Annotated in this window: 51 protein-coding genes and 9 pseudogenes (1 of these 60 cut by a window edge); 31 read left to right on the top strand and 29 right to left on the bottom strand. The window is 63.8% G+C overall.

The window, feature by feature from the left end; genetic code table 11:
- Positions 1 to 68, bottom strand: partial view of a peptidylprolyl isomerase gene (locus LK03_RS00295; RefSeq protein WP_038410576.1) — the start only. The gene continues 490 nt to the left of window position 1, outside the view; the window shows 68 of its 558 coding nt (coding positions 1-68); it begins with the start codon at positions 66 to 68; the stop codon falls past the left edge of the window.
- A gap of 182 nt (positions 69 to 250) precedes the next feature.
- Positions 251 to 1,174: a LysR family transcriptional regulator gene (locus tag LK03_RS00290; RefSeq protein WP_038410575.1), complete on the bottom strand. Its 924-nt coding sequence runs from the start codon at positions 1,172 to 1,174 to the stop codon at positions 251 to 253.
- Positions 1,175 to 1,222: 48 nt separating this feature from the next.
- On the opposite strand from LK03_RS00290, the gene LK03_RS00285 reads away from it, so the two are divergent.
- The 3 genes from LK03_RS00285 (at position 1,223) to LK03_RS00275 (ending at position 3,257) form a co-directional block, all read left to right on the top strand.
- Positions 1,223 to 1,537, top strand: coding sequence for a hypothetical protein (locus LK03_RS00285; protein WP_038410574.1), 315 nt, complete (start codon positions 1,223 to 1,225; stop codon positions 1,535 to 1,537).
- 105 nt (positions 1,538 to 1,642) lie between these two features.
- On the top strand, positions 1,643 to 2,242 hold the full coding sequence (locus tag LK03_RS00280; RefSeq protein WP_038410573.1) for an FMN-dependent NADH-azoreductase: 600 nt from the start codon (positions 1,643 to 1,645) through the stop codon (positions 2,240 to 2,242).
- Positions 2,243 to 2,387: 145 nt separating this feature from the next.
- Positions 2,388 to 3,257: a carboxylate/amino acid/amine transporter gene (locus LK03_RS00275; protein WP_038410572.1), complete on the top strand. Its 870-nt coding sequence runs from the start codon at positions 2,388 to 2,390 to the stop codon at positions 3,255 to 3,257.
- Between the two features lie 390 nt (positions 3,258 to 3,647).
- Here the strand turns inward: LK03_RS00275 and LK03_RS00270 are convergent, their stop codons facing one another.
- On the bottom strand, positions 3,648 to 4,367 hold the full coding sequence (locus LK03_RS00270; RefSeq protein ID WP_038414535.1) for a hypothetical protein: 720 nt from the start codon (positions 4,365 to 4,367) through the stop codon (positions 3,648 to 3,650).
- 363 nt (positions 4,368 to 4,730) lie between these two features.
- Complete coding sequence (locus tag LK03_RS00265; protein ID WP_038410571.1) at positions 4,731 to 5,774, bottom strand: ABC transporter substrate-binding protein; 1,044 nt, start codon at positions 5,772 to 5,774, stop codon at positions 4,731 to 4,733.
- A gap of 256 nt (positions 5,775 to 6,030) precedes the next feature.
- Here LK03_RS00265 and LK03_RS00260 point away from each other — a divergent pair, with 256 nt between their 5' ends.
- Positions 6,031 to 6,960 (top strand): LysR substrate-binding domain-containing protein, encoded by a 930-nt coding sequence (locus tag LK03_RS00260; protein ID WP_038410570.1) that lies wholly within the window; start codon positions 6,031 to 6,033, stop codon positions 6,958 to 6,960.
- Here the strand turns inward: LK03_RS00260 and argE are convergent.
- From argE to LK03_RS00230, 6 genes are all read right to left on the bottom strand, one after another.
- Positions 6,957 to 8,123, bottom strand: coding sequence for an acetylornithine deacetylase (gene argE / locus LK03_RS00255; RefSeq protein WP_038410569.1), 1,167 nt, complete (start codon positions 8,121 to 8,123; stop codon positions 6,957 to 6,959). The genes LK03_RS00260 and argE overlap by 4 nt on opposite strands.
- Entirely contained in the window at positions 8,116 to 8,793 is a 678-nt protein-coding gene (locus LK03_RS00250) for a DUF1028 domain-containing protein (RefSeq protein WP_038410568.1), read from the bottom strand. Before LK03_RS00250 ends, argE begins: the two co-directional genes overlap by 8 nt.
- A complete protein-coding gene (locus LK03_RS00245; protein ID WP_038410567.1) occupies positions 8,790 to 9,230 on the bottom strand; it encodes a RidA family protein in 441 nt (146 codons plus the stop codon). Before LK03_RS00245 ends, LK03_RS00250 begins: the two co-directional genes overlap by 4 nt.
- A 42-nt stretch (positions 9,231 to 9,272) precedes the next feature.
- Positions 9,273 to 10,550 (bottom strand): flavin-containing monooxygenase, encoded by a 1,278-nt coding sequence (locus LK03_RS00240; protein ID WP_038414534.1) that lies wholly within the window; start codon positions 10,548 to 10,550, stop codon positions 9,273 to 9,275.
- Positions 10,551 to 10,716: 166 nt separating this feature from the next.
- A complete protein-coding gene (locus tag LK03_RS00235) occupies positions 10,717 to 11,274 on the bottom strand; it encodes an acyl-homoserine-lactone synthase (RefSeq protein WP_167334477.1) in 558 nt (185 codons plus the stop codon).
- Between the two features lie 86 nt (positions 11,275 to 11,360).
- Positions 11,361 to 12,077, bottom strand: a complete 717-nt coding sequence (locus LK03_RS00230; protein ID WP_049870393.1) for an autoinducer binding domain-containing protein — start codon at positions 12,075 to 12,077, stop codon at positions 11,361 to 11,363.
- A gap of 319 nt (positions 12,078 to 12,396) precedes the next feature.
- On the opposite strand from LK03_RS00230, the gene LK03_RS21535 reads away from it, so the two are divergent.
- Genes LK03_RS21535 through LK03_RS00200 form a run of 6 tightly spaced genes read left to right on the top strand, consistent with a single transcriptional unit; the run spans position 12,397 to position 19,723 of the window.
- Positions 12,397 to 13,602, top strand: a complete 1,206-nt coding sequence (locus LK03_RS21535) for a sterol desaturase family protein (RefSeq protein ID WP_049870392.1) — start codon at positions 12,397 to 12,399, stop codon at positions 13,600 to 13,602.
- Positions 13,603 to 13,629: 27 nt separating this feature from the next.
- Positions 13,630 to 14,874: an aminotransferase class I/II-fold pyridoxal phosphate-dependent enzyme gene (locus LK03_RS00220; RefSeq protein WP_049870391.1), complete on the top strand. Its 1,245-nt coding sequence runs from the start codon at positions 13,630 to 13,632 to the stop codon at positions 14,872 to 14,874.
- The gene (locus LK03_RS00215; RefSeq protein WP_038410566.1) at positions 14,875 to 16,065 is read left to right on the top strand and encodes a GNAT family N-acetyltransferase; all 1,191 of its coding nucleotides are present in this window, start codon (positions 14,875 to 14,877) and stop codon (positions 16,063 to 16,065) included. It abuts the gene before it with no gap.
- Complete coding sequence (locus LK03_RS00210) at positions 16,055 to 17,221, top strand: GNAT family N-acetyltransferase (protein ID WP_038410565.1); 1,167 nt, start codon at positions 16,055 to 16,057, stop codon at positions 17,219 to 17,221. Before LK03_RS00215 ends, LK03_RS00210 begins: the two co-directional genes overlap by 11 nt.
- Positions 17,154 to 19,025, top strand: a complete 1,872-nt coding sequence (locus LK03_RS00205) for a MutS-related protein (protein WP_167334476.1) — start codon at positions 17,154 to 17,156, stop codon at positions 19,023 to 19,025. Before LK03_RS00210 ends, LK03_RS00205 begins: the two co-directional genes overlap by 68 nt.
- Positions 19,022 to 19,723 (top strand): GNAT family N-acetyltransferase, encoded by a 702-nt coding sequence (locus LK03_RS00200; protein WP_038410563.1) that lies wholly within the window; start codon positions 19,022 to 19,024, stop codon positions 19,721 to 19,723. Before LK03_RS00205 ends, LK03_RS00200 begins: the two co-directional genes overlap by 4 nt.
- Before the next feature lie 78 nt (positions 19,724 to 19,801).
- Here LK03_RS00200 and LK03_RS00195 read toward each other — a convergent pair whose 3' ends face one another.
- From LK03_RS00195 to LK03_RS00185, 3 genes and pseudogenes are all read right to left on the bottom strand, one after another.
- On the bottom strand, positions 19,802 to 20,128 hold the full coding sequence (locus tag LK03_RS00195) for an AtuA-related protein (RefSeq protein WP_038410562.1): 327 nt from the start codon (positions 20,126 to 20,128) through the stop codon (positions 19,802 to 19,804).
- Positions 20,125 to 21,489, bottom strand: coding sequence for an acyclic terpene utilization AtuA family protein (locus LK03_RS00190; protein ID WP_038410561.1), 1,365 nt, complete (start codon positions 21,487 to 21,489; stop codon positions 20,125 to 20,127). The genes LK03_RS00195 and LK03_RS00190 overlap by 4 nt, the downstream gene beginning before the upstream one ends.
- A pseudogene (locus LK03_RS00185) lies at positions 21,490 to 22,785 on the bottom strand (CitMHS family transporter); the annotation flags it as partial.
- A 128-nt stretch (positions 22,786 to 22,913) separates the two neighbouring features.
- Between LK03_RS00185 and LK03_RS00180 the strand changes: the two are divergent.
- Positions 22,914 to 23,813 (top strand): LysR family transcriptional regulator, encoded by a 900-nt coding sequence (locus LK03_RS00180; RefSeq protein WP_038410559.1) that lies wholly within the window; start codon positions 22,914 to 22,916, stop codon positions 23,811 to 23,813.
- A gap of 113 nt (positions 23,814 to 23,926) precedes the next feature.
- On the opposite strand, the gene LK03_RS21530 is transcribed toward LK03_RS00180, so the two are convergent.
- A complete protein-coding gene (locus LK03_RS21530) occupies positions 23,927 to 24,541 on the bottom strand; it encodes a dimethylsulfonioproprionate lyase family protein (RefSeq protein WP_156109499.1) in 615 nt (204 codons plus the stop codon).
- A gap of 596 nt (positions 24,542 to 25,137) precedes the next feature.
- Between LK03_RS21530 and mdcA the strand changes: the two are divergent.
- From mdcA to madM, 9 genes and pseudogenes are all read left to right on the top strand, one after another.
- Positions 25,138 to 26,798 (top strand): annotated as a pseudogene (mdcA, locus tag LK03_RS00170) (malonate decarboxylase subunit alpha).
- Positions 26,798 to 27,652 carry a triphosphoribosyl-dephospho-CoA synthase gene (locus LK03_RS00165; protein WP_038410557.1) on the top strand — a complete coding sequence of 285 codons (855 nt, stop codon included), beginning with the start codon at positions 26,798 to 26,800 and terminating at the stop codon, positions 27,650 to 27,652. The pseudogene mdcA and the gene LK03_RS00165 overlap by 1 nt, the downstream one beginning before the upstream one ends.
- A 2-nt stretch (positions 27,653 to 27,654) precedes the next feature.
- Positions 27,655 to 27,954: a malonate decarboxylase subunit delta gene (locus tag LK03_RS00160; protein ID WP_038410556.1), complete on the top strand. Its 300-nt coding sequence runs from the start codon at positions 27,655 to 27,657 to the stop codon at positions 27,952 to 27,954.
- Complete coding sequence (locus tag LK03_RS00155; protein ID WP_038410555.1) at positions 27,947 to 28,801, top strand: biotin-independent malonate decarboxylase subunit beta; 855 nt, start codon at positions 27,947 to 27,949, stop codon at positions 28,799 to 28,801. Before LK03_RS00160 ends, LK03_RS00155 begins: the two co-directional genes overlap by 8 nt.
- Positions 28,798 to 29,580, top strand: coding sequence for a biotin-independent malonate decarboxylase subunit gamma (gene mdcE / locus LK03_RS00150; RefSeq protein WP_038410554.1), 783 nt, complete (start codon positions 28,798 to 28,800; stop codon positions 29,578 to 29,580). The genes LK03_RS00155 and mdcE overlap by 4 nt, the downstream gene beginning before the upstream one ends.
- 4 nt (positions 29,581 to 29,584) lie before the next feature.
- Positions 29,585 to 30,190 carry a malonate decarboxylase holo-ACP synthase gene (locus LK03_RS00145; protein ID WP_038410553.1) on the top strand — a complete coding sequence of 202 codons (606 nt, stop codon included), beginning with the start codon at positions 29,585 to 29,587 and terminating at the stop codon, positions 30,188 to 30,190.
- Positions 30,187 to 31,113, top strand: a complete 927-nt coding sequence (gene mdcH / locus LK03_RS00140) for a malonate decarboxylase subunit epsilon (RefSeq protein ID WP_038410552.1) — start codon at positions 30,187 to 30,189, stop codon at positions 31,111 to 31,113. The genes LK03_RS00145 and mdcH overlap by 4 nt, the downstream gene beginning before the upstream one ends.
- Before the next feature lie 59 nt (positions 31,114 to 31,172).
- Positions 31,173 to 31,628, top strand: coding sequence for a malonate transporter subunit MadL (gene madL / locus LK03_RS00135; protein ID WP_038410551.1), 456 nt, complete (start codon positions 31,173 to 31,175; stop codon positions 31,626 to 31,628).
- 1 nt (position 31,629) lies between these two features.
- A complete protein-coding gene (gene madM / locus LK03_RS00130) occupies positions 31,630 to 32,391 on the top strand; it encodes a malonate transporter subunit MadM (RefSeq protein ID WP_038410550.1) in 762 nt (253 codons plus the stop codon).
- Between the two features lie 25 nt (positions 32,392 to 32,416).
- Here madM and LK03_RS00125 read toward each other — a convergent pair whose 3' ends face one another.
- The 9 genes from LK03_RS00125 to LK03_RS00085 form a co-directional block, all read right to left on the bottom strand.
- Positions 32,417 to 33,349 (bottom strand): LysR family transcriptional regulator, encoded by a 933-nt coding sequence (locus LK03_RS00125; RefSeq protein WP_028694758.1) that lies wholly within the window; start codon positions 33,347 to 33,349, stop codon positions 32,417 to 32,419.
- 218 nt (positions 33,350 to 33,567) lie between these two features.
- Positions 33,568 to 34,461, bottom strand: a complete 894-nt coding sequence (locus LK03_RS00120; protein ID WP_038410549.1) for a serine hydrolase domain-containing protein — start codon at positions 34,459 to 34,461, stop codon at positions 33,568 to 33,570.
- A gap of 237 nt (positions 34,462 to 34,698) precedes the next feature.
- Positions 34,699 to 35,415 carry a hypothetical protein gene (locus LK03_RS00115; RefSeq protein ID WP_038410548.1) on the bottom strand — a complete coding sequence of 239 codons (717 nt, stop codon included), beginning with the start codon at positions 35,413 to 35,415 and terminating at the stop codon, positions 34,699 to 34,701.
- A gap of 167 nt (positions 35,416 to 35,582) precedes the next feature.
- Positions 35,583 to 35,831 (bottom strand): CsbD family protein, encoded by a 249-nt coding sequence (locus tag LK03_RS00110; RefSeq protein WP_028694760.1) that lies wholly within the window; start codon positions 35,829 to 35,831, stop codon positions 35,583 to 35,585.
- Between the two features lie 157 nt (positions 35,832 to 35,988).
- Positions 35,989 to 36,309: a hypothetical protein gene (locus LK03_RS00105; RefSeq protein ID WP_038410547.1), complete on the bottom strand. Its 321-nt coding sequence runs from the start codon at positions 36,307 to 36,309 to the stop codon at positions 35,989 to 35,991.
- Between the two features lie 54 nt (positions 36,310 to 36,363).
- Positions 36,364 to 37,698, bottom strand: a complete 1,335-nt coding sequence (locus LK03_RS00100) for an MFS transporter (RefSeq protein WP_028694762.1) — start codon at positions 37,696 to 37,698, stop codon at positions 36,364 to 36,366.
- A 90-nt stretch (positions 37,699 to 37,788) separates the two neighbouring features.
- On the bottom strand, positions 37,789 to 38,724 hold the full coding sequence (locus tag LK03_RS00095; protein WP_038410546.1) for a hydroxymethylglutaryl-CoA lyase: 936 nt from the start codon (positions 38,722 to 38,724) through the stop codon (positions 37,789 to 37,791).
- Positions 38,721 to 39,911, bottom strand: coding sequence for a CaiB/BaiF CoA transferase family protein (locus tag LK03_RS00090; protein ID WP_038410545.1), 1,191 nt, complete (start codon positions 39,909 to 39,911; stop codon positions 38,721 to 38,723). The genes LK03_RS00095 and LK03_RS00090 overlap by 4 nt, the downstream gene beginning before the upstream one ends.
- A gap of 102 nt (positions 39,912 to 40,013) precedes the next feature.
- The gene (locus LK03_RS00085; protein WP_038410544.1) at positions 40,014 to 40,925 is read right to left on the bottom strand and encodes a LysR family transcriptional regulator; all 912 of its coding nucleotides are present in this window, start codon (positions 40,923 to 40,925) and stop codon (positions 40,014 to 40,016) included.
- Between the two features lie 112 nt (positions 40,926 to 41,037).
- On the opposite strand from LK03_RS00085, the gene arfB reads away from it, so the two are divergent.
- Entirely contained in the window at positions 41,038 to 41,451 is a 414-nt protein-coding gene (gene arfB, locus LK03_RS00080; RefSeq protein WP_038410543.1) for an alternative ribosome rescue aminoacyl-tRNA hydrolase ArfB, read from the top strand.
- 31 nt (positions 41,452 to 41,482) lie between these two features.
- Here arfB and LK03_RS00075 read toward each other — a convergent pair whose 3' ends face one another.
- Positions 41,483 to 41,740, bottom strand: coding sequence for a hypothetical protein (locus LK03_RS00075; RefSeq protein ID WP_038410542.1), 258 nt, complete (start codon positions 41,738 to 41,740; stop codon positions 41,483 to 41,485).
- 678 nt (positions 41,741 to 42,418) lie between these two features.
- On the opposite strand from LK03_RS00075, the gene LK03_RS00070 reads away from it, so the two are divergent.
- A complete protein-coding gene (locus LK03_RS00070) occupies positions 42,419 to 43,405 on the top strand; it encodes a glycoside hydrolase family 75 protein (protein WP_038410541.1) in 987 nt (328 codons plus the stop codon).
- A gap of 26 nt (positions 43,406 to 43,431) precedes the next feature.
- Positions 43,432 to 44,247, top strand: coding sequence for a hypothetical protein (locus tag LK03_RS00065; RefSeq protein WP_156109497.1), 816 nt, complete (start codon positions 43,432 to 43,434; stop codon positions 44,245 to 44,247).
- A gap of 254 nt (positions 44,248 to 44,501) precedes the next feature.
- Here the strand turns inward: LK03_RS00065 and LK03_RS00060 are convergent, their stop codons facing one another.
- Complete coding sequence (locus LK03_RS00060) at positions 44,502 to 45,821, bottom strand: mechanosensitive ion channel family protein (protein ID WP_038410539.1); 1,320 nt, start codon at positions 45,819 to 45,821, stop codon at positions 44,502 to 44,504.
- Between the two features lie 138 nt (positions 45,822 to 45,959).
- Between LK03_RS00060 and LK03_RS00055 the strand changes: the two genes are divergently transcribed.
- Positions 45,960 to 47,285, top strand: coding sequence for a DEAD/DEAH box helicase (locus LK03_RS00055; RefSeq protein ID WP_038410538.1), 1,326 nt, complete (start codon positions 45,960 to 45,962; stop codon positions 47,283 to 47,285).
- 54 nt (positions 47,286 to 47,339) lie between these two features.
- On the opposite strand, the gene LK03_RS00050 is transcribed toward LK03_RS00055, so the two are convergent.
- Positions 47,340 to 47,612, bottom strand: a complete 273-nt coding sequence (locus tag LK03_RS00050) for a hypothetical protein (protein WP_038410537.1) — start codon at positions 47,610 to 47,612, stop codon at positions 47,340 to 47,342.
- Between the two features lie 161 nt (positions 47,613 to 47,773).
- On the opposite strand from LK03_RS00050, the gene LK03_RS00045 reads away from it, so the two are divergent.
- From LK03_RS00045 to LK03_RS00035, 4 genes and pseudogenes are all read left to right on the top strand, one after another.
- Complete coding sequence (locus tag LK03_RS00045) at positions 47,774 to 48,166, top strand: hypothetical protein (RefSeq protein ID WP_038410536.1); 393 nt, start codon at positions 47,774 to 47,776, stop codon at positions 48,164 to 48,166.
- 104 nt (positions 48,167 to 48,270) lie between these two features.
- A pseudogene (locus LK03_RS00040) lies at positions 48,271 to 49,203 on the top strand (DMT family transporter).
- A 217-nt stretch (positions 49,204 to 49,420) separates the two neighbouring features.
- A complete protein-coding gene (locus LK03_RS22700; protein ID WP_346423494.1) occupies positions 49,421 to 49,528 on the top strand; it encodes a PA1414 family protein in 108 nt (35 codons plus the stop codon).
- 175 nt (positions 49,529 to 49,703) lie between these two features.
- Positions 49,704 to 50,287: pseudogene (locus LK03_RS00035) on the top strand (tRNA-uridine aminocarboxypropyltransferase).
- A gap of 35 nt (positions 50,288 to 50,322) precedes the next feature.
- Here LK03_RS00035 and LK03_RS00030 read toward each other — a convergent pair.
- The 3 genes and pseudogenes from LK03_RS00030 to purM form a co-directional block, all read right to left on the bottom strand.
- Positions 50,323 to 51,023 (bottom strand): annotated as a pseudogene (locus tag LK03_RS00030) (DUF3108 domain-containing protein).
- 8 nt (positions 51,024 to 51,031) lie between these two features.
- On the bottom strand, positions 51,032 to 51,643 hold the full coding sequence (gene purN, locus LK03_RS00025) for a phosphoribosylglycinamide formyltransferase (protein ID WP_038410535.1): 612 nt from the start codon (positions 51,641 to 51,643) through the stop codon (positions 51,032 to 51,034).
- Positions 51,643 to 52,699, bottom strand: a pseudogene (gene purM / locus LK03_RS00020) (phosphoribosylformylglycinamidine cyclo-ligase). Before purM ends, purN begins: the two are co-directional and overlap by 1 nt.
- 284 nt (positions 52,700 to 52,983) lie before the next feature.
- Here purM and LK03_RS00015 point away from each other — a divergent pair.
- The 3 pseudogenes from LK03_RS00015 to LK03_RS00005 form a co-directional block, all read left to right on the top strand.
- Positions 52,984 to 54,002: pseudogene (locus LK03_RS00015) on the top strand (DUF2066 domain-containing protein).
- A 188-nt stretch (positions 54,003 to 54,190) separates the two neighbouring features.
- Positions 54,191 to 54,892 (top strand): annotated as a pseudogene (hda, locus tag LK03_RS00010) (DnaA regulatory inactivator Hda).
- A gap of 138 nt (positions 54,893 to 55,030) precedes the next feature.
- A pseudogene (locus tag LK03_RS00005) lies at positions 55,031 to 55,573 on the top strand (C40 family peptidase); the annotation flags it as partial.

The following is a 55,573-nucleotide window of genomic DNA, read 5'->3' as shown; positions in this document are numbered from 1 at the left end:
TTGTCGGAAGCCATGAGGTTGGCGGCGAAGGCCAGCGAGCAGGTGGCGAGGAGCAGTTTCTTCAGCATGGGTAAGCAGTCCTTGTGGAGTTGAGACCACCGGCGCAGGGCGCTGGCGGATCCTGTGGGGTCGAACGAGGCGTCTAGGGTGCCGCGATTCGTCGATCACCGCCAGTGCGACGCCTGTCCTGGCAGGGCTCACCAAGCTCCGACACTGTGTCGGGCAATGGTGTTCCGACACCGCGTGCGGATCACGCCTGGGCGGGGGCGGCGAAGGGCACGTCGAGCGGCGCGGTGTCGAAATTGCGCAGCAGGTCGATGAGGATCTGCGTGGCCGGGCCGAGGGTCTTTTCCTTGCTGGCGTAGAGGTAGAACAGCGGGTGACGACGGCCGCCCTGTTCCAGCGGCAGCGGTTTGAGCACGCCTTCGCGCAGCTCGCGCTCGATCAGATGGCGCGGCAGCCAGGCAAACCCCAGGCCGCTGCTGACGAACGTTGCTGCAGTGCCCAGGCTGCCCACCGTCCAGCGCTGCTCGGCGCCGAGCCAGCCGACATCCCGCGGCTGCGCCCGGCCCGAGTCGCGGATCACCACCTGCAACTGGCTTTCCAGGTCCTGGAAGGTCAGTTGCCGGCCGCTGCGGTGCAGGCTGTGTTCGGGGTGGGCGACGGCGACGAACTCCACCGCGCTCAGCTCGCTGCCCAGGTAGCCGCCGATGCTGTAGCTGCTGATGGCAAGATCCGCGACGCCTTCGAGCAACACTTCCTCGACCCCCGACAGCACTTCCTCGCGCAGCCGCACCCGGCAACCGCGGCTTTGTGGCATGAACGCGCTGAGGGCGCGCACCAGCCGCGCATTGGGGTAGGCGGCATCGACCACCAGCCGCACCTCGGCTTCCCAGCCCTGTTCCATGTGATGGGCGAGGTCTTCCAGCTGACTGGCCTGCTTGACCAGATGCCGCGAGCGCCGCAGCAGCACATCGCCGGCTTCGGTGAGCACCGCCTTGCGCCCGTCGATGCGCAGCAGCGGCACGCCCAGTTGTTCCTGCATGCGTCCGACCGTATAGCTCACCGAGGATTGCGAGCGGTGCAGGGCTTCGGCGGCCTGGGCGAAGCCGCCGTGGTCGACCACCGCCTGCAGGGTTCGCCATTGATCGAGGGTGACGCGGGGCGCTTTCATGGGGGCTTCCTGTTGTCCTAAGCTACGCCCCTACAAGGAGCGCGTCTGATGAAGAGCTATTGCCTGATGCTGTTGTGCAGCCTGCCGATGCTGGCGCAGGCCTATCCCATCGAAGTGGAAAAAAACCTGGATGGGGTCAAGGTCGACTTCACGGCCTACGACCCGGCGCCCGATCTCGGCGCCGTGACCCTGAACAACTACGGTGAGCAATCAGCAGCCTGCAAGGTCACCTTGCGCAATGGCCCGGAAGCGCCGCGGGTGCGGCGGGTCAATCTGGCGCCAGGCGAGCGCGCGAGCGTGACCGCGCGTTTCAACCGCGAGGTGCTGAAACTGCGGATCAGCGTAGCCTGTACGCATCAATAAGCGAATAATTCGATAGATTGAACCCAGTTTTTACGCTTTTTTATCGATAGGTCAACCTTTAGTCTCATCTCCATCGCAGCACACATTTCGCCGATGGAGGCCTTCATGTCCCGTGTATTGATCATCGAGAGCAGCGCCCGCCAGCAAGATTCCGTGTCGCGTCAACTGACCCGCGAATTCGTCGAGCAATGGCAGGCCAGTCACCCCGACGATCAGATCACCCTGCGCGACCTGGCCGTGAACCCAGTGCCGCATCTGGACGCCGACCTGCTCGGCGGCTGGATGAAACCCGAGGCGCAGCGCTCGACAGCCGAGGCCCAGGCGCTGGAGCGCTCCAACCTGCTGACCGATGAACTGCTGGCCGCTGATGTGCTGGTGCTGGCCGCACCGATGTACAACTTCACCATTCCCAGCACGCTCAAGGCCTGGCTCGACCACGTGCTGCGCGCCGGCATCACCTTCAAGTACACCCCGACCGGCCCGCAAGGCCTGCTCACCGGCAAGCGCGCCATCGTGCTCACGGCCCGTGGCGGTATCCATGCCGGTGCGGTCAGCGATCACCAGGAACCCTACCTGCGTCAGGCCATGGCCTTCATCGGCATTCATGAAGTCGACTTCATCCACGCCGAAGGCCTGAACATGAGCGGCGACTTCCACGACCAGGGCATCGCCCACGCCAAGGCGCGGATCGCTGCGGTGGCCTGAGCAACCCCTTATTCCCAAACCTGACACCCTGTTTTGCTCCTTTGGGTGTACCTGCCCGGCCAGCGATGGTCGGGCGTTTTTTTGCCTGTTGGACGGGCGCGGTGCAACCCGTTAAGGTCGCCGCCTTGATTGAGACGAGGGCGTCATGGGCTACCTGATAATCGTTGCGCTGATCCAGGCGTTTTCCTTCAACCTGATCGGCCAATACCTGGCCGGGCAGGTCGACAGCTACTTCGCCGTGCTGGCGCGGGTGGTGCTCGCCGCAGCGGTGTTCCTGCCACTGACCCGCTGGCGCCAGGTCGAACCGCGCTTCATGCGCTCGATGCTGCTGATCGGCGCATTGCAGTACGGCATCACCTATGTGTGCCTGTACCTGAGTTTCCGCGTGCTGACGGTGCCGGAGGTGCTGCTGTTCACCGTGCTCACCCCGCTGCACGTGACCCTGATCGAAGACGCCCTGAACCGCCGCTTCAACCCTTGGGCACTGCTGGCGGCACTGGTGGCGGTGGCTGGCGCGGCGGTGATTCGTTTCGACAGCATCAGTGGCGATTTCTTCATCGGCTTCCTGCTGCTGCAACTGGCCAACTTCACCTACGCCGCCGGCCAGGTGCTGTACCGCCACCTGGTCGCACGCCACCCCAGCGACCTGCCGCATTACCGCCGCTTTGGCTATTTCTATCTGGGGGCCTTGCTGATCGCCTTGCCGGGCTTTGTGCTGTTCGGCAACGCCGAGCACCTGCCTAGCACCGGTACCCAGTGGCTGGTGCTGGCCTTCCTCGGCCTGGTGCCGACGGCGCTGGGGCTGTACTGGTGGAACAAGGGCGCCTGCCTGGTGCCTGGCGCCACCCTGGCGGTGATGAACAACCTGCATGTGCCGGTGGGCCTGGTGCTCAACCTGCTGATCTGGAACCAGAACGCCCCGCTGGGCCGCTTGCTGCTGGGCGGCGCGGTGATTCTGGCGTCGGTGTGGATGAGTCGGTTGGGGCAAAGGGCGGGGGATGTGAGGACGGGCTAGCGGTCTGCCAGACCGGTACATTTGGGGAAGGGCATGCCGAGTTCTGATCGTGTCCCGAGAAGTAGTGTAACTGAACCATTTCTCGGGAAGCGATCAATGCTTTGCCTGCGCACGCAGTTCTAGTCCAGCTGAAGCTTCATGGTCAAGGACTGATATCGCCGAGCTGCACATCACTTTGCCTTTGCGTCAGGCATTTACCTTGAGACTGCTGAGCTACACAGGAGCTGCGAAAAAAGTGGGGAATCGCACGCGTTGGCAGCGGCACCACACGGGTGAAGAGATTCTGGAACGCATCAGATCGAGCTTGTATGCGTTTGGTGAGGTTGAAGGCCAAGGCGATAGGGGTATTTCCTTCGCCTTGTTACCTGCCCAACCCGCAGGCCCAGGGCCTCAGTTCGGCATGATCTGCTTCTTGCCATTCACAAAAATATAGGTGTCCGGTTCCCACTCAAACTGCAGTTTCGCTGCGTTCGACGAGGCGAGCTTGGTGTCTGAATCTTTGAATTGGTTGAAGTCCATAGTGCCTTGGTAGAGGTAGTTCTGCCCTGCATCGATCTGAACGTCATCAGCCAGCCGGATGCGTTTGATGATATCGCCGAACATGTCTTTGAGCACAACGGTACCTTTCACACCCGCTAGGGCCTCAGATGTGTTGTTCTTGAAGGCCAAACTGATGGTGAAGTAATCCGAGTACTTGCGTTGCTCGTAATCCTTGGGATTGAGCTTGAGCTCAACCAAAGAAACAGTGAGGGTGGCGTTCATTTCCTTGAGCGCTGCCAATTGCTGCTGCTCGACCTGTTCCGTCAGTAGTCGCTGTTTTTCTTGCTCAGCTGCTTTCTCGTCCAGCCAGGCCTGCTGAGACTTCAGAGCGTCATCGATCGTCATCTCGCTCACGGCTTTATTGCCGCCGAACGCACTTGCTAGCGCGAGGCGTGTTGCGTATCCAATAAAGAGCTTCTTCTCGCCATCGGAAAGCTTGGACAGAGCATCCTTGAGACCCTGGTCTTCCGACCATTCGGCCATGTTAGCAGGAAGTTTCGCCTGCTTCGGATCGCTGCAACCAGCAATCAACAAACCCACCATCAAAATGGCAGCCACTTTAGCGCGCATCATATTCCCTTATGTCTATGTCGGTGGCAAACGCGAGATCTGCGGCCCTGTTTAAACTGAGGCCGCTCTGTCGGCGACACGCGTCCACACGCGATCAAACCGAATGAGTGGCCTTTAAGCGTGATGCTTATACGATAATGGCTCAGGGCTATCAAGGGCCTTGGAGCGCAGTTCAACGGCGCAAGCCCACTTCAATAAGGTACGGTAGGCGAGTTGCTCGTGATTGCCTGCGCACTAGGCCCATCGAGGCAGCAGAGAACGGCTAAGAGTGCTGTATCGGGCGCATTGAGGCCGCTTTGCGGCCCCTAGCACTTAAACCGCAGCGCGGCCGGTCCACTGCCGCAGAGACCGCGTGGTGCCCAATCAGCGCGCTGCCCAGGCGTTGAACCGCTCTTCCAGCTCTTCACCATGGTCAACCCAGAACTCGGCATCCACCAGCTGTGCCTGGGCCAGGTTGGCCGGGGCGGTAGGCAGTTGTTGCTGGACCTCCTGGGGCAGTTGCGCCAGGGCGTCCTGGCGGATCGGGCCGTAGGGGATCTGGGTCGAGAAGGTTTTCTGCGCATCGGCCTGGCTGGCGAAGCGGATGAAGTCTTCGGCCAGGGCCTTGTTCTTGCTGCCGCGCACGATGGCCCAGTGGTCCGGGTCATACAGGCTGCCGGGCCAGACGATATTGAGCGACGAACCTTCCTGCTGCGCCGAGGCGATACGCCCGTTGTAGGCCGCCGACATCACCACATCGCCGGCCACCAGCCACTGCGCCGGCTGGGCGCCTGCTTCCCACCACTGGATGCTGGACTTGATCTGATCGAGCTTCTTGAACGCCCGTTCTACCCCCTCGGGGGTGGCCAGCACGCGGTACAGGTCTTCGCGCTTCACGCCGTCGGCGAGCAGGGCGAATTCCAGCGTGTATTTGGCGCCTTTGCGCAGGCCGCGCTTGCCGGGGAAGCGCTGGGTGTCCCAGAAATCGGCCCAGGAGGCGGGGCCGGTGGCGAGTTTTTTCGGGTTGTAGGCCAGCACCATCGACCACACGTAGCTGGCCACCCCGCATTCACTGACGGTGCCGGGCAGGTAGCCCGACTGCGCGCCGATGATGTTGGCGTCGAGCTTCTCGAACAGCCCCGATTCACAGCCACGGATCAGCTCCGGGCTTTCCACCTCGACCACATCCCACGACACATGGCCGACGTCGACCATGGCCTTGATCTTCGACAGCTCGCCGTTGTATTCGCCGGCCACCACGCGCCCGGCACCGCTTTGTTCGAACGGCTGGAAATAGGCCTTCTGCTGCGCCGCCTTGGTGGCACCGCCGAAGGAGATCACCGTGAGGCTGGAGGAGGCGGCGCTGAACGCCGGAAAGCTGATGGCCGAGAGCAAGGCAAGGCTGAGCGACACGTTACGAGTACGCATGGAAACTCCCTCATTACTTTATGGTTGTAGGATCGAGAGGCAGTAAGGGGTGAATGCTCTGGCGCCGTGCGGCGTGGGCGGCGGCGCTGTTGTTGTTATGGCTCGATGGTGCGCCACTGTGGCGGCGAGGAAAACGATTAAAAATATGCTTCGGGGTTATGAAAAAGCTCGCCAAGCCAGGCGGCCAGGTGCGGTATGGTGGAGCACCATTTCCCCGGCTCGGCGTGTGCCGGCCCGTTCACCGCGAGGGGCGTCCGTGGCTTCCTACACCCTGCGACAGTTGCGCTACTTCGTCACCACCGTCGAGGCCGGCAGCGTCGCCGAAGCCTCGCGCCAGCTGTACATCGCCCAGCCGTCGATTTCCACGGCGATCAAGAACCTGGAAGGCAGCTTCGGCGTGCAGCTGTTCATCCGCCACCATGCCCAGGGCGTATCGCTGACCCCAAGCGGCAAACGCTTCTACCACAAGGCCCAGGAACTGCTGCGCATCGCCCATGAGTTCGAACAGAACGCTCTGGCCGACAACGCCGTGATGACCGGGCAGATCGACATCGGCTGCTTCGAAACCGTGGCGCCGCTGTACCTGCCGCAGTTGATCGCAGGCTTCAGCGCGCGGTACCCCGGGGTCAACATCCGCCTGCGCGACGGTGACCAGCAAGAGCTGGTGCAGGGCCTGACCGCCGGGACCTTCGATGTGGCGTTTCTCTACGACCACGAGCTGGACAACACCATCGAAACCGAGCCGCTGATGCCGGCGCAAAAGCCCTACGTGCTGCTGCCGGCCGGGCACCGCTTCGCCAGTCAGGCCAGGGTGTCGCTGCGCGACCTGGTGCACGAGCCGATGATCCTGCTCGACGTGCTGCCCAGCCGCGCCTATTTCGTCAGCCTGTTCCACGAACTGGGCCTGACCCCGAACATCGTCTTCGGCTCGCCGTCCATCGAGATGGTGCGCGGTATGGTCGGCCAGGGCTTTGGTTTTTCGCTGCTGGTGACGCGGCCGTTCTCCACCCACAGCTACGATGGGCAGAAGCTGGCCACCGTGGAACTGGCCGAGGCGGTGACGCCCTCGGGGCTGGTCAGTGCGCGCCTGCGCAAGAGCCAACTGACCAAGCCGGTGCAGGTGTTCGTCGACTTCTGCCGCGAACGCCTGACCGCGCTCAGTCAGTCGGGGCAGGGCAGCGCCTAGCTCGGCTCGGCCTGCAGGTAATCGGCCAGGCGCGCAAGCATCGCGTCGCAGCCGTCCAGCTGATCGAGGCTGACGAACTCGTCCGGCTTGTGCCCCTGGTCCATGCTGCCCGGCCCGCACACCACGGTGGCGATGCCGGCGGCATCGAACAGCCCGCCCTCGGTGCCGAAGGCCACGGTGGTGAAGGCGTCCGAGCCACACAGGCGCGCCAGCCACTGCGCCGCCTCGCTGTCGGCGGCGGTGGCCAGGCCTGGGTAGGCGGAGAGTGGCTGTAGCTCGATGTCACTGGCGGCGCTGACCGCGCGCATGCGTGGCAGCACTTCACGTTCGGCGTAGGCGTGCAGTTCATCGACCACGCTCTGCGGATCGAAGCCGGGCAGGGTCCGCACCTCGAAATCGAAGGTGCATTCGGCAGGCACGATGTTCAGCGCCCGCCCGCCGTGAATCAGCCCGGTCTGCACGGTGGAGAACGGCGGCTCGAAGCGCGTGTCGTGCAGCGCAGGTTCGGCCAGGCGCTGGCCAATTTCGCCCAGTTGGTTGATCAGCCGCGCAGCGTATTCGATGGCATTGACCCCCTGCGGCGCATACGCCGAATGACAGGCCGCGCCACTGACCTGGCAGCGCATCGCCAGCTTGCCCTTGTGCCCCAGCACCGGTTTGAGCTCGGTCGGCTCGCCGATCAGGCACAGCCGCGGTGGGTTGGGGCGCTGACGCAGGGCGTCGAGCATGGGCCGCACGCCCAGGCAACCGACCTCTTCATCGTAGGAAAAGGCCAGGTGCACCGGCTGGCGCAGCGGTTTGCTCAATAGCCGTGGCACCGCCGCCAGCACGCAGGCGATGAAGCCTTTCATGTCCGCCGTGCCTCGCCCATACAAACGCCCGTCGGCTTCGCTCAGGCAGAACGGCTCGACCGTCCAGGTCTGGCCGTCCACCGGTACCACATCGGTGTGGCCCGACAACACGATGCCGCCGCCGCTGTCATTGCCCAGGGTGGCGAACAGACTGGCCTTGCTGCGCGCCTCGTTGTACAGCAGCTCGGCCTGTACGCCGTAGCCGGCCAGGTACTGGGCGATGAAGTCGATCAAGGCCAGGTTGGAGTCGCGGCTGACCGTGGCAAAGCCGACCAGCGCGGCCAGCAGGTCGCGGCTGCGCGGCTCATTCATCGCCCGGTACTCCATACGTGGGCGCGGCGGTGGGGTCAAGGGCGCGGGTGATGTAGTCCTGCATCTGCGGCTGGTAGGCCTGCCACAGCGTGCCGAGCTGGCCGATGGGGTCGTGCTCGGCCCAGTCCACGCGCAGGTCGACGATCGGCCAGATCAACTCGTCGACCACCTTCAGCGCCGCCGAATGCACCGGCCCGGCTTCGCCGCCTGCGGCCATCGCTGCCTGCAGGGCGGCGAGCAGGCGCTCGGCCAGTTGCCCGGGCGCCTGTTCGAAGGCGGCGGTCATGGCCTCGATCACCTCGGTGCCGGCCAGCAGGTTGCCCGCCGCCACGCAGCCGTTGCCGGCCACGGCGTGGTGCACGCCCAGCGCCTGGTCACCGCTGAACAGCGCCACCCGGCCCTGGTCGTCGATCACCGTCACTTGCCGGTACTGGCTCCAGCCGTTGGCCTGTAGCGCCTGCTCAAGCGCCGTTTGCGGGTCGAGTTGGCCCTGTTCGAGCAGGTCGAGAATCTGCGGCCCGAGCGCCGGCAGGGTGACGTTCTGCGCCGCCACCGCGCCGACCCCTGCACGCAGCCACGGGCAGCGCGCGCCGACGGCGATGCTCGATGAGCTGATCGCCACCCCCAGTTGCCCGGTTTCGGCGCAGCGGCCGATGATGGAGAAGGTCATGGGTGCGCCTCACGTTGTTCAAGCCACTCTTCGGGAATCACCGCGATCACGTCGATTTCCATCAGCCACTGCGGCTGGCCCAAGGCCGACACCACCAGCCCGGTGGAAATCGGAAACACCCCCCGCAGCCACTTGCCGACCACCTGATACACCGGCTCGCGGTAGCGCGGGTCGATCAGGTAGGTGGTGGTCTTGACGATGTGCGACAGGTCGCTGCCGGCTTCTTCCAGCAGTTGCTTGACGTTCTTCATGGCCTGTTCGGCCTGGGCCGCGGCATCACCGAGGCCGACCAGGTTGCCGTCGAAATCGGTGCCGACCTGGCCGCGCACGTACACGGTATTACCGGCGCGCACCGCCTGGCACAGGTCGTTGTCCAGCGACTGGTTGGGGTAGGTGGTTTTGGTGTTGAACATGCGAATACGGGTGTGCGTGGGCATCGGAAATTCCTTCAAGGCAAAGGCAATCGGGGCAGGATGGGTTCACTGTTCGGCCTGGCGCTGCCCGGCATCGCGGTAGGCGCTGTAGCTGCGCTGCGTGGCGATGTGCCCGGCGACATGCTTGGCGTCGTGCCACACCCCCCAGATGAAGCTCGAACCGCGCCGCGACAGCCACGGCAGGCCGAGGAAGTACACGCCAGGTTCGCTTGACACCCCGCGCTGGTGCTGCGGCTTGCCCTTGGCATCGAAGGCATCGACCTGCAGCCAGCTGTAGTCCACCGAATAGCCGGTGGCCCAGATGATGCTGGTAATGCCGGCTTCGGCCAGGTTCAGCGAAAGAATCGGTTGGCTGATGCAGGCCGCGTCCGGGTAACGCTGGCGCGCCTGCGGCTCGGGCGGCAGGTCGAGGCCATGGCGCTCGACATAGGCGTCGGCGGCATCCAGCACGGCCAGGTAGTTGGCATCGCCGGCATTGAGGTTGTCGGCAAGATCGGCGCGGAAGGTCACCACGCCGTCCTTGAACGACTCGGTGAGGCCGACCAGGGTCATGCCTTCCTGGGCCAGCGCGCGAAAATCGATGGTGTTGCCACCGCGCGCGCCGCTGACGGCGATGGTTACGTGTTCGCGGCCCTGACGCGGGGTTTCTGCGTCCCACTCCCCGAGCACCCCCAGCCACCAGCAGAAGTCGCGGTTGCGGTAACGCCGTGGCGGCCGGTCGTGGGCGCCGACCGACAGGTACACCTGCTTGCCGGCGCGTTGCAGTTCATCGGCGATCTGCACCCCGGAAGAACCGGCGCCGACCACCAGCACCGCACCGTCAGGCAATTGCTGCGGGTTGAAGTAGGCGGCCGAGTGAATCTGGTACAGGCTTGGGTCGTGCGGGGCGATGGGTGGAATCACCGGGGTCTGGAAAGGCCCGGTGGCCACCACCAGACGCTGCGCCTCGATCACCCCGTCGCTGGTTTCCACCCGAAAGCCGCTGCGGCCCTCGTTACGCACCACCCGTGTGACCTCCACCCCGGTGCGCACCGGCACCTGGAATTTCTCGACATAGGCCTCGAAGTAGTCGGCCACCCGATCCTTGCCGGCGAAGGCGTCCGGATCGAGGTCATCGAAGTCCAGCCCTGGAAAACGGTCGTGCCACACTGGCCCGTTGGCCACCAGCGAATCCCAGCGGCCACTGCGCCAGGCCTCGGCAACGCGCTTGCGCTCCAGCACCAGGTGCGGCACGCCGAGGCTGCCGAGGTGTTCACTGGCGGCGATACCGGCCTGGCCGGCGCCGATCACCAAGGTGTCGATGGTGGTTGTCTGTGCGGGCATGTCTGCGTCCTTCGAACAGGTCTGAGAGCGGCCAGGACAAGGGCCCGGCGCGGGTTGCCCCCATAGTGTTTGGAATGCATCCGCAGCGAAATGATGATTTTTGTGGTGGTTGCAGAGGAAAAAGCTGGGGCGCCCGCCACGCGCGATGGCGTGGACCGGTGGCGCTTTACGAGGCCTCGAGCTGGCTGTACTGATTGGCGCAGAAGTCCAGGGCGACCAGATGCTCATGCGCGTGGGCGACGGGTGCGCAGAGTCGGCGAAACTGCACCTTCTCGCGTCGGAAGTAGCGTTCTATCGAGGTGTTGGTCACGGCGATTACGTCACGGGCACCAAGGTGCGCAGCGAAGCGCAAGGACCCCTTGAACAAGTCGATGCCAAGCCCTGGATGCAGATCCGAAGCCGCCCCGTAGCGCGATAGTTCCCATATCTGCGGATCGTGCGGAACCGAATCACCGCACAGATGGGCGAACACTTGCCCGAGCAGATAGGGGCGTGTGGTGGGCAGCAGTCGAGTGCAGCCGATCAGGTTGTGCTTGCCGTCGCGGGCCAGCACATAGCTGGTCCCGGTCGTATCGAATTCATCGAACTCGATCAGGGTGTCGCGTCGCACGCCGGGCAGATCCCAGCCAAGCCGACTGACGAAGACCCGATGGCGGAACAGGCCGAGTTCGTGGAGCTGGGCGGCAGACAAGTGTTCGTGGCGTTGCAATGTGAAGTGATACACGTTCGGTCCTTGAATGAACCGCCCCATGCCGATGCTGCCGGCGCGGGGCGACGTCCTTGAGGTAGGCAGGGGGTGCCGTAGTCCTGTCAGATGAGCCCGAGCGCGGCGGCGTAGGCAGCGGCCGATATGCGGTTGCCAGAGCCGAACTTGCGCTGCAGGTTCTTGACGTGGAAATTCACGGTGTTCTCGGAAAGGCCGACGATCTCGGCGATGCTGTTCGAGCATTTGCCATCGGCGATCCATTTGAGAATTTCGGTTTCACGCCGACTCAGGTCGATCGCCGCGTAGGCGCAAGCGGGGCGCGGCGGCTGCTGGCGCTCGAGCCACTCGGTGATGCAGCGAAGTTTCAGCCGCAGCGACAGGTGGTCTGCGGCGCACACCGCTTCCTCGGCGCGGGCCACGCCCAACACGTGGGTGCTGTGGTCCAGGCCGCGCATCATGAAGGTCGCGCCGATGTTCAGACCGCAGGCACGCGCCTCATTGAAGATCACGCAGTCGTTGAAATCGCTGTGCTCGGCCCAGACGGCAAGGCCTGTCTGCCGCGCTGTGGCGATCGAGGGGTCGCTTTCGCCGTAGCACTGCTGGTTGTAGTGCGCGATCCACATCTGCGGATAGCTGCCGATGATCGAGTGATCGCTCTGGGAGAACGGAACCGGTCGCCGATGGCTGTAGGCGAAGCAGTCAAAGCCGATTTGCCTGACCTGCCGATCAATGTGGGCAAGCCATCCGTCTTCGCTGACTGGATCGGTGTTGAGCGCCACCCACCAGTCGAAAAAGTCAGCATCGTAGGCGCTGGACAGCATGACAAACTCCCTTCCCTGATGAACGTCCACCCAACTTCCTGTTCGGTGCCAGCATGGTGCTGTGGCCAGCGGTATAGCACGAATTGCCGAGCCTGCGTACCGCGTGTTTCTGGTTCGCTGAATTGGAACGATCGAGCGCTGCCTGGATTAAGCCGAACCGTCTTCGTGCAGCCTGTCGCGGCCTTGCAGACTGTCAACTACCTGTTCAAGTAGTTGCGTCAGGATTCCCATTGCAAGAGGCTTGCCCGCTGAGAAAATCGGCTTCGACGAGGCCGAGCCTGGCCCGGCGAAGCGACGGGTCGTGTGTAGGAGCGGGTCAATGTCCGAAGAGGCGTTCATAGCCTATCTGCTGGTGCTGGTCGTCGGCGCGGTACTGATCGAAGCGCTGATTCTGGCGGCAAGGCGCTCTGCCCATTGGCAGCCCCGCGAGGGTGTCACCAATCTATTGCTGGGCATCACAAATCTGGTGGTCGGCGTGTTGTTCACGGCAGTCAACCTGTCGGTCTACACCTACCTGTACGAACATTTTTCCCTGGGCCTGAGTTTCGACGGGTTTGCGGCAAACCTGCTGTTCGCAGTGCTGGTCTATGACCTGCTGTACTGGATCAATCACTGGGCTCACCATCGCCTGTCGATACTCTGGTGCAACCATCTGGTGCATCACTCGGGCAGGTCGTTCAACCTGACCACGGCGGTCAGAATCGGTTGGCTGGGCAACTTCACGGTGTGGTTGTTCTTCTTGCCCATGGCCATGCTCGGCATCGCCCTTGAGTACTACCTGCTGGTGGTCGCGGCGCAACTGATCTACCAGTTCTTCATTCACAGCTCGATGATTCCCGAGCTGGGCGTGCTGGAGAAAGTGCTGGTCACGCCGTCCCAGCACCGGGTTCACCATGCCAGCAACCCCCAGTACCTGGACAAGAACTTTGGCTGCTTTCTGGTCATCTGGGACAGGTTGTTCGGCACCTACCAGGCCGAACTCAAGCACCTGCCGGTGAGCTATGGCATCACCACACCGATCATCCACGAGCACGCCACCGGTTACCTGAACACGTTCCTCTACCTGCCGTATCTGCGCACGGCATTCGCCCAGGTCGGCTGGCGCGCGAAGTGGCGGGTATTACTGGGCGGCCCGGAGCGGGTCGAGCTTGCCGACAACGCCGAGCGAACCGCCTTCGCGACCCGCGCCAGCCACGGTCACTGGGTGGGTTTCATACCTCCGACCTTGCTGGGCTTTTACCTGGCCATGCAGTACCCGGCGTTGCCGACCAGCAGCGCCGTCATCACCGCCGCCGTGTTCTTGCTGGCGGCCAATGCGGCGGGCCTGCAGCACCGCTCTGCTCGGGCCCATGGCGCGTTCAACGCAGCGGTGGCGATCGCCCAGATAGCGGTCAGTGGCCTGCTGTTGCTGGAGTCGAGCGAGCACGCTTACTTGCTGCTAGCGGTGGCGTCGAGCGCCGCTGGTGCACTGATTCACCCACTGTTGCAGCGCAACTCACCCCGCGCGGAGCACACCCCCACATGAAGTTGACAGGAAGTCGAGGACCCAACGGTGCCTAATAGTCTGGCAAGGAACGATGTTTTTCTGGGCTCGATTCTGGAGCGCTACGAGCGTTTCATCGAAAACGGCAACATGGAGGTGGTCGGGCGAGTGTTTCACTCCAAGGCCACCAAGAACAGCGTGGTCAGTTACAGCCGCGGGCGCGACGATCGGCGCCCTCAGCAAGTGCTGCACATGGGGTCATACAATTATTCGGGCCTCAACGGACACCCGCGGATCAGTCAGGCGGCCATCCAGGCCATCGGCGAATACGGCACCACCTCCAGTGGGGTGCGCCTGCTCAACGGGACCTGCGACCTGCACCTGGAGGCCGAGCGCCGGCTGGCGCGTTTTCTAGGCGTGGAGGAAGTGCTGACGTTCTCGTCCGGGTTTTCCGCCAACCTGGCCGTGCTGGGCACCTTGTGTCGCCCCGGCGATGTGGTGCTCAGCGACATGCTCAACCATCAGTCGATCGTCGACGGCCTGAAGCTCGGTGAGGCCAAGGTCGTGCCTTATCGCCACGGCTCGGTGAAAAGCATCGAGCGCTGCCTGCAGGGCCTGAGCACAGAGCAACGTAAGTTCATCGTCACGGATGGTGTGTTCAGCATGGATGGCGACCTGGCGCCCTTGCCGCAGATCGTAGCGCTGGCCAGGCAGTACAACGCCTTCCTGATCGTCGACGACGCCCACGGCACCGGACACATCGGACCCAACGGCCGTGGCACGCCCGCGCATTTCGGTCTCGCCGAGCAGATCGATGTCCTGACCGGCAGTCTGAGCAAGGGGCTACCAGGCGTCGGCGGCTTCGTCGCCACCAACCGACGTACCGCCAACATCCTGCGCATAGGCTCCAATCCCTACATTTTTTCTGCTTCGCTGCCCCCTGCGGTGCTGGCCTCGATCATCGCTGCGCTCGATGTGCTGGAGGCTTCGCCCGAGATCATTTCCGAGCTCAAGAGCAAGACCGACTACTTCGTCGCACGCCTGCGCGGCGAAGGCTTCAACTTGCTCAACACCCAAAGCAGCATCGTGCCGCTGCTCACGTATGATGAAGACACCGCCTACGGCCTGGCCAAAGCCCTTCACGAGCAGGGGATCTACGTCAATCCGATCGCCTACCCGGCGGTGAGCAAGTCTCGTGCCCGAATTCGCATCAACCTGAGCGCGAACCTGACCTACGAAGAACTCGATTTCAGCATCGCGCAGATCACCCAGGCCGGCCGAGCGTTGAATCTGCTCCAGAACGGTCAGGCTTGAATGCGTTATTCATTCCAGTGGTCCGCGTCCCTTGAGGCGATCGCCATCAGTGACTGGCAACGCTGTTTCGACGCCGGCGATGCGCTGACCTCGTACGCGCTTCAGCAGGCGCTGGAGCGTGCTGGCATGGTCGAGCAGTTCCATTACCTGCAGGTGTTCGCCGACGGAGCCCTCACAGGACTGGTGCCGTGCTGCGTGATGGAGTACCCGTTGGCCGACCTGGCGCCGAAGAAGGTGCAGCGCCTGGTCGGCAGCATCCAGAAGGTCTACCGCAACTTCCTGCGGGCCAAGATGTTCGTGGTCGGCAGCCCGATCGCCACCTGTTCCGACATGCTGGGCATCCCTGTCCTGAAACGAGGCATTGCGCCGGCCGGGCTGATCGGTGCACTGGCCACGCAGATCGAGCGCAAGGCGGCCAGCCTCGGCATCGCTTTCACCTGCCTCAAGGAGCTGTCACCGTCGCTCAACCAGCGCCTGCTGGACGACTTCGGCAACACCTATGTGGTGTGCCGCAGCCCCGATACCACCTATGTCTGCACGGCGCCGGTAGGCGAGTTGAGCTATCAGCAGAACATGCTCAGCAAGTATCGAAACGTGCTGAAAAAACGTCAGAGGGATTTTGCCAATAGCGGTCTGGTCTGGCGGGTAGAAGATGATTTCGGCGTCTACGCCGCGCAGATGCATCGGTTGTACCTGAATGTCCTGGCGCGTTCGCAAACCAAGTTCGAGCGCCTGACCGAAGCGTTCTTCCGGGAGGTCAACCAGCGGCTGGGCGGCTCGGCCTACGCCCTGATGTGCTTCGACGGTGCGCATTTGGTGGCCTTCGAGCTGTTTCTCAAGGGCGAGCAATTGCATCCGCTTTACCTGGGTATCGACTACGACTACCGAGAGGCCGGGTCGCTGTACTTCAACTGCCTGTACAAGATCGTCGAGCAGGCCGAGCAGCAGGGCCTGGCCTACATCGAACTGGGCCAGACCAGCTACGAGCCCAAGTTCAGCATCGGCGCGGTGTCCGTCCCCCGTTACTTCTACATCAAACATCGTTCGGCGCTGATCACCCGTTTGCTCAGGCTGGGCAAACCGTGGTTGTTCCCCGACCCGGTCATTCCCGAATTACGCAGCGTCTTCAAACTCAAGGACCAATACCTCGAAACCCTTCGCGCGACCGGAGTGCTCGACCATGCTGATTGAGCGGTTTGACTGTCAGGGGCTGTGCGTCAGCCTCTACGACAGTGTCACCGACCTCGCCGCGCAGCTGTGGGACGCCACGCTCGCTGACGGCCACCCTTATCGCACGCATGCCTTCATGACGACCGTCGAGGCGGTTTTCCCGCAGCGTCAATACCGCTACTGGCAGCTGCGCGGCACCGACGACGCTTTGCTCGCACTCGGCTTCAGCAGCCTGGCCGACGTCGATCCGCTGGCCGATGTCACGGGTATCGGCCAGCGGATCGTGAGCGCCATTCGCCGCGTCTACCGGCGTTTCGGACTGCTCAAGGTCGCCATGCTGGGGTGTTACGAGACCTCCGGAAGGCATTGGTGGATCGCGCCGGGGGTGGAGCCAGGTTCGATACATGCGGCCATGGCCGTGGTGCTCGAACGTGCTCATGCAAGTGCCCAGGTGCTGGTCTATCGGGATATCGCACACGGCGAAGCGTCGGCCGCCGCCGCCCATGACGTGTTGACCCAGCGTGGCTATGCCGAGGCCGCGAACTATCCCTTGGCCCTGATCTTGACCCAGGGCCGAGGTTGGGACGCGCACTGCGCCGCGTTGCGCTCGAACTGTCGCAAGATCATCAACAAGGCGCTGGCCGACTTTCGCCAGTCGGGGTTCACCATCGAGCACCACCGCGGGCAGGTGGCGGATTTGCCTCGCCTCTACGCGCTGTATGCCAATACCCATGCCAAGGCCGTGGAGTTCAAGCGAGAGTTGTTGCCTTACGCGTTTCTGGAGCGTTTGATCAGCGACTGCGACTCGATCGTGTCCGTGCTTTACGACACCGCAGGCCAGGCGCAAGCCTTCATTCTCACCGGGGTCAGCGAAACAGTGTTGAACCCTTTCCTGTTCGGGCGCGATTATCACGCCGGTCGTACCGTCAATGCCTATTACGTACTGCATGCGCAACTGCTCGAACACTGTGCCGGGCCGCAGGTGCGTTGCATCGACCTTGGCATCACCAACTATTTCGTCAAGCAGAACTTCGGGGCCACGCTTGCGCCGAACGCTATTTACATCAGGCTCAGGCATGCTGGGTTGAACGGCCTATTGGGGAAGCACATTGCCAAATTCTTTGCAGTCGAGCAGCCAGCCGAGCGCAGTGGGCTCAAACGATCGGCGCAGGCGTGAAGCGCTCGATGTCAGAAGCGCATTCACCAGGCGAATTCACTCAACCACGGCCAGGGCCGCTGAACTGGCCCGGCGCATCAAGGGCGTGGAAGCGGCTCGGCTGGTGGTGTTTCTGATCATTCCGACCCTGGCCTACCACGGCTTGAACGAAGGCTTTGCCGGCTGGCTGATCGCCGCGCTGATCATCAGCGTTCTGGCGTTCGTGCTGTTGGTCGCAGTCCACGCTGGCCTTGAGCAGCGTCGCCGTCATGCCCTGTGTGTAGTGACCGTCAACCAAGATTCGCTGGCGCGGCTCGAGCGTGATTTCGCGGCGCTGCCAGCGTGCCCGGTCGGCACCACGCCGCGCTGTTCGCAGCAGGATCTGGACCTCAACCTCTATGGTCCAGCCTCGCTTGGTCAACTGCTGTTCAATCAAGGCACGCGTCTGGGGCAAGCCAGGATCGAGCAATGGTTCGCCCAGCAGGTGAGCTATCCCGAGATCAAGGCCAGGCAGCAGGCGATCAGCGAGCTGGCGCAATTGCTGGACCATCGGCAGACCCTCAGCGCTTACGCACGTCAAATCAATACCGGGCACTTGAACCTGGCCGATCTGGTGGGCTGGGTTCAGGCAGAACGCGGCTACGGCTTTCCAACCCGCGTGCTGGTCGTCGGTCATGCCCTGACCGGGCTGACGCTACTGGCCGTGGTGGCCGTGGCGCTGTCACTGCTTCCGGCCATGCTGTTGGCAGGCTGCGTCCTTGCCAACCTGGTGTTCTATGGGCTGACCGCCCGATCCCTGCACTCGGTGTTCGCCGGTACCGACGAGGCCGCCGATGCCTTGAACGCCCTGTCGCGGTGGATGGGCGCGTTCAGTCGCCAGCGCTACGCCAGTGGCATGCTGGTCGAACTGCAGCGCCAGGTGTTCGCCAACGACACGGGCCCTGTGCAGGCGATCAAACGCCTGGACTCGATCCTGAGCTACGCCCGACTGCGACATAATCCGACGGTCAGCTTCTTCGCCCAGGCCTTTCTCAACTGGGATTTCCACACGGCCTGGGCAACCTATCGCTGGAAGCGTGCCCATCAGCAGCACGCGCCGGTCTGGTTGCAGGCGATGGGCGAGCTGGAGTGCCTTTGTGCGTTCGCCTCCCTGGCCCAGGAAAACCCGGCCTGGCGCTTCCCGGTGATGTCTGATGACCTGTGCATTCGCGGCAGGCAGGTGAGTCATCCGCTGATGCAGCCGCAGCACGCGGTGGCCAATGACGTTGAGCTGTGTCCAGGCAGGATGGTGGTGATCACCGGCTCCAACATGTCCGGCAAGACCACCTACATGCGCACCATCGGCCTCAACCTCAGGCTTGCACAGGTGGGCTCGGTGGTCGCAGCCGGCTCGTTCGAGTTCAATCTGGCAAAGATGGTCTCATCGATTTCGGTGGCGGACTCACTCAATCAGGGCCTGTCGTACTTCATGAGCGAAGTGCTGCAGATCAAACAGGTGGTCGACACCGTGCGCTGCGAATCGCCGGTGATCGTGTTGCTCGACGAGCTGCTCAAAGGCACCAACGAAAAAGAACGCACGATCGCCATCGTCGAGATTCTGCGCACGTTGTGCGAGCACCAGGCGCTGGGGCTGATCACCACGCACAATGTGGCGTTGGCCACTGCGCCTGAGCTGTCGGATTGCACGCGCAACATCTACTTCGAAGAGGAGTTCGACGCGCTCGACCAGGCCACGCTGCGCTTCAGCTACCGGCTGCAGGAAGGGGTGTCGCAGAACACCAACGCAATCAAGTTGCTGCGCTCGATGCAGGTACTGTCGTCATGACGGCGGCACCTGCGCCACAGCTGCAGTACGACATCGCTCGCGCGCAGGACGCACCTGCCATCGTCGAACTGATCCGCAGCATCGCACCGGCGGCGCTTGAACAGATCTACGGCGCGCACAGGCTGCGGGGATACCTGCTCGACGCACTGTTGCGCGATCAGGGGCATTTCGGCCTTTCTCGGCACCGTGTGCTACGTCTGGAAGGGCGTTGCATCGCGGTGATCGCAGGCTATCGCACGGCAGACAAACTCAGACTTGACCTCGCCACCCTCGTTTCGATTGTCAGGCACTACAACCCGGTACGCGGCTTGGCGGTGATCAGGCGCCTCGTCGAATCGGTCAAGCACTGCGAAAAGCCCGGCAAAGGCGCGTACTTCATCTACGACTTCGCCATTGCCGAGGCGTTTCGCTCGCAAGGCCTTGGCACGGCGCTGTTCCTGCGCGAAATGCAGCAGGCGGCGCGCAGTGGCTGCAACGCCATGCAGCTGGACGTGGACGCCGGCAATGCCGGTGCGGTGAAGTTCTACGAGCGCCTGGGCCTGACCGTGCGCAGCTGTTCGTCTGCGCCAGCGCGCGCGAGCTTCACCCACGCGCCGATGCTGCGAATGACCGGCGAGTGTCGGTCGAGCAGGCTGGACCGCTACCCCAACATTCGGCCCTCTTGCGAACGTGGCGAAAGCCTCCCGCCGTCACCGTAGCGGCCGGCAGGCCGCTTGCGCTTGAGCACCAAATCTCGGGCAAAGCGGACGTTCAGCCAGCGCGCTCGTGCTGGCCGCTCAGCCCTCGTCCAGCCTCAGGGCAAGCAGCGCCGCGCCCAGGGCCTTGCCGTGGGCATCGAGTGCCAGCGAACGTGTCACCCCACCGCGCAGGATGCCTGGCAGAACGAAGTTCAACGCACCCAGTTGCGGTAGTTCATAGCGCCGTACCGGCGGACTGTCGGCGCCGAGCAGCTCGGCAAAACAGGCGCTGACGCGCTCAGCGCTCAGCTCGGCGGCCAGGCGCGGAAAATCGTCGATATGGTAGGCGATGATCGAAATGTTCGAGGTATCGCCCTTGTCGCCCGTGCGGCTATGGGCCAGTTCGCCCACGGTGATCGTGCTCATGGGGTGTTCTCCAGATGGACCTGCACATTGACGGCGTCGCGCGGCAGTTGCAGTGAGGCCACGGCCATCACCTGACGCACCGATTTGCTCGCGCCTCCGCCGCCATAAGGGCCGTTGGTGTAGAGGGTTTCAACTTCATTGCCGATGCGCAGCGCCTGCTGTTTGTCGGCACAACGCGCCGCCACGCGCAGGCGCACCTCCCACGGCTCGGCAGCGCCCTGGCTACCCAGCGCCTCGCCATGCAGGCTGCTGATGCCAATCAGCTCGGCGCGGATGTCCTCATGGGCCACCCCGCACAGGGCCAGGCGCTCGAGCACGATCCGCTGCGCCAGACGCCCGCGCGCTACCGCGTTGGGTCCGCCGTACGACATCTGTCCTTCGCCGATCCAGCCATCGAGGTAGCCCACCGAAACCTTGAGGGTTTCGGGTCGGGGATGACCGTCGGCCCCGTGCACACGCACCTGGTCGGCCGCCACGCAGTCGAAGTGGGTCTGGCTGAAATCGGCGGTGACATCCGGGGTGAGGTAGGCCGCCGGGTCGTGGACTTCGTAGAGCAGTTGCTCGGTGCAGGTGGCGCGGTCGATGCGCCCACCTGAGCCGGCCACCTTGCTGATCACCGCCGTGCCACTGGCGTCGATCTCGGCCAGCGGAAAGCCCAGACGATGCAGGTCAGGCACGTCTTTGCGGCCTGGATCGGCGAAGTAGCCGCCGCTGATCTGCCCCGCGCATTCGAGCAGGTGACCGATCAGCGTGCCTTTGCCCAGCAGCGTCCAGTCATCGCTGCGCCAGCCGAATTCGAACAGTTGCGGGGCGAGAAACAGCGAGGGGTCGGCGACGCGACCGGTGATCACCACGTCGGCGTCGGCATGCAGGGCCTCGACGATGCCTTCGGCGCCCAGGTAGGCGTTGGCCGAGATCAGCCGCTCGCCCAGCGCGCGCAACGACAGCCCGTTGTCCAGTTGCCGCGCGGGCTCGCGCAGCAGCGTGCCGAGCACGTCGTCGCCGGTCACTGCCGCGACCTTGATGCCGGGCAGACCCAGCTCGGCGGCGATACGGCGCACTTCCCGCGCCGCACCGAGCGGGTTGGCCGCGCCCATGTTGGTGATGATGCGCAGGCGTCGACGCTGGCCGTCGGCGCCACGGCCGACGAAAGGCAGTACGCGCCGCATGCGCTCGCCGAGCAAGGGGTCGAAGCCGCTGGCCGGGTCGCTCAGATATGCCTGCTGGGCCAGGGCGATGGTGCGTTCGGCCAGACACTCGAAGATCAGGTAATCCAGCTGACCCTGCTCGGCCAGCTCTACCGCAGGTTCGATGCGGTCGCCGGAATACCCGGCGCCTGCGCCGATACGTAGGGTTTTCATTCAGAACACTCCAATGGCCATGGCGGTCAGGGTCATCAAGACCGACGCCGCGAACAGGAAGGGGATGGTGAAGCGCTGGTGGTCGGCCAGTTCGATCTTGCACAGGCCCACCAGCAGGAAGGTGGCGGGAGTCAGTGGGCTGACCGGGAACCCGGTGGTGTGTACCCCCAGCAACGACGCCTGGGCCACCTGCATCGGGTCGACGCCCAGGGCGCGGCCGACTTCGGCCACCACCGGCATGATGCCGAAGTAGAACGAGTCGGGGTCGAACAGCAGGCTCAGGGGCATCGACAGGAAACCCACCACCGCCGGAATCGCCTGGCCGTGACCGGCCGGAATCTGCCCGACCGCCACTTCAGCCATGGCCTTGAGCATGCCGGTGCCTTGCATGATGCCGGTGAACACCCCGGCGGCGAGCAGGATGCTGGCCATGGTCAGGGCGGTCTTGGCGTGGGCATCGATGCGAGCCCGCTGGGCGTCGACATTGGGGTAGTTCAGGCAAAGCGCGACCACCGTGCCGAGCATGAACATCACCACCGGGTCGACCACGCCGGCGATCATCACCGCCATCACCACCAACGTCAGCAACAGGTTGAGCCAGAACAGCCGCGGCTTGCGCAGCTCGCGCTCGGCGTCGCTCAGCACCCGTTGATGAGGCTGCGCGTCGATGCTGTTCGGGCCCAGGCCCAGACGTCGTTCTTCGCGCTTGCCCAGCCAGTAGGCGCAGGCGAAGACGAACGCCAGGCCGACGATCTGCACCGGAATCAGCGGTTGAAACAGCTCGGCCACCGGCACATGCAGGGCGGCGGACGAGCGCAGCACCGGCCCGGTCCAGGGCAGGAAGTTGACCCCGGCGGCCATCGCCGTGACGCAGGCCAGAATGCGTTTGTCCATGCCCAGGCGGGTGTAGAGCGGCAGCATCGCCGGAATGGTCACCAGGAAGGTCACCGCCCCCGAGCCATCGAGGTGCACCAGCAGCGCCAGCAGCGCCGTGCCCATGACGATGCGCGTCGGACGCGTGCCGACTCGCTTGAGAATGCGGTCGATGATCGGGTCGAGCATGCCGGCGTCGGTCATGATGCCGAAGAACAGGATGGCGAACACGAACATCCCCACCACCGGTGCGACGTTCTTGATGCCGGTGATGATGAAGGCGCTGGTCTGCAGGCCCAAGCCGCCTAGCAGCGCGGCGATGATGGGCAGGGCGATCAGCGCGACCAGGGGCGAGATGCGTTTGCTCATGATGCTCACGAGCATGCAGACAATGGTGACGACACCGAGGGTGGCGAGCATGGAGTGGACCTCTCTGGCCTCTGCGGTCGCGGTGGCGACGAGAGGCCCTGTTGTTGTTTTGCAAGAGTAATAACAACGTGACTATGCTCTGTGAATTGAAATATTCAGCGGGTCTCGTTCGGAAAAACAGAATGAAGAATGCGTTGCAGCATATTCGTGCCTTCCTCGCCGTGGCGCAGACCGGCAACTTCGCCAAGGCCGCCGCCCAGCTCAACCTCTCGCCCTCGGCGCTCACCGTGCAGGTGCAGCAGTTGGAGGAATGGCTGGGCGTCACCCTGCTCGAACGCAGCCCGCGTCACCTGTGCCTGACCGCTGCCGGGCAGAACGCGCTGTTGCCCATGGAGAAGCTGCTGCTGGACCTGGACAACATCGTTGCAGCGGCCCGTGACCTGGCCGCCGCGCGGCGCGGGGTGGTCAGCATCGCCGCCTTGCCGTCGCTGTGCGCCGGGCTGCTGCCTGACGTGCTGCAGCGCTTCCGCGCGCTGCATCCTGGGGTCGAGGTGCGCCTGCGTGACGTGGTCGCTCAGCGCATCGACCATCTGGTGCTGGAGCGTGAGGTGGATTTCGGCCTGGGTGTACAGGCGCGACCGGTTCAGGGCCTGGCGTTCAAGGCCATTGTCGAGGATCGGCTGTGCCTGTTCACCGCCTGCGATCATCCCCTGGCGCAGCGACCGTCGGTGCGCCTGAGTGAGCTGGCCGCCATGCCCATGATCCTGACCGGACGTGACAGCAGCGTGCGCGCGCTGGTCGAGCGGCTGTTCGCCGATGAGCGCCTGCCGCTGGCGGCCGGGCTTGAGGCCAACTACATGTCCACGGTGCTGGCGTTGGTCAGGCAAGGGCAGGGCATTGCGCTGTTGCCTGAATCTGCCGATGAAGGGCGGCCCGAGGTGTGTAAAGTGCCGGTCGATCACCCTGGTGTTCTGCGCCAGATTGGCGTGATCACCCGCACCGAGCAGAGCATCTCGCCGCCTGCGGCCGAGTTCCTGCGAATGCTCGAGCATCATGTGCAAGGTGCGTCGGCCGTGGTTTGACCACGGTGCAAACGCTTGACCCAAAGCCCTTTGCGAACAGCCCCCAAGGAGTCAGCGCATGACGCGCATTCGCCACGCTTCGCAGTGCTTTGGCAGCATTCTGCTGAAGGCGCTCACTGCCCCGCAGGCCTGGCATTGAACGCCTCTACTCCCGCACCGAACAGCAACCATAGCGACAGATGCGGCTGGTCGCCGGCGCGCATGCTGTGCAAACGATTGCTGGCATTATGCACCAGGCCGCCAATACCCGGCGCCCACCACGGCTGGCCCTCACGCCACCACTGACCGTCGCACAGCGCTAGGTACAGCTCCTGCGGCGGATGGCGATGCACCGGGTAGCTGACCCCCGGCGCCATCAGTGTCAGCCCGAGCACCAGCCCGTCCACCGCGGCCAGCCCGCCCGGGCCGAGCAGGATGGCATTGCGATGCCCCTCGGCGAACGCCGGGTCGCGGCCATCGTCTGCGCGTTGGTACCAGTGCAGTTCAGTGAGCAGTTCGGCCACGGTCGCTACCAGCCTGTGCAGGTTGGCGTCAGCGGCGCTGGCGTTGGCGGCTGCCTGGGGGAAGTGCCGTTGGACCAGAGCGGGGAGGGCGCTGGGGGCTGGGCGTTGGGATTCATCCAGAGGTTGGCCCAGGCGCTGGACCAGCGTCTGGTGCTCGCTGTGGGCTTTCAAGTGGTGGGCGATGAGGTCTAGCAAGCGGCGTAGCGGTGAGGGCTGAATGGGCATGAACTGGTCCGATAGGCGGCGTGTGCAGGTGCTGAAAATATAGAAGTCCAAGCGCCCACTAGCCAGGGAGGCTGGTCGAGCCCGCTCTTGTACACCGACCGTCCAGGCGCCACCGAACGCGACTGTAGCCGGCCGGAGTGGAGGTGCTCGTAGGGCCGTGCGCGCAGCGCACCCGAGGCGTAGCCGAGGACGCGAGGTGTTAGGGTTGCGTAGCAACCCTTGCCCGCGGCGGCCCGTAGAGTGCCGGAACGCAGGGGGCCCGGAGCGCAGCGCAGTGCAGGGCCGGCTAGTGGAGCACAGGGTTTTGCCTACTTTTGCCCGCAAAAGTAGGTCGCCGCCAGGCGAAACCGGGCCTTGAGGACACTCCCACCCTCACTGGTTTTCTACCAGTCCCAGCCCTGCGCTCCACATCTCCCACAGCGCCGCAAATGACTGCAAAGCAGACCCTTGGATCTGGCGGGAGCCTATTAGCTCGGGAGCCTGCCGCGCCACGCAATCATTAACCTGACCGTAACAATCAACCCACCGCCTTGATTGATCCCCCACCCAGACCCTCCTTAAATGACCCCCACGCAAGCGCATCCGTGGAGCCCAGAATGACAACAACATCCTCACCCCCGCGCAGTGGTCACGCAGGCGCACCGAGAAGCAGCGGCGCCTCGAGCTGGTACGCAGCCTGGCCGACGGCGCAGTGCTGCCCAGCGAGCGCATTGTCGAAGCGCTGCAGCGCCTGATCGCCCCCGGCGACCGGGTGGTGCTGGAGGGCAACAACCAGAAGCAGGCCGACTTCCTTTCCCGCTCGCTGGCCAAGGCCGACCCTGGCGTGCTGCATGACCTGCACATGATCATGCCGAGCGTCAGCCGCGCCGAGCACCTGGATCTGTTCGAACGCGGCATCGCGCGCAAGCTCGATTTCTCCTTCGCCGGGCCGCAGAGCCTGCGCATCGGCCAGTTGCTCGAAGACGGGCTGCTGGAAGTCGGCGCCATCCACACCTACATCGAGCTGTATTCACGTTTGCTGGTCGACCTGATCCCCAACGTCGCCCTGGTGGCCGGGTTCATGGCCGACCGCGAGGGCAACATCTACACAGGGCCAAGCACCGAAGACACCCCGGCGCTGGTCGAACCCACCGCGTTCAGCGACGGCATCGTCATCGTCCAGGTCAACCAGTTGGTGGACGATGTGCGTGACCTGCCACGGGTCGACATCCCGGCGTCCTGGGTGGATTTCGTGGTGGTCGCCGACCAGCCGTTCTACATCGAACCGCTGTTCACCCGCGACCCGCGGCACATCAAGCCGGTGCATGTGCTGATGGCGATGATGGCGATTCGCGGCATCTACGAAAAACACAACGTGCAGTCGCTCAACCACGGCATCGGTTTCAACACTGCCGCCATCGAGCTGATCCTGCCGACCTACGGCGAATCGCTCGGGCTCAAGGGCAAGATCTGCCGCAACTGGACCCTCAACCCGCACCCGACGCTGATTCCGGCCATCGAAACCGGCTGGGTCGAGAGCGTGCACTGCTTCGGCACCGAGCTGGGCATGGAGCAGTACATTGCCCAGCGCCCGGACGTGTTCTTCACCGGCCGCGACGGCTCGATGCGCTCGAATCGCATGATGTGCCAGCTGGCCGGGCAGTATGCGGTCGACCTGTTCATCGGCGCCACCTTGCAGGTCGATGGCGACGGCCATTCCTCGACCGTTACCCGTGGCCGCCTGGCCGGCTTCGGCGGCGCGCCGAACATGGGCCACGACCCACGCGGACGGCGCCACGCGACCCCGGCCTGGCTCGACATGACCGAGCCGGTGACGATGCTCGAACGCGGCCGCAAGCTGGTGGTGCAGATGGTGGAAACCTTCCAGGAGGGCGGCAAACCGACCTTCGTCGAAACCCTCGATGCAGTCGAGGTGGCGAAGAAAGCCGGCATGCCGCTGGCGCCGATCATGATCTATGGCGACGACGTCACCCACCTGCTCACCGAGGAAGGCATCGCCTACCTGTACAAGGCGCGCACCGTGGAAGAGCGTCAGGCGATGATCGCCGCTGTGGCCGGGGTGACGGCCATCGGCCTGCGCCACGACCCCAAGGACACCGCACGCATGCGCCGCGAGGGGCTGATCGCGCTGCCCGAGGACCTCGGCATCCAGCGCACCCAGGCCACCCGCGGCCTGCTCGCCGCCAAGAGCATCGCCGAGCTGGTCGACTGGTCCGGCGGCCTGTACGCGCCGCCTGCACGTTTCAGGAGCTGGTGATGACTGCACAGACCGAACATTGCGTAAGGCCTTTGCTGGCTTATCGCCTGGCCGACCTGGCCGTCGAGGCGCTGATCGACGAAGCCGATCTATCGCCCAAGCCGGCGCTGGTCGACCGTCGCGGCAGTGGCGCGCACAGCGACCTGGACCTGCGCCTGATGCACGCCTCGGCGCTGTCGCTGTGGCCGTGTTTCAAGGACATGGCCGATGCCGCCCAGGCCTTTGGGGTTGTCGGCCCGTCGCTGCGCGAAGCGCTGGGGCGCATCGGCCGCGAAGGCGAGGCGAGCATGCTGGCGACCTCCGGCGGGGTGAATACCCACCGTGGCGCGATCTGGGCGCTGGGCCTGCTGGTGGCCTCGCGAGCCTTGGCGCCTGATGACCTCGAGCCCGCCAGCATTGCCGCGCGGGCCGGGCGTATCGCCCTGATCGACGACCGCTTCGCCCCGGCGCAAGCGCCCAGCCATGGCCAGCAGGTGCAGCACCGCTACGGCGTCCGTGGCGCGCGCGAAGAGGCCCAGCTGGGCTTTCCCAGCGTAGTGCTGCATGGCCTGCCGCAGTTGCGCCGCAGCCGCGCCGCAGGCAGCGGCGAAGCGTCGGCGCGGCTCGATGCGCTGCTGGCGATCATGGCCCGGCTGGACGACACCTGCGTGCTCTGGCGCGCTGGCCGGCAGGGGCTAAAGACCATGCACCAGGGCGCCCAGGCGGTGCTCGCCGCCGGTGGCAGCGCGACCCTGGCCGGGCGCCGCGCCCTGCGTGAACTGGATAACCACCTGCGCGGGTGCAATGCCTCGCCGGGCGGTGCGGCTGATCTGCTCGCCGCCTGCCTGTTCCTCGACCCCCTCGGGAGCCACTGATCATGGAAAGTCTGTCATTCACATTCCCTGCCGGCGCTGCCGCCAAGCGGCGGGCGCTGGTCGGCTGTGTCGGCTCGGGTGATCTCGAAGCCTTGCTCGAACCCGGTGAAACTGGCGTGCTCACGGTCAAGGTGCTGACCTCGGTCAACGGCAGCGGTCCGCGCTGGGAGCAGTTGTTCCAGCGCCTGTTCAGCGGCCAGACCTGGCCGGCGCTGAGCATCGATATTCATGATTTCGGCGCTACCCCAGGCGTGGTTCGGCTGCGTCTGGAGCAAGGCCTTGAGGAGGTCAACCATGACTGATGTCGCGCAGTTGCTGCACAGCCGCAGCTTCGTCGAGCTCAGCGCCCGTGAGCGCGCCCGTGGCCTGCTCGACGACGGCAGTTTTCGCGAGCTGCTCGACCCGTTCGAGCGGCTGATGTCGCCGTGGCTGCAAGCCCAGGGCATCGTGCCCCAGGCCGATGACGGTGTGGTCATCGCCAAGGGTACGCTCGATGGCCAGCCGCTGCTGGTGGCGGCCATCGAAGGGGTGTTCCAGGGCGGCAGCATGGGTGAGGTCGGCGGCGCGAAGATCGCCGGGGCGCTGGAGCTGGCCGTCGAAGACAACCGCAATGGCATCCCCACCGCCGCGCTCTTGCTGCTGGAAACCGGTGGCGTGCGCTTGCAGGAGGCCAACCTCGGGCTGGCCGCCATTGCCGAGATTCAGGCGGCGATCGTCGAGCTGCGCCAGTTCCGCCCAGTGATCGGCCTGGTCGCCGGTGCCGTGGGTTGCTTCGGTGGCATGTCCATTGCCGCCGGGCTGTGCAGCCGGCTGATCGTCACCCGTGAGGCGCGTCTGGGCTTGAACGGCCCGCAGGTCATCGAGCAGGAGGCCGGCATCGAGGAATACGACTCGCGTGATCGTCCCTTCATCTGGGGCCTCAGCGGTGGCGAGCAGCGCTATGCCTGTGGCCTGGCCGATGCCTTCGTTGCCGATGATCTGCAGCAGATGCGTGACGCCCTGCGCGCGGCCCTGGCCACAGGCGAGCCGGCGCTGCCGCGCAGCCGTCGTCATCAACAGATGCTCGGCCTGCTCGGCGGGCTGGGCGAAGAGTGCCCACAACTGGACGCGGCGCAGACCCGCGCGCTGTACAAGGGGGTGTTGCAATGAGCCGTGGCTTGCAGTGGATTCACGCGCTGGCGCAGGGCCCTGAAGTGGCCGGGTTTCCCGCTTCGGTGAAGGTTATCGATGGCGAGCTGGACAACCGCCCGGCGCGTTTCATCGCCGTGGTGCCCGACCCGCACAACCCCTTCCCGCGGGCGCGCCAGGGCGAGGTCGGTGTGCTCGAAGGCTGGGGTCTGGCCAAGGCGGTCGAGCAGGCCATCGAAGCCGACCAGGGCGGACAACCGCGGGTGCTGGTCGCGGTGGTCGATGTGCCCAGCCAGGCCTATGGCCGCCGCGAAGAAGCGTTGGGCATCCATCAGGCCTTGGCCGGCGCCGTGGACGCTTATGCCCGTGCCCGCCTGGCCGGCCATCCGCTGCTTGGCCTGCTGGTGGGCAAGGCGATGTCCGGGGCGTTCCTCGCCCACGGCTACCAGGCGCAACGGCTGATCGCCCTGGATGACCCGGGGGTGATGGTGCATGCCATGGGCAAGGCGGCGGCGGCGCGCATCACCCTGCGCAGCGTCGAAGAACTCGAAGCGCTGGCGGCCAAGGTGCCGCCCATGGCCTACGACCTGGCCAACTACGCCTCGCTGGGTTTGCTCTGGGAGCGGGTGCCGGTGGCGGCCATCGAGCAGCCTGGCGAAGCCGAGGCGGCCAGCGTGCGCGAGGTGCTGAGCCGTGCGCTGCGCGACATTGGCGACAGCCGCGACCTGCGCGGTCGGCTGGGAGCCAGCAACCGCGCGTTGTCGAGCCAGGTGCGCGAGCGCCTGCGTGCGCAGTGGTAACGCCATGAACGCCCACGACCTGCTGTGGGGCATGCGCCCTGAGCACTTACCCGCCGAGGCCCCTGAGTGGGCGCGGCGGGTGCTGCTGGCCGGGCGGCCGGTGGTGGTGCGCCGGGCGCAGGTGGCCAGCGGGTCGGTGGCGGTGGGCGTACGTGGGGCAGGGCGCAGCGAGCGCCTGGCGGCGCAACTGCCACTGACGGCGGTTACCCGCAGGTGCCGGCCCGAGCAACTGCGCGTGGCGATGCAGCTCGACCTGCCGGCGCTGCGTGCATTACAGGCGCTGACCCCGCTGCTCGACGGCCTGGGCCTGGCCTGGGGGCCCACCGGCGGGGTGGGTTATCAGCTGGCCAGTGCCGTCACGGTGCTGCATGCGGGCAGCGACCTCGACCTGGTGCTGCGCACCCCGACACCGTGGAGCCGCACCCAGGCGCAGGCGCTGTTGCAGGCGCTCGCCGGCCAGCCGTGCCGTATCGACCTGCAACTGGAAACGCCCAACGGCGCCGTGGCCCTGGCCGATTGGGCGGGCGTGGCGCCGCGGGTGCTGCTCAAGCGCGCCGAGGGTGCGTGTCTGGTGGAAAACCCTTGGCCGGTGGAGGGCGCGCTGGCATGAGCATTCTGTTCGCCTTCCCCGGCCAAGGTGCGCAATACCCCGGCATGCTGCAGGCGCTGGACGCTACGCCCGTGGTCAAAGAGTGCCTGGAGCAGGCTGGTGATGTGCTCGGCCAATCGCTGGCCAGCCTCGACACCCCCGAAGCGCTGACCGACACCCGTGCGGTACAACTGTGCCTGCTGATCGCCGGCACCGCTCAGGCGCGGCTGTTGCTGCAAGACAACCCGCCGCCCGATTACGTCAGCGGCCTGTCGATCGGTGCCTACCCGGCCGCCGTCATCGCAGGCGCGCTGGACTATGCCGACGCGCTGCGCCTGGTGGCCCTGCGCGGCACCCTGATGCAGCAGGCCTACCCGCGCGGCTACGGCATGACTGCCATCCTCGGCCTCGAGCGCAGCGCTGTGGAGCGGCTGATAGCGCAGGCGACCCTGCCGGTGTTTCTCGCCAACATCAACGCCGACAACCAGCATGTGATCGCCGGCAGCGATGCGGCCATGGCCGCCTTCGCCAGCGCTGCGCGGGCGGCAGGGGCGGGCGCGGCCAAGCGCCTGGCGGTCAGCGTGCCGTCGCATTGCGCGCTGCTCGAGGCGCCAGCCCAGGCGCTGGCCGAGGCCTTCGCCGAGGTGACGCTGCGCCGCCCACGCATCGGTTACCTGAGCAGCACCCGCGCGCGCCCGCTGCACGACCCTGAAGTGCTGCGCGATGATCTCGCCTTCAATATGTGTCGCCCGGTCGAGTGGTACGCCACCTTACGCAACGCCCACGAACGCGGCGTGCGCCTGCTGCTGGAGCTGCCGCCCGGCAGCGTGCTCAGCGGCCTGGCCCGGCGCGTGTTCGACAACGGCACCGCGGTCGCCTGCCAAGGCACCCGTCCCGATACCCTGGCAGCCCTGATCCGGCGGGAGGTGAACGCCACCCATTGATCCCCCGCATTTCGAAGAACAACAACAAGCAACTTCGACTGAAAACGAGGACAACGACAATGATTATCTATGGTGTGGCTTTACTGGCCCTGTGCACCCTCGCCGGGGTCATCCTCGGGGATTTCCTGGGTGTGCTGCTGGGGGTGAAATCCAACGTCGGCGGGGTGGGCATCGCCATGATCCTGCTGATCGTCGCCCGCCTGTACATGCAGCGTAATGGCGGCATGAGCAAGGAATGCGAGTTGGGCGTGGGCTTCTGGGGCGCGCTGTACATTCCCATCGTGGTGGCCATGGCGGCGCAGCAGAACGTGGTCACCGCCCTGCATGGCGGGCCGGTGGCGCTGGTGGCGGCGGTCGGCTCGGTGCTGCTGTGCGGCCTGACCATCGCGCTGATCAGCCGCACCCATCGCGGTGAACCGCTCGAGCCACTGCAGCCGGCCGTGCTCGACGGCGAAGTGGCGGCCAACACCGCAGGCAAGGCCGCAGTCACGGCCAGCCCGGCAGGAGGGCGCTGACATGGAACTGATCCTCAATGCATTGGAGCACAACAGCCTGATCACCGCGTTCGCCGTGGTCGGTGCGGTGATGTGGATTTCCGTGGTGCTGTCCAAGCGCCTGACCTTCGGCCGGGTGCACGGTTCGGCGATCGCCATCGTCATCGGCCTGGTGCTGGCCTGGGTCGGCGGTACCCTCACCGGTGGGCAGAAAGGCCTGGCCGACCTCACGCTGTTCTCAGGGATCGGGCTGATGGGCGGGGCGATGCTGCGCGATTTCGCCATCGTCGCCACCGCCTTCGAAGTGCAGGCCACCGAAGCGCGCAAGGCCGGCATGATCGGCGCCGTGGCGCTGCTGCTGGGCACCATCCTGCCGTTCATCGTCGGCGCCCTGGTGGCCTGGAGCTTCGGCTACCGCGATGCGGTGAGCATCACCACCATCGGTGCAGGCGCGGTGACCTACATCGTCGGGCCGATCACTGGCGCGGCGCTGGGCGCAAGCTCCGATGTCATGGCCTTGTCGATCGCCACTGGCTTGATCAAGGCGATTCTGGTGATGGTCTTCACCCCGGTATCGGCGCGCCTGCTGGCGCTGGACAACCCGCGCTCGGCGATGGTCTTCGGCGGCCTGGCCGGCACGGTCAGCGGCGTGACTGCAGGGCTGGCGGCGACCGACCGGCGCCTGGTGCCGTATGGCGCCCTGACCGCCACCTTCCACACCGGGCTGGGCTGCCTGCTCGGGCCTTCGCTGCTGTACTTCTGCGTGCGCGGCCTGGTCGGCTGAGCCGCCCGCAGCGCTCGGCCCGGGGTCAGTCCGCCGGGCCGGACGCTTCGCGTTGCAGGCTGTACATGCGGCACTCGGCGACCAGCGCCAGCAGGTTCGGGTCGCGCTCGCGGGTTTTCAGGAACAGCACGCCGATGTGCTGCTGCGAGCGATAACGCGCCTGCAACGGAATCAGGCGGATGCGGTTTTCATACACCGCAGAAATCCGCCCCGGCAGCAGCGCATAACCAACACCCGAGCTGACCAGGCTGAGCAGGGTGAAAATGTCATTCACCTGCATCGCCACGTTCGGCTCGAACCCGGCCTGCTCGAACACCCGCTCGCCATCACTGTGGGTGGCAAAGCCTTGGCTCAAGGTAATGAACGTCGCGCTGGCAAGGTCTGCCAGATCGACCTCGGCCTGCTCGGCAAAGGGCGATTCGTTCGGCACGGCCAGGAAGATGTCGTCGGAAAACAGCGGCAATTGCTCGCAGGCCGGGTCGCAGGTGCTGTCGTTGAGCGACACCAGAATGGCGTCCAGTTCGAGGTTTTTCAGCCGGTACATGAGGTCGACGTTCGAGCCCAGGGTCAGGTCGATGTTCAGCTCGCTGCGCCGCAGCTTCAGGCCCATGATCAACTGCGGCACGGTCTTGACCGTCAGCGAATACAGCGTGCCAAGCTTGAAACGCTCGGCGGAAAAACCCGCCGCCTCACGGGTGGCGCGAACCATTTCGCTGGTGTCCTGGATCAGCTTGCGGGCTTTTTCTTCCAGCACATAGGCGCTTTCCAACGGTATGAGCGTACGCCCCTGGTGCTTGAACAGCGGGCAGCGCAGGGCATTTTCCAGCGAGTGAATGGCCCGGTGCACGCTGACGCTGCTGGTGTTCAACGCACTCGCCGCACGCGCCAGGTTGCCGCTGTGCATGAAGGCGAGGAAGGTTTCGAGCTTCTTCAGGGTGAGCTCTTCGTCGATTTGCATGGCGTACCTGTTCGCAGCGGTGACGCGGGATGGGGATCGCTTGCGTCGGGAGGGGCAGACTAAGGGGTTTGTGGGTGGGCGGGCAAATGCGGGCTAATGCCAGTCAGCTCACTGTAGGAGCGGACGGTCCGCCGCTGCGGTTTACCCGCGAAAGGCTGCGAAATAACCCGACTGCCAGCACTGTAGAGCGCTCCGCAACTGGGCCTGCGCCAGTGCATTCACCGACGTTCACCGGTTCCAACAGCAGCCAGAAGGTGTTCCAGAACGGCTGCTTCAACCATCCCTTCGGCGCCGTCTGCCCTGAACGCAGCGCACGTTGCCGCTTGATTGTCACTGGAATAGTGAAATACCGCGATAACACCACCTGGCCCGACCCCAGTGTGTCCAGCAAGTCTGTGTCCACATTCGCTTTCGCCGATCATCAACCCCAGCCCATAGCCCGCAGTTGCCCACGGCCTTCCCGGCAGGGGGCCGCCGAGTACGAATGCCTCCTGCATGTCCCTGAGCAACGAACGAGGGAGAAGCATTCCGCCCAGCAAACGGTCCAGCAACGCTGCGGCCTCTGTGAGCGGCCCCACCAGCAGACCATGATAAACCCAGCCAGGATCATAGGACGCCAGGCCTTGCGGATAGACCTCAGCCAGGTCCTCCGACGTTTTGGCCAGTCGGGCTTGTGTCAAACCCAGTGGCGACAAAACGCGTTGGATCAGTGCCTGCTCAATGCCCAGTCCCGTGACCCGCTCGATCAGTCGGGCAACGAGCATGTAGCCAACGTTCGAGTATCGCCAGCCGGCTCCTGGCCGGTAGCGCAAGCTGTAACCGTCAAGGCGGTGCATCATTTCATCGGCTGACCATGGCGTCTGGCCCTGGGCAACGGCTGCGTGGTACTCCGGCAGCTCGGAGTAGTCGGCAAGTCCGGCCTGGTGTTTGAGCAGTTGGCGCAGGGTGAAGTGACCTTCCTGAACTGGATCATCAAGCTGGATCAGTCCATCACGAACAAGTGAAAGCGCCGCTGCGGCCAGCACTGGCTTGGTGAAGCTCCACCACGGGACAACGATTCGTGAAGGTTGCTCAGACAACGGTTCACCGTTTAATAGTGTGGCGTAGAACATTCTGGGAGATCCCTCTACTGCGCAGGTTTGAAAACCGCGAAGGCTTCGACGATAGGACCAGCGAGTGTCTCAGGATACGGTGGCAGCTCGCACCTGCCCGGGATCAAGAGCAAATTGTCTGAGCTTGGTGAGTGGCTGACGTCTGCGCGGAGGGTTATTGAGTTAGGTTGAGAGTTGCGCGCACGTATACCGAGGTGCGCAGGTCTGCATCTGTCCCGGTAGGGTCTTGGCGTTGGTTCACGAAGCCTCTTTCAGCTCGATTGCCAGCTCGCACAGCGCGATCATGCGCGTGTGGTGGCCTAGCAGTACTTGCGCGTAGCCGGACAACATGAAGAAGAACAGGTTGATCACGGCGATGGCGAAAAACCAGTCCATGGGCACCGTGATCGCGAGTGCGTTGAAAGCCTCCAGTGCCTGGGCAAGCCCAAGAATCAGCGCCAGCAGTCCTGGCAGGATGCCGACTTTGTGCAATGCGCCGCAGACAAGGTGTGTCCGCATCGACAGGGCGTCCCGCCCACTTTTGAGCTCAAGAAGGCCCACCTTTAGTGTCTGTGCGTCCAGAGCCAGAAGATCAGGAAGGTGGCGCGCGTCCGCCGCCATTAGGTGCCGGACGTTGGCTTCCAGTAACTGACCAAATGGACTGAACAACACTTTCTTCACTGACTCGCGATACAGGTAGAGCGTCACGAAGGGATACAGCAACAATGATAGATACGACAATGCGATCAGTATCCAACTGACAACAAACAGGTCATCCATGGCAAATAGCCCGCCGATACCGGCGATTGTGATTGCCAGAATCGAAGGTGCGATTATTGCAAACCAGAAATAGCGGAGCTCCAAGCGAACGGCTCGACCTCCGGCGCGTTGCTTTCGTTTCTCGGTCAGTTCATGACGATAAGTGTGTTCGATCTGCGCAATGATGTGCAGAAAGGTTTCGGTGGGGCATGGCATGTGCAAGCTAATCCTTGGCAGACACAGACGCGTTAATCCATGAGCGACTTTGAAAGGGTTAATCGGTGACGTCAGCGGTGTACAAATGCCCCATGCTCCACGATCGAGTCTCGATCAGGAGCACGGGGTTCACGGCAGCGTGTCGGGCACGCGCCGTTGTGTTGGGCTCAACGGCGCAGCAGGCGGCCCAGCACCAGCAGGGTGATGGCACCGATTGCGGCGGCGGCCACTGGCTTTTCCTTGACGAAGCTCGACACGCTGTCCAGCGCATCGCCATAGGCCTGGGTCAGTTGGCCGGAGGCCTGACGGCCTTCACCTTCGGCCTGCAGTTTGCAGTCGCCGAACAGTTTGCCCACTGCGCTCTGCGCTTTGCCGGCCACTTTCTCTACAGTGCCTTCGACCTGTTCAGTTTTCATGATGAGTGAACCTCTGTGCATGGATGGACGGCTCAGGCTTGGCCCGAGCGGGGAATAAGTTGCACAGGGTTAGGGCGGGGGAGGCGGGCGATGGTTCAACTTGTTTGCGCCATCGAAGGTCAGCATTTCAAGCGTGCGGCGTTGGGGCAGAGGCCGTTCACTGCGTGCGCTTGCCGACACCCGACCCTGGCGTGAGCCCATGGCGCTGTCGATACGCTTGAATGTCCTCATCACTGACATCCTCGCGGTAGCACAGCGTGTCGTAGCCGCCTGCCCGGCTGTAGGCGCTGCGCCGGCCACAACTGCTGCCGTTGCGGGCGCGGTTGTAGGGGCAGGCGCAGGGGCCGGGGTAGGCGGCGATGGATTGGTCGATGATGCGCTGCGCCACCTGATCGTCACTGACCGGACCTTGCAGGGCGAGGGCCGGAGTGGCCAGGGCGGCCAAGAGTACAGCCAGCGCCAGCAGCGATGGTTTCATGGTGGGGTGCCGATGCAGGGGTTTACTGTCTATCGGCACCTTGCCTGAGGCGCTTTAGCCGTTCTGAGCGATATCCTTGGTACGCAACCGCTCAGGCAGCGCCCAGTACAGCAGCGCCGCGGCGAACAGGCCGACACCGCCGATCACGTACAGCGCAGGCGTGGTGCTGCCGGTCATGTCGCGGATGTAGCCGACCATCACCGGGCTGACGATGCCGCCGAACTGGCCCATGGTGTTGATCAGCGCGATCCCGCCCGCAGCCCCAGCCCCGGCACCGGCCAGCAGTTTCGGCGGCAGTGCCCAGAACGCCGGGATCGAGGCGATCACCCCACCGCCGAGCAGTGCCAGCGATGTCATCAGCAGCCACACGTGCTGGGCGAACACCCCGGCGCTGAAGAAGCCCAGCGCGCCGGCCACCACCAGGGCGCAGACGAACTTGCGCCGCTCGCCACTGGCATCGGACAGCCGCCCGACGACGATCATGGTCAGCGCGCCGAAGATGTACGGCACGGCGGTCATGAAGCCGATCTCCAGCGGGTCTTCCACACCCGAACTGCGAATCAGCTGCGGAGCCCAGAAGTTCAGGCCGTAGGAGGCCACCTGGATCAGGAAGTAGATCAGCCCGAGCAGCAGGAAGCCGGGCAAACGGATGGCGGCCAGCAGCGAGCCGTGGCTGTTGGCTTCGTGCCGGGCGATACGGCTGGAGAGAAAACGCTTGTCATCGCTGCTCAGCCACGGCGCGTCGTCGATGCGGTCGTGCAGCATCTTCAGCACCAGCACGCCGAGCAGCAGGCAGGGAATGCCACCGACCAGAAACAGCCAGTGCCAGCCGCGCAGATCGAGCAGACCGTCCATGTGTCCCAGCACGAAGCCAGACACCGGCGCCCCGAGCAGGCCGGCGAAGGCCGAGGCCAGGAACAGCGTCGAGGTGATGCGCCCGCGGTAGCTCTGCGGGAACCACAGGGTCAGGTAGTACAGCACGCCAGGGGCGAAACCGGCCTCCATCGCGCCGATCACGAAGCGCAGCACATAGAACTGCCATTCGTGGGTGACGAACATCATCAGCGCGGTGGCGATGCCCCACGACATCATGATCCGCGCGATCCAGCGGCGCGCCCCGACCTTGTACAGCATCATGTTGCTCGGCACTTCGAACAGCACGTAACCGACCACGAACAGCCCCGCGCCCAAGCCATAGGCGGTGTCGCTCAGCGACAGGTCGGCCTGCAGTTGAAACTTGGCGAAGCTGATGTTGATGCGGTCGAAGAAGGCGAACAGGTAGCAGACCATGATCAACGGCATCAGGCGCCAGGCGACCCGGCGCACCAGGGCTTTTTCTCTTGTTGAATCGTCGGTCAAATCGGTGGAAGCAGTCGCAGTCAGACTCATGTGCAATCTCCAGATCAGCCCATGTTCGAGCTTGATTGTTGTTGTGTTCTGGATGGTGCCGGTGGGCCGCGGCGGGGCGGCCCATACGGTTCAGGCGTCGAAGTTCGGCGCTGGGTGCAGGTCGCAGTTGCGCCCTGCCTTGACCACCTGCCCGGGCAGGTCGTGGCCGAGCAACGCCGGCAAGGTGCGGGAAAGCTCAAGCAGCAGGGACAGGTCGATGCCGGTATCGATGCCGACCTCGTCGCAGAGGTTGACCAGGTCTTCGCTGCAGATGTTGCCCGACGCCCCGGGGGCGAACGGGCAGCCGCCCAGCCCGCCGAGCGAGGCATCGAAGCGCCGCGCACCGGCCTCATAGGCCGCCAGTACGTTGCACAGGCCAAGGCCCCGGGTGTTGTGGAAATGCAGGGTCAGTTGCGCCGCCGGCAGCCGCTCGAGCACGCGCCTGACCAGCCGTCCGACCTGGCGCGGGTTGGCCATGCCGGTGGTGTCGGCCAGGGAAATGCCCGTCATGCCCAGCTCGAGGTAGTGATCCACCAGCGCGCACACGCGGTCTTCGCTGATGGCGCCCTCGAACGGGCAACCGAAGGCCGTCGCCACCGAACCGTTGAGGCTCAGGCGCGTTTCGCCCGCCACCGTGACCACGTCGCGGAAGGCCTGCAGCGACTGCTCGCAGCTCATGCGCATGTTGGCGCGGTTGTGGGTCTGGCTAGCCGACATCACCAGGTTCAGCTCATCGGCACCGGCCGCGATCGCCCGCTGGGCGCCCTTGAGGTTCGGCACCAGGGCCACGTAGATGACCCCCGGTTGGCGCGTCAGGCCCTGAAACACCGCCTCGCCGTCACGCAGCGCCGGAATGGCCTTGGGCGAGACGAACGAGCCGGCTTCGATACGGGAAAAACCGGCCAGGGACAGGCGATCGATCAGGGCGATCTTGTCGGCGGTCTCGACCCAGCGCGGTTCGATCTGCAAACCGTCGCGGGGCGAGACTTCCTGAACGATCAGCCGCTCGCTGTAGTCGCCGATCATTGCACCACCCCCGCAGCCTTGAGGCGCTCGATGGTCGCGGCATCCAGGCCCAGCTCGGCCAGTACCGCGTCGGTGTGCTGGCCCAGTTGCGGACCCTGCCAGTTGACCTTGCCGGGGGTGTCCGAGAGCTTAGGGACGATGCCGGGCATCTTCACCTCGGCGCCGCCTGGCAGCGTGGTGTCGAGAATCATCTCGCGGGCCTGGTAGTGCGGGTCGGCGACGATGTCGGCGACCGAATAGATGCGCCCGGCCGGCACCTCGGCCTGCTCCAGCTCGGCCAGTACCTGCTCGATCGAGTGGCTGCGGGTCCAGGCGCTGATAGCGTCGTCGAGCATCTGGCTTTGCGGGGCGCGCCCGTCGTTATGGCGCAGGTCCTCGCGCTCGGCCAAGTCCGGCCGGCCGATTGCCCGCATCAGGCGGTTGAAGATCGGGTCGCTGTTGCCGGCGATCACCACGAAGGCGTCATCCTGGGTGGGGTAGGTGTTCGACGGCGCGATGCCCGGCAGGGCGCCACCGGTGCGTTCGCGCACATGGCCGAGCATAGCGTATTCCGGCACCAGGCTTTCCATCACGTTGAACACGCTTTCCACCAGCGAGACATCGACGATCTGCCCGTCGCCCTGGCCGGTCTTGACCCGCAGCACCGACATCAGCGCGCCGATCACCGCATGCATCGAGGCCAGCGAATCGCCCAGGCTGACGCCCACGCGGGCCGGCGGGCTGTCCGGGCTGCCGGTGGTGTAGCGGATGCCGCCCATGGCCTCGCCGATGGCGCCAAAACCCGGCCGATCACGGTAGGGGCCGGTCTGGCCGTAGCCGGAGATGCGCACCAGGGTCAGTTTGGGGTTCAGCGCGTGCAGCACATCCCAGCCCAGGCCGAGCTTTTCCAGGGCGCCGGGGCGCAGGTTTTCGATCAGCACGTCGGCGCTTTCGACCAACTGCTTGATGATGTCGATGCCTTCGGCGGATTTGAGGTTCAGCGCCAGCGACTGCTTGTTGCGCGATTGCAGGTACCACCACAGCGAGGTGCCCTCGTGCAGCTTGCGCCATTTGCGCAAGGGGTCGCCGCTGCCCATGGACTCGATCTTGATCACCTCTGCGCCAAATTCGGCCAGCAGGCGGGCGGCGAACGGGGCGGCGATCAGGGTGCCGATCTCGATGACCCGAAGTCCGGTCAATGCAGTCATGGGGTATGGCCTCAGTTTCTTGGAATTTCGGCCAATCCTAGTGATGCACCTGCGCGCGGGCTAATCGCCAATTTTCGACAGGCCTTCGTCAAACGCGAAGGCTCAAGGCTGATCGTGCAACAAATGCTCGTACAGCAGGCGACTGACCGGCGACAGCCCCTCGCGATTGCGCACCACCAGCGACAGCGTGCGCTGCGCCCAGTCGTCGTCGATGCCCGCGGCGTACAGGCCCAGCGGCTTGCCGATCAGCTCGAAGGCCTTGCGCGGCAGCACGCCGATGCCGAGATCAGCCTGGACCATGCGACACACGCCGTCGAAACCGGGCACCTGAATGCGCTGCTTGAGTATCTTCCCCTCGCTGCGCGCCGCCGCCTGGGTGCGCAGGTTGATGAAGCTGTCGGTATGCAGCCCCACCTGATCGAACGCCAGCGTTTCGCGAAACGGCACGTGCGAGTGCGCGGCCAGCGGGTGATCCTGGCGCATGACCACCACCAGCTCATCGTGACGGTAGGGCACCGCCACCAGTTCACCGATGTCGATGTCGGCTGAGCAGATGCCCAGGTCCGCTGCCCCCTCGCCAACCCCCTTGACCACCCCGGCGCTGGGCCGCTCTTCAAGGTGCACCTTGACCTGCCCATGGCTGGACATGAAACGCTGCAAGTCTTCAGGCAAAAATTCGATGATCGCCGAGATATTGGCCATCATCCGCACATGCCCCCGAATACCCTCCAGGTATTCGCCAACGTCGATGCTGATCTTCTCCACATCCATGAGGATTTTCCGCGCATAGAACAGCAAGGTTTCCCCGGCCGCCGTCGGCTTCATGCCCTTGAGGGTGCGCTCGAACAAGGCAATGCCCAGCACCTGCTCGACCTCCTGCAAGCGCTTGCTCGCCGCCGACAGCGCAAGCATTTCCCGCTCGGCGGCTTTGGTGAGCGAGCCTTCTTCGTGGATCGAAACCAGCAGGTGCAGGGAGGTGAGGTCGAGTTTCTTGATCAGGTGGCGGTAGAGCATGGGAGGGTGCCCGTGTTCGCAGTTGGAGAAGGTGGAGGGATTGTGGCGCAGTGGCGGGGTGGCTGGAAGCTGGGTGGCCGGTGATAATGGCCCAACTCACCAAGGCCCTCCCATGCTGATCATCTCCAACTCCGTGCACCTGCCCGATAGCGACATCGAACTGAGCTACATCCGCGCCCAGGGCGCGGGTGGGCAGAACGTCAACAAGGTCTCCAGCGCGGTGCACTTGCGTTTCGACATCAAGGCCTCGTCGCTGCCCGAGTTCTACAAGGAGCGCCTGCTGGCCCTGCGCGACTCGCGTATCACCGCCGACGGGGTGTTGATTCTCAAGGCCCAGCAGTATCGCACCCAGGAACAGAACCGCACCGATGCCCTGGCGCGGCTGGCCGAGCTGATTCTGGCGGCCGGCAAGACCGAAAAGAAACGCCGCCCGACCAAACCCACCCTCGGCTCCAAGACGCGTCGTCTGGACGGTAAAGCCAGGCGAGGTTCGGTGAAGGCGGGGCGGGGGAAGGTGGATTTCTAAGCCTGTTGTGTTCCTGGCTTCGCAGACGGCATCACGGCGCCTGCTCATCACGCTGCAAGACGAAGCTGGTCAGCGCCTGGACCATCTGCACCTGATGGACCGTGTTGACCAGCATCGGCACACCAGGCTCACCGGCGTTGGCGCAGATGTATTCGTCCAGGGTGGTTTTGATGCCGGACATCAGTTCCAGGGTGTGGGTCAGGGCGTCGGCGGGGTTGAGGTCGGGGTTGATCAGGTAGTAGTGGGAGGTGTTCCGGATGCAGGGTGGATCAGGAATCGGCTTTTTCATCGGATAAGTCCTTGCGAAGTCAGAGAAAAACCGCCACTCGACCTTCTCACGGGTTTGGGTGGCGGTCATACGCGGGGTGAGAAACCGAGCGAGCAAGGAGCCCCGGCCAGACCGAAGTCTGCCCGCGCATGACCACCATGAAAGGCAGCTGAACTTACTCGGTTCGGGTTCTCACACCCGGTCGTCGAAACGACGCGGTGGACGTTAGTCCTGAAGCATTTTCCCGACAACGGCGAAGGTTCGGCGTGGCGCGTAGGATAGTTCGCCACGGTGTAAATCTTGAAGGATTCGGTGTTGGATTCAGAAAGATCCTACAGGATTGAGCTGCGGCGTCGAGACGTGGCAGCAGGGCGCGTGCGGGCAAACCGAAGGGCAGTTGGCCGTTGGCGTTGGCAGTCTCAGTCAGGTTGTAAAGTTGGGCATTGGGTGTAGCGCTACCGAGACGGGATAGTCCGGCGCTTGCCTGATTTGTTAAATAAACGATACACACAGGCGTTAAGCCGAAGCCTTGGCGTCCCGTTCGAATCGCACAACTAAAGAACTTGTTTAGGCGGATTGAAGCAGGGTGCGAAAATAACGTTTCAGCGAGCTGGCACGTGTCAGATTCCTCTACTAAACCGTAATTACCCACCGTGGGGTAGGCGGAACGCTAAAGGTTCAGTCAACAAGGAAAAATAAATGGCGCTATCAAGAACGCTAGCTTGTTCATTTTTCTTTATCGGTTTGGGCAGTCCGCTGTATGCACAGCCACCGACCGTGTCATGTGCAATGGCACCGGCCTATACGCATCACGGCACCGGCAAGACCATCTACAGCGCATCTGAGCAGATACCCTCTCTCTATTACCGCTCTCGCATGAGTGTCAACACCGATGGTGCTGCACGCTCTTACCATCCTGATGATCCCCACGGTAAGACGCTTGCATACAACAATATCGTCAATGCCATCACCTCTGCGTGGGATGCTTCAGGCCACCGTATCGACTGTGCCAAGGGCAATGCCAGAGAGCGTGATAAAAAATGCTACATGAGCTATATCACGGCCTTTGAGGGCGCGCGCGCTCTGGGTTTCGATTCGAGTAAGTACCCCAGGGTCTTGACTGGAAACATCATTCCTTGGACCAAGGCAACTCGCGGTACGCGGTCCACCCCGTGCATACAATTGGAGGGCGATAACACAGGTTTTTTCGTGTCTCAGACAAAGGTGAGACTCGGGGCCGGTGATAAGTGTAATCAGAGTATTTATGTAGATAGCCTGACCATCCATGCCGTCGTCTATCCCAAGAATACCCGCTGGGAATCCCAGGGGATCGTCACAGATGGCGGAGATCTGGTCGTTCTGAGGAATAACAAGACCGGGAAAATCGCTTATGCGATTCATGGCGATACCGGCCCGGAGAACGGGCTTGGAGAAGGGAGTATTGCGTTGACCTCTTATCTGTCGGGAAAACCGGTAGCAGCGACGGACACGTATTCGCACATCAAGCACCTGGCAGTTAAATCCGTCGATTATCTGGTCTTCCCTGCCAACGATGTCTTGAAGCACTTCGGACGCGGTCAACCTGTCACTCAAGACCAGATTGACCAGTACGGCCAAGCGATCTTCAGTGCGTGGGGCGGTGTCGCCAGGCTTGACGCATGTTCCACCCTGACGACGTCTAACTGATGCTTCAATCGAGAATGGGTGATCACATGGATAAGGCCTATGGTTTCTCGCTGTTGTGTTGGGTGTCCATGATGTTTTTTGTTTCCGGCTGCAGTAGGTTTCCAAACTTGCAGACCCCCTACCAGGACAGCAACCCTCTCAAGGGTCAAATGACCGCGGCGAATGATCCGAATAGCCGTGCGGAAAAGCAACTCGATGGGGATGTAAAGTTTGTAGATCAACTAGCGCGGTTCAAAACCAGTTACAGGGCCGCCATGACGAATCCTCAGGCCAGTGATCTGAAACAGTTTTTGGAAAGCGGCATGACCTATTACGACTTACAGTGTGGCGATTATTTCTCACGCATTGATTTCACCCGAGCGCATCGCGAGTATGTTCAAAAGCAAACGGTACTGGTTGGCAGCCTGACCTCCGCAATATTGGGCTTGGCCGATGCCGGCTCAGCGGTAACAGGCGCCACAGGTGCTGCCTTCGGCTTCGGTTCGGCCTCGTTCGATGCGTACAACAGTGCTTTTCTAGCGTCGACCGACGTCGGTTTGTTACGTGAACTCGTTCAGTCTGCAAGAGCCAACGATAAAGCTCGCATCCTCAGTCGAATCATGGTGCCGAATAAAACCTGGCCCGAGACCATCGATTCTTTCGATTCGGCTGTTTCCGCGTTGGATGAGTATTTTTTAAGGTGCCATCCGACAGGGATACGTAATCTTTTGAAGAGCTCAATTGAAGAAAAGGCCAAAAGACTCAATCCTGAGAATAAGGCCGCATCAACAGGGGTGGAGACGACAGGTCATGCGACCACCGTAGCCACACCAGTATCCGACAACGGTAGCGCCAAGCCATAGAACACACTTTCCATGGGCCGGGGGTGTGGCCTGGAGCATGGAACAGACCTTCAACGCGCAACATGGATTACCGGTGACCCATGCCGAAGCATGGGCGCAAGCGAATGTGCGCCGCGATTGAGGGGCCCCAGACAAACGTTGCCTGACCGATACAGCGTCCAGGTCGAAGGCCCGCGTCATCCGACGTGTTGCCGTCATCGAAACCGGGCGCTGAGTCTGTTTCTTCCACCCACGCCCGGCATCGTCGAATCGCTTCAGGCCTCGCTCATCTGCTCTAGCCTGCGCTGCGCCGGCCCTGTCTCAAGCTCCGCCGCCGGTGCACCACGCCCCACCAACCCCACCCGCATATCGTTGCCACTGGGCTGCTGGTAGAGGCTTAAGCCAAACTCCGGCAACACCGCCAGCAGGTAATCGAAGATATCCCCCTGAATCCGCTCGTAGTCGGCCCAGGCGGTGGTACGGGTGAAGCAGTAGAGTTCCAGCGGCACGCCTTCGGCGGTGGTCTGCATCTGGCGGACCATGCAGGTCATGTTGGGGTGGATGTCGGGGTGGTTGTTCAGGTAGGCCAGGGCGTAGGCGCGGAAGGTGCCGATGTTGGTGAGTTTGCGGCGGTTGGCAGCCAGTTCTTCGCCCAGGCCCTGGGCCTCGTTCCACTCGTGCAGTTCCTTGCGCTTGGTCGCCAGGTACTCGCCGACCAGGCGCACGGCGCCGAGGCGCTGTTCTTCATCGGGGGTGAGGAAACGCACGGTGGACACGTCGATGAACAGGCTGCGCTTGATGCGCCTGCCGCCTGATTGCTGCATGCCACGGTAGTTGCGGAACGATTCGCTCATCAGGCGCCAGGTGGGGATCGAGACGATGGTCTTGTCGAAGTTCTGTACTTTTACCGTGTTCAGGCTGATATCGACCACATCACCATCGGCGCCGACTTGGGGCATTTCAATCCAGTCGCCGACGTGGAGCATGTCGTTGCTGGTGAGCTGTACGCTAGCCACGAACGACAGCAGGGTGTCTTTGTAGACCAACAGCAGCACCGCCGACATGGCGCCCAGACCCGACAGCAGCAGCAAGGGCGAGCGGTCGATCAGGGTGGCGACGATGATGATGACGGCGAATACCCACAGCACCATTTTCGCCAGTTGCACATAGCCTTTGATCGAGCGGGTGCGGGCATGCTCGGTGCGGGCGTAGATGGCCAGCAGGGCGTCGAGCAGGCACGACAGCGCCAGACTCAGGAACAGCAGCGTGATGGCCAGGGCGACGTTGTCGAGAAAGTGCAGGGCGGTGGGGCTGAGCTGCGGCACCAACTTCAGGCCGAACTGGATGACCAGCGACGGCACGGTTTGCGCCAGGCGGTGCAGCACCTTGTTGTGGCGCAGGTCGTCGACCCAGCGCAGCGCTGGCTGGCGCGCCAGCAGGCGAGCGCCGTGCAGCACCACGAAGCGCGCCAGGCGCCCGAGCAGGAAAGACACCAGCAGCAGCACGGCAAGGCCGAGGGCAGCGTGCAGCATTGGGTGTTGATCGAGGGTGCCCCAGACATCCAGAGCGTCGGTCCACATTTGTTGGAAATTCATGAGCGTTGGCAAAACCTGTGCAGCGAAATTGAGTGCGGCGATGGCACGCGGGTAAGGGGAGCAAAAGAAACTCGGCTCCGACCGGGGAAAACGTTACCCTATGCAGCCGAATTCCCGCTACTTGTCTGAGGTTACGCCGTGTTTTCCCAACTCACCCTGCACGAACGCCTGCTCAAAGCCGTGGCCGAGCTGAAATTTGTCGAGCCGACCCCGGTGCAGGCGGCGGCCATTCCCCTGGCCCTCGCAGGGCGTGACCTGCGGGTAACCGCGCAAACCGGCAGTGGCAAGACCGCCGCCTTCGTGCTGCCGATGCTCAACCGCCTGGTCGACCTGCAAGGCCCGCGAGTGGAAATCCGTGCGCTGATCCTGCTGCCGACCCGTGAGCTGGCCCAGCAGACCCTCAAGCAAGTACAGCTGTTCGCCCAGTTCACCTACATCAAGGCGGGCCTGGTCACCGGCGGTGAAGACTTCAAGGAGCAGGCCGCGATGCTGCGCAAGGTGCCGGACGTGCTGATCGGCACCCCGGGCCGTCTACTCGAGCAGCTCAATGCCGGCAATCTTGACCTGTCCCACGTGCAGGTGCTGGTGCTGGATGAGGCCGACCGCATGCTCGACATGGGCTTTGCCGAAGACATGGAGCGCCTGTGCAAAGAGTGCGCTAACCGTCAGCAGACCCTGCTGTTCTCGGCCACCACCGGTGGCGCGGCGCTGCGCGACATGATCGGCAAGGTGCTGAACGACCCTGAGCACCTGATGCTCAACCGCGTTTCGCAACTGGCTGAAGGCACTCGCCAGCAGATCATCACCGCCGACCACGATCAGCACAAAGAGCAGATCGTCCAGTGGTTGTTGAGCAACGAGACCTTCAAGAAGGCGATCATCTTCACCAACACCCGGACCATGGCCGACCGCATCTACGGTCACCTGGTGGCCAAAGAGGTGAAGGCGTTCGTGCTGCACGGCGACAAGGATCAGAAAGACCGCAAGCAGGCCATCGAGCGCTTCAAGGAAGGTGGCTCGAAAGTGCTGGTGGCCACCGACGTGGCGGCGCGCGGCCTGGACATCGACGGCCTCGATCTGGTGATCAACTTCGACATGCCGCGCAGCGGCGATGAGTACGTGCACCGCATCGGCCGTACCGGCCGGGCCGGCGGCGAGGGTCTGGCGATTTCGCTGATTACCCACAACGACTGGAACCTGATGTCGAGCATCGAACGCTACCTCAAGCAGCAGTTCGAGCGCCGCGTCATCAAGGAAGTCAAAGGCACCTACGGCGGGCCGAAGAAGGTCAAGGCATCGGGCAAGGCTGCCGGGGTGAAAAAGAAGAAAACCACCGATAAGAAAGGCGGCGACAAGAAGGTCGCGGCCAAGCGCAAGCCGGCGGCCAAGGCGCCGCGCAATGCGCCATTGGCCAGTGCTGACGGCATGGCACCACTGAAAAAGCGCGCGCCTGCAGCTGAGTAACGTCTCGCGGTCATGCTGACGGCACAGGCTCGACCTGTACCGTCAGCGCCTGACTCAGCCGGCCTTTTTCTCTGCGGTTTTCAATTCCTGCATGCGTTTATCGATGAGCTGGCACTGGCTTGAGAAATCGCTGCTGGCGCTGTCGAGCTTCATGCCTTGCAGCTCTTCGTTGATTTCCTTGGCCTTCTGCGGGTCCTGGTCGGTGAGCTGGGTGACCAGCCCGGCGAGTTGCTCGCGTTTGGCGGTGGCTTCTTCCAGGCTGCAGGCCCAGCTTGGCAGGGCACTCAGCAGGCTGGCAGCGCAGATCACTTGCACGAAGGGTTTCATGGCACGTCCTCAGGTTGTGGCGATGTAAGCGGTGGAACAGAGCGACTCGATGAAGTTCAGCCGAGCTGACCGGGTTGCCGCTCGGCGTTCTTTCTGAACACCTAGCGTCGTGCTTCGGTCCCAAGACCTGTACTCACCCTGCAGCCTGCGAGGCCAACGCCATGACCACTTATGACTGGAACTTGATCGAGCGCCTGCTTCACGAAGTGCAAAACGGTGCAGACCAGAATTTCACGCCACGACCCTATGCCGAGCAGCACGCGGCAGAGCTCGCCGCCAATGGCGAGCCGGTGGGCGACGTCGATCGCCTGAAAACTCGGGCCTGCGAGTATGAAAAGCTGCTGCTCGATCGCGGCTTCATCGAAAGTCGCCCCGAGAGTGAGGGCGGCAACGGCGAAAACTTCGTGCTCACGGCCCGCGGCTCGCAGCTGATCAGCATGATCGACAGCAGCATCCCGGGCTTTGAGCACCCGCGCCAGGTGCTCGACGAGCAGCCCGATGCACTGGATCAGGCAACTTTCGCAGACGTGGCCAGCAAAGCGCAGATCGCCTGACCTGGCCCAGCGCTGGCGCATCGATGTTCAGCGCTTGATAATCGCGGGCTTACCGCAACCGACAGGGGTTTGCCCGTGAATCACTCCGTTGAGCAGCGTCGGTCATGAGCGCGACTCGCCAGCAACCCGATGCCTTCGCCTTCCAGCTGATGATGCTGCTGTGCCTGATCTGGGGCAGCCAGCAAGTGTTGATCAAATGGGCAGCGGTGGACATCGCGCCGGTGATGCAGGCGGCGCTGCGTTCAGGCATTGCCGCTGTGCTGGTAGCGGCGCTGGTGTGCTGGCGCCGGGAGTGGATGCAGCTAGGGTGTACCTGGCGCCCGGGTCTGTTGGCGGGCGGGCTGTTCGGCCTGGAGTTTTTGTTCATCGCCGAGGGCCTGAAGCTGACCAGCGCCGCGCACATGTCGGTGTTTCTGTACACCGCGCCCATCTTCACTGCCCTCGGTTTGCACCTGACCTTGCCCAGCGAACGGCTGCGGCGCTTACAGTGGCTGGGTATCCTGCTGGCCTTCGGCGGCATTGCCACGGCGTTCGCCGGCGGCGTGTCGTGGGCTGAATTGGACACCCCGTATGCTGCTCGGTGATGCTCTGGGCTTGCTCGCAGGCCTTGCCTGGGGTGCGACGACGGTGGTGGTGCGTGGCTCGCGGCTGTCTGAGGCGCCGGCCTCGCTGACGCTGCTGTATCAGCTGCTGGTGGGCCTTCATTGGCCTGTTGCTGATCGCGACCCTGAGCGGTCAGGTGCTGGACGTGCGCTTTACGCCGATGGCGCTGGGCAGTGTGCTGTTTCAGGGTGTGGTGGTGTCGTTCGTCAGTTACCTGACCTGGTTCTGGCTGCTGCGCAAATACCTCGCCTCGAACCTGGCGGTGTTTTCGTTCATCACGCCGTTGTTCGGGGTGAGTTTCGGGCGTGCTGCTGTTGGGTGAGCGATTGACTGCCAACTTCGTGCTGGGGGCGCTGTTGGTACTGGCGGGGGTGGTGCTGGTTCAGCGCGGAGCCGTGGGGTGAGGCGGGCAATTGCGTCGCGTACTGGGCTAGGTGTCGAGACCGCCAGGTTGCAACAAGGCGAAACAGTTCACCGGACCGTCGGAACTGGCCCGCTGGGCTTGAACCAAGGCAAACTTACCTCCATCTGTAAGATAAATCGCATGCACGTACAGCTGTAACAACTATGATCTGTACGAAGCATCGCCAGTAAGGATTTGCCGTGAGGCTTACCCGTAAAAGGGGGCACTATGAACGATCGTATGTACAACTGTTCCATGATCTGGCCGTCGCGCTCGGCCTGATACCGCCGCCGTTGCAACCGGTGCCGATCCCCAGCGACGATGACTCGCGCAGACGCCAGCCACGGCGTCGTTGACTGCACAGGGCCGATGCTCATCACGAGCGTCGGCCTTTTGCCTTCAGGCCCTTTTCGCGGCTAAAGCCGCTCCTACAACCCTGTAGCGAATGGCTGGCACGTTCCATGCGTCTTTTGCACCCAAGCAACGCTTCCCCGCCGCCTGTGGCACACTGCGCCGGCCAAGGAGAAGCCCATGTCCAGACCCCGCTGCGGGCGCTGTCAGCGCCCGCTCAGCCATTGCCTTTGTGCACTCATTCCCTATCTGCCGAGCCGTACGCGTGTACTGTTGCTGCAGCATGCCAGCGAGGCAGGCCATGCGCTGAACACCGCGCGTCTGGCGTCACTCGGGCTTGCCAATGCCCAATTGGAGGTGGGCGAGGTGTTCGAGGATCTGTCGCGTTGGTTGAGCGACCCCGCTTATCGCCCAGTGTTGTTGTTTCCTGGCGAGCAGGCCTGCGCGTTGGATTCGTCGATGGCATCGAGCGGCAAACCGCTGTTGCTGGTGGTCCCCGATGGCACTTGGCGCAAAGCGCGTAAGTTGCTGTACCTGAACCCGGCTCTGGCCGAACTGCCGCGGGTACACTGGCGCAGGTCAGCGAGTCGCGCTATCGCGTGCGCAAGCGCGCAGGGGCGTTGTCGACGGTAGAGGCGGTGGTGCAGCGCTGAATGCGCTGGGGGCAGGGCAGGTCGATGAACTGCTCAGGCCCTTCGAGGCGTTGATCGAGGGCAGATCGAGGCGATGGCGCGCAGACGTTCGCGCGTAATCACCCGTGTTGAAGGGGGCGCTAACGGGGGGACGTAGCCGCATTGGATCAGTTACCTTTGACCGGCTTGCCATCCACCGAACCGTCCTGCAGGACGATCACGTACTCCTTGCCGTCGGTCTCGACCTGACGCAGTTGCACCAGCAGGTAGTCCCAGCTCTTGGCGAACCAAAGCTCGGTGATGCGCTTGCTCTGGCTCGGATCGCGCACGCGTTCGACCTTGATCGCGTCGACGTTACCGGTCTTGGTCGCGACTTTTTCAGTGCGAGCACGCGGCGTCGTGTCGATCTCGTCACCGTCGACCACCTGATAGGTCATGCTTTTCTTGCCGGCGGCAACGTCGTGTTGCAACGCCAACTGGTACGAGGATTTTCGAGCACGCCGCGGTTGAGCGGCAGGTTGACGGCATCGCCACGGTCGCTACCGGTGACTTTCTTGGCGTTCCAGTCGAAGTTCAGGTCGACCTTCTTGGCCTTGCCCAGCCCGCCGCGTTCGAAGTGATAGGTCTGCGGCTGCAGCGTCGTTCTCCATGCGCAGGGTGCTTTGCTCGGTCAGGCTGGCGATCATCATGGAGGCCTTGAAGTTCAGGTCCCAGGTGCCGTTGGCATTCTTCGCCAGGCTGCGCTCGGCGGTGCCGCTCATCGGCAGCTGCTCCAGTCGGCGGTGTAACTGGCCGAGAACGGTTTCAGATCAGCGGCCTGCAAAGGCAGGGCGAGCACGGCAAGAGCCAGGAACAGGGCACGACGCATACGTTCTCCTAAGGTCGAATCAAATGACCGCTGGCCGGGTCGGCCCCTCGCGCGCCTTCGCGCGCCACGGCCAGCGGGTAGATCTGGTGTTCCTGGCGATGCACGCGCTGGGCAAGGCTCTGCGCAGTGTCGTCAGGTTCAACCGCAATCACTGCCTGTACGACCAAAGGCCCGCCATCGAGTTCCTCGGTGACGAAGTGCACGCTGCAGCCGTGCTCAGCGTCCGGCATCGAGGCGCGCTGGTGCGTGTGCAGGCCTTTGTACAGGGGCAGCAGGGAAGGGTGAATGTTGAGCAGGCGCCCCTGGTAGTGGCGAACGAAGCCGCCACTCAAGATGCGCATGAAGCCGGCCAGCACCACCAACTGCGGCGCGAAGCCGTCGATCAGCGCCATGAGCGCTGCGTCGAAGGCATCGCGCCCATCGAACCCTTTGTGGTCGAGCACCGCCGTGGCGATGCCGGCCGCTTCGGCCCGTTGCAGGCCGTAGGCATCGGCGCGGTTGGCGATCACCGCCCGCACCCGCACCTTGCTGCCTGGCGCGGCGCTGCTGTCGATCAGCGCCTGCAGGTTGCTGCCCGAACCCGACAGCAGTACCACGACATCACAGGTATCGCCCGGCATCAGTGTGCCTTGACGTTGTTCAGCACGACCTGTGCAGCACCTTCTGCGGCCTGTTCGATGCGGCCGATGACCCACGGCTGCTCGCCGGCATCACGCAGCACCGCCAGCGAACGCTCGACCTGTCCTGCGCCACGCAGATGACCATGCCCACGCCGCAGTTGAGCACGCGGTGCATTTCGTGTTCGTCGACGTTGCCTTTTTCCTGGAGGAAGTCGAACACCGCCGGGCGCTGCCAGCTGGCCACATCGACCACCGCCTGGGCGTTTTTCCGGCAGTACCCGCGGGATGTTGTCGAGCAGACCGCCGCCGGTGATATGGGCCATGGCCTTGACCGCGCCGGTGTCCTTGATCAGCTTGAGCAGCGGCTTGACGTAGATGCGCGTCGGCGCCATCAGCAGGTCGCCAGCGGCTTGCCGTCGAGCTGGGTATTGTCGATGTCGGTGGCCGACACTTCGAGGATCTTGCGGATCAGCGAGTAGCCATTGGAGTGCGGGCCGGAGGAGGCAGGGCGATCAGCGCATCGCCAGTGGCGACCTTGGAGCCGTCGATGATCTCGGCCTTTTCCACCACGCCGACGCAGAAGCCGGCCAGGTCGTAGTCTTCGCCTTCGTACATACCGGGCATTTCAGCGGTTTCGCCGCCGACCAGCGAGCAGCCAGCCAGCTCGCAGCCTGCGCCGATGCCGGTGACCACGGTGGCGGCGACGTCGACGTTGAGCTTGCCGGGGCGTAGTAGTCGAGGAAGAACAGTGGCTCGGCGCCACACACGACCAGGTCGTTGACGCACATGGCGACCAGGTCCTGGCCGATGCTGTCGTGCTTGTTCAGGTTCAGCAGCCAGGCGCAGCTTGGTGCCGACGCCGTCGGTGCCGGACACCAGCACCGGCTGTTTGTAACCGGCCGGGATCTCGCAGAGGGCGCCGAAGCCGCCCAGGCCACCCATGACTTCAGGGCGTGCGGTGCGCTTGGCGACGCCCTTGATGCGTTCGACCAGTGCTTCGCCGGCGTCGATGTCTACACCGGCGTCTTTGTAGCTCAGGGAGGGTTGCTTGCTCATTGATCCAGGCCTTTAGGAGGGAGGGATTCGGGAAAACGACCTCGACGACCAGGGCCGGCTGAAGGTGTCGGCTGCCTGACCGGTCAGCGGTCTGCGAAGGCGCGCGATTTTATCAGGCTTGCCCGGCAGCGGCCATCCTCAGGCCGACGGGCAGGGTGGGAAAAGCAGAAAAAGCCCGTCTGCAGGGTGCGCCGGGCGAGCACCCCTATAAGGTAGTCGGCGGCGTGGGTCGGATATGGGCAAGGCCCCTGCGCCGGTACCGTCTATCTGTACAGGAATCGTTCATGCGCCTGATCCCTACCCTGAGCGTGGCCTGCCTGGTCGCGCTGTCGAGCCTCGCCCACGGCGAGAGTGTCTCCGGCTGTACCACGTGCGTGAAGTGGTCCGGCCAAGGCAGCGAAGCGCGTAGCCAGGCCACGCGGCAAGCCTTCGACACCCTGGTGCTGCGCCTGACCGGTGACGCCAAGGCGGCACAAAGCGCGGCGCTGGCCAGCCTGCGCCAGGACCCGCAACCGATCATCAGCCAGTTCGCGTTCGACGGCGGATCGCCGCCGACCGTGCAGGTGGAGTTCGACCCCGGCAGCACCGAGCGGGCGCTGGGCAAGGCGGGGCTGGCGTTGTGGGGCAGCAACCGGCCTTCGATTCTGGGCTGGTGGCTGTTCGACAATGACGAGGGCAGCAACCTGATCGGCGATGGGCAAAGCGCGGCCGAACCGCTGCGCCGCGCTGCCCAGCACCGCGGCCTGCCGCTGCGCCTGCCCTTAGCAGATTTGCAGGAACAACTGCTGGCCGATGCCAGGCGCTGGAGGGCAAAGACCAAAGCCCTGCGCGAGGCCGGTGAACGCTACGGCGCCAACGCGCTGCTGGCGGTACACGCCCAGCAGGCCGATGGCCATTGGCAGGGCAAATGGCAGTTATGGCTGGGCGAGCAGCACGAGCAAGCAGCGCGCAGGGGGACGACCCGGCAGCGTTGGCCGATGCCGTGATGCTGGCGGTAAGCAACCGACTGGCGCCGCGCTATGTCAGTCGTCCCGGTACGGCCACTGGCGTGCAACTGCGCGTCGAGGGCATGACCCTGGCCCGCTATGCCGAGCTGGAGCGCGTGCTCGAAGGCTTCGCCGCGCGCCTGCAACTGGCCCAGGGCGACACCTTCACCTAGGACGTCAGTGGCAGTCGTGAGCAGCTGCGCGCGCAACTGGGCCTGGCACAGCTGCATGAGGTGCAGGTCGAGGGCGCGCCGAGCGGCACGCCGCCGGCACCTGGGGCGCAGGCACCGTTCCAGGGATTGTTGATGCGCTGGTGAATGGCTGGGCAGGGGTCGATGCCCTTCATTAATAGAGGGCGCACATCCAGGACTCACCCTAGGTGCTACGCAAGCCGTTGATTTTCCTTGGGCTGCCGGGCGTCGTGATTGTGCGGCCTGTCTGGCGGGTATAGACTTTGCCGACTTTTCACCTAAGGCCCCTCTGGTCCCTGTGACCGTCCGCCAGCATGAAACCGATCCAGTTGCCCTTGGGTGTGCGCTTGCGCGACGACGCCACCTTCATCAACTACTACCGGGCGCCAATGCGGCGGCGCTTGGCTATGTCGAGCGGGCTGTGCGAAGCCGATGCCGGCTGGACGAAAGCCTCATCTATCTATGGGGCAAGCAAGGGGTAGGGCGTTCGCACCTGCTGCAGGCGGCGACCCACCGTTCCAGCAGTTTGGGCGAACCGGCGGTGTATCTGCCACTGGCGCAGCTGCTCGACCGCGGCGTCGAGTTGCTCGACCACCTGGAACAGTTCGAGCTGGTCTGCATCGATGACCTGCACGTGATTGCCGGCAAGGCGGACTGGGAGGAGGCGATGTTCACCTGTTCAACCGCCTGCGCGACAGCGGTCGCCGGCTGCTGCTGGCGGCCAGTAGCTCACCGCGGGAATTGCCTATCCGCCTGCCTGATCTGAAGTCGCGCCTGACCCTGGCGCTGATTTTCCAGATGCGCGGCCTTTCCGACGAAGACAAGCTCCGCGCGTTGCAGTTGCGTGCCTCGCGCCGTGGCCTGCAGATGACCGACGAGGTCGGGCATTTCATCCTCACCCGTGGCACGCGCAGCATGAGCGCCTTGTTCGACTTGCTCGAACGCCTCGATCAGGCCTCGTTGCAGGCTCAACGCAAGCTGACCATTCCTTTTTGAAGGAAACTTTGGGCTGGTAATACTTGGGGTGTTAACGACCGAAGTATGCCTTTGAACCCGGCAAAACGGAAAAGTCACATTTTTTCCATAAAATTTGCAAATGGGTCTGATAGACGGCATAGTTTCCACCTTCCAAAACCCATGCCACGGTCGTGCTCATGCTAAATCGCTTCGCACCCTCGTGCCCCTAGCACTTGTGACCCTGCTGTTAGGCTGTGCTTCGCAAAGCACCGTCACCCAGCCGCAGGTTCAACCGCAGGTCACCGCTCAATCGTCTGCCAAGGCCAAACCATCGGCCTCTTCCGTATTTACCGAGCAAGACCTGGCAATTCTCGAAGACGAAGAGCAACCCACCTTCCCCAGCGCCAGCAAGCCTTACCAGATGCCTGGTCTGGCTGACAGCATCCTCGAACGCGGCATGGCGCTGATCGGCACCCGCTACCGTTTCGGTGGCACTTCGGAACAGTCCGGTTTCGATTGCAGTGGTTTTATCGGCTACCTGTTCCGCGAGGAGGCTGGCATGTCGCTGCCACGCTCGACCCGCGAGATGATCAACGTCGACGCGCCCAAGGTTGCGCGCAACAAGCTCAAGCCTGGTGATCTGCTGTTCTTCAGCACCAATGGTCGCGGCCGCGTGAGTCATGCCGGCATTTATCTGGGGCGATAACCAGTTCATTCACTCCAGCAGCAGCCGCAGCGGT

This window comes from Pseudomonas cremoricolorata, assembly GCF_000759535.1.
GTDB classification, from domain to species: Bacteria; Pseudomonadota; Gammaproteobacteria; order Pseudomonadales; family Pseudomonadaceae; genus Aquipseudomonas; species Aquipseudomonas cremoricolorata_A.
The sequence above is the reverse complement of the archived record's forward strand: the minus strand, read 5'-3'. Positions and strand labels throughout refer to the sequence as shown.

What these genes read in the sequence shown, in the direction of transcription:
- LK03_RS00290 (WP_038410575.1), bottom strand. Translation starts at nt 1,174, where the DNA reads ATGAAAGCGCCCCGCGTCACCCTCGATCAATGGCGAACCCTGCAGGCG.
- LK03_RS00160 (WP_038410556.1), top strand. Translation starts at nt 27,655, where the DNA reads ATGGAAAGTCTGTCATTCACATTCCCTGCCGGCGCTGCCGCCAAGCGG.
- LK03_RS00110 (WP_028694760.1), bottom strand. Translation starts at nt 35,831, where the DNA reads ATGAAAACTGAACAGGTCGAAGGCACTGTAGAGAAAGTGGCCGGCAAA.
- LK03_RS00065 (WP_156109497.1), top strand. Translation starts at nt 43,432, where the DNA reads ATGGATAAGGCCTATGGTTTCTCGCTGTTGTGTTGGGTGTCCATGATG.
- LK03_RS00215 (WP_038410566.1), top strand. Translation starts at nt 14,875, where the DNA reads ATGCGTTATTCATTCCAGTGGTCCGCGTCCCTTGAGGCGATCGCCATC.
- LK03_RS00195 (WP_038410562.1), bottom strand. Translation starts at nt 20,128, where the DNA reads ATGAGCACGATCACCGTGGGCGAACTGGCCCATAGCCGCACGGGCGAC.
- LK03_RS00180 (WP_038410559.1), top strand. Translation starts at nt 22,914, where the DNA reads ATGAAGAATGCGTTGCAGCATATTCGTGCCTTCCTCGCCGTGGCGCAG.
- LK03_RS00245 (WP_038410567.1), bottom strand. Translation starts at nt 9,230, where the DNA reads ATGCCCACGCACACCCGTATTCGCATGTTCAACACCAAAACCACCTAC.
- mdcE (WP_038410554.1), top strand. Translation starts at nt 28,798, where the DNA reads ATGAGCCGTGGCTTGCAGTGGATTCACGCGCTGGCGCAGGGCCCTGAA.
- LK03_RS00190 (WP_038410561.1), bottom strand. Translation starts at nt 21,489, where the DNA reads ATGAAAACCCTACGTATCGGCGCAGGCGCCGGGTATTCCGGCGACCGC.
- LK03_RS00280 (WP_038410573.1), top strand. Translation starts at nt 1,643, where the DNA reads ATGTCCCGTGTATTGATCATCGAGAGCAGCGCCCGCCAGCAAGATTCC.
- LK03_RS00045 (WP_038410536.1), top strand. Translation starts at nt 47,774, where the DNA reads ATGACCACTTATGACTGGAACTTGATCGAGCGCCTGCTTCACGAAGTG.
- LK03_RS00125 (WP_028694758.1), bottom strand. Translation starts at nt 33,349, where the DNA reads ATGCAAATCGACGAAGAGCTCACCCTGAAGAAGCTCGAAACCTTCCTC.
- LK03_RS00120 (WP_038410549.1), bottom strand. Translation starts at nt 34,461, where the DNA reads ATGTTCTACGCCACACTATTAAACGGTGAACCGTTGTCTGAGCAACCT.
- LK03_RS00105 (WP_038410547.1), bottom strand. Translation starts at nt 36,309, where the DNA reads ATGAAACCATCGCTGCTGGCGCTGGCTGTACTCTTGGCCGCCCTGGCC.
- LK03_RS00145 (WP_038410553.1), top strand. Translation starts at nt 29,585, where the DNA reads ATGAACGCCCACGACCTGCTGTGGGGCATGCGCCCTGAGCACTTACCC.
- LK03_RS00200 (WP_038410563.1), top strand. Translation starts at nt 19,022, where the DNA reads ATGACGGCGGCACCTGCGCCACAGCTGCAGTACGACATCGCTCGCGCG.
- LK03_RS00070 (WP_038410541.1), top strand. Translation starts at nt 42,419, where the DNA reads ATGGCGCTATCAAGAACGCTAGCTTGTTCATTTTTCTTTATCGGTTTG.
- LK03_RS00100 (WP_028694762.1), bottom strand. Translation starts at nt 37,698, where the DNA reads ATGAGTCTGACTGCGACTGCTTCCACCGATTTGACCGACGATTCAACA.
- madM (WP_038410550.1), top strand. Translation starts at nt 31,630, where the DNA reads ATGGAACTGATCCTCAATGCATTGGAGCACAACAGCCTGATCACCGCG.
- LK03_RS00165 (WP_038410557.1), top strand. Translation starts at nt 26,798, where the DNA reads ATGACTGCACAGACCGAACATTGCGTAAGGCCTTTGCTGGCTTATCGC.
- LK03_RS00075 (WP_038410542.1), bottom strand. Translation starts at nt 41,740, where the DNA reads ATGAAAAAGCCGATTCCTGATCCACCCTGCATCCGGAACACCTCCCAC.
- argE (WP_038410569.1), bottom strand. Translation starts at nt 8,123, where the DNA reads ATGAATGAGCCGCGCAGCCGCGACCTGCTGGCCGCGCTGGTCGGCTTT.
- LK03_RS00155 (WP_038410555.1), top strand. Translation starts at nt 27,947, where the DNA reads ATGACTGATGTCGCGCAGTTGCTGCACAGCCGCAGCTTCGTCGAGCTC.
- LK03_RS21530 (WP_156109499.1), bottom strand. Translation starts at nt 24,541, where the DNA reads ATGCCCATTCAGCCCTCACCGCTACGCCGCTTGCTAGACCTCATCGCC.
- LK03_RS00270 (WP_038414535.1), bottom strand. Translation starts at nt 4,367, where the DNA reads ATGCGCGCTAAAGTGGCTGCCATTTTGATGGTGGGTTTGTTGATTGCT.
- LK03_RS00265 (WP_038410571.1), bottom strand. Translation starts at nt 5,774, where the DNA reads ATGCGTACTCGTAACGTGTCGCTCAGCCTTGCCTTGCTCTCGGCCATC.
- LK03_RS00050 (WP_038410537.1), bottom strand. Translation starts at nt 47,612, where the DNA reads ATGAAACCCTTCGTGCAAGTGATCTGCGCTGCCAGCCTGCTGAGTGCC.
- LK03_RS00090 (WP_038410545.1), bottom strand. Translation starts at nt 39,911, where the DNA reads ATGACTGCATTGACCGGACTTCGGGTCATCGAGATCGGCACCCTGATC.
- LK03_RS00085 (WP_038410544.1), bottom strand. Translation starts at nt 40,925, where the DNA reads ATGCTCTACCGCCACCTGATCAAGAAACTCGACCTCACCTCCCTGCAC.
- mdcH (WP_038410552.1), top strand. Translation starts at nt 30,187, where the DNA reads ATGAGCATTCTGTTCGCCTTCCCCGGCCAAGGTGCGCAATACCCCGGC.
- LK03_RS00095 (WP_038410546.1), bottom strand. Translation starts at nt 38,724, where the DNA reads ATGATCGGCGACTACAGCGAGCGGCTGATCGTTCAGGAAGTCTCGCCC.
- LK03_RS00275 (WP_038410572.1), top strand. Translation starts at nt 2,388, where the DNA reads ATGGGCTACCTGATAATCGTTGCGCTGATCCAGGCGTTTTCCTTCAAC.
- madL (WP_038410551.1), top strand. Translation starts at nt 31,173, where the DNA reads ATGATTATCTATGGTGTGGCTTTACTGGCCCTGTGCACCCTCGCCGGG.
- purN (WP_038410535.1), bottom strand. Translation starts at nt 51,643, where the DNA reads ATGCCGGGCGATACCTGTGATGTCGTGGTACTGCTGTCGGGTTCGGGC.
- LK03_RS21535 (WP_049870392.1), top strand. Translation starts at nt 12,397, where the DNA reads ATGTCCGAAGAGGCGTTCATAGCCTATCTGCTGGTGCTGGTCGTCGGC.
- LK03_RS00285 (WP_038410574.1), top strand. Translation starts at nt 1,223, where the DNA reads ATGAAGAGCTATTGCCTGATGCTGTTGTGCAGCCTGCCGATGCTGGCG.
- arfB (WP_038410543.1), top strand. Translation starts at nt 41,038, where the DNA reads ATGCTGATCATCTCCAACTCCGTGCACCTGCCCGATAGCGACATCGAA.
- LK03_RS00250 (WP_038410568.1), bottom strand. Translation starts at nt 8,793, where the DNA reads ATGACCTTCTCCATCATCGGCCGCTGCGCCGAAACCGGGCAACTGGGG.
- LK03_RS00240 (WP_038414534.1), bottom strand. Translation starts at nt 10,550, where the DNA reads ATGCCCGCACAGACAACCACCATCGACACCTTGGTGATCGGCGCCGGC.
- LK03_RS00210 (WP_038410565.1), top strand. Translation starts at nt 16,055, where the DNA reads ATGCTGATTGAGCGGTTTGACTGTCAGGGGCTGTGCGTCAGCCTCTAC.
- LK03_RS00115 (WP_038410548.1), bottom strand. Translation starts at nt 35,415, where the DNA reads ATGCCATGCCCCACCGAAACCTTTCTGCACATCATTGCGCAGATCGAA.
- LK03_RS00230 (WP_049870393.1), bottom strand. Translation starts at nt 12,077, where the DNA reads ATGCTGTCCAGCGCCTACGATGCTGACTTTTTCGACTGGTGGGTGGCG.
- LK03_RS00060 (WP_038410539.1), bottom strand. Translation starts at nt 45,821, where the DNA reads ATGAATTTCCAACAAATGTGGACCGACGCTCTGGATGTCTGGGGCACC.